The organism is Streptomyces sp. Mut1, assembly GCF_030719295.1.
Classification (GTDB): Bacteria; Actinomycetota; Actinomycetes; order Streptomycetales; family Streptomycetaceae; genus Streptomyces; species Streptomyces castrisilvae.
In genome coordinates this window covers 6,586,870-6,644,540 of the sequence record NZ_CP120997.1, presented here as the reverse complement: position 1 = coordinate 6,644,540, position 57,671 = coordinate 6,586,870, and the positions used below count along the sequence as shown (strand labels likewise).

Genomic DNA, 57,671 nt, shown 5'->3' with positions numbered 1-57,671 from the left:
CGGACTCGCCCACGGCTACCTCAACCGACCCGACCTCACCGCCACCACCTTCACCCCCAACCCCTACGGACCCCCCGGCACCCGCCTCTACCACACCGGCGACCTCGCCCACCACGACCACCACGGCCACCTCCACTACGACGGCCGCGCCGACAACCAAGTCAAAATCCGCGGCTTCCGCATCGAACCCGCCGAGATCGAGACCGCGCTCCTCGCCCACCCCCACATCACCCAGGCCACCGTCACCACCCACCACGACCAGCTCTCCGCCTACGTCGTGATCGACACCGACACGGTGACGACGGAGGACGTCCGCCGCCACCTCACCGACCGGCTGCCCGACCACATGGTCCCCGCCCACCTGACTCCGCTCGACCGGCTGCCGCTCACCCCCAATGGGAAGATCGACAAGCGCGCCCTGCCCGAGCCGGTCGCGATGGTGAGCACGGCGCGTGCACCCCGGAACCCGCTCGAAGAGGTCACGGTCGCTCTCTTCAGCCGGGTCCTGGGCACGGCGGGACCGGTGGGCGTGGACGACAGCTTCTTCGCCCACGGCGGTCACTCGCTGCTGGCGGCCCGCCTCACCAACCACATCGCCGAGGTGCTGGGCCTGCGGCTGACCATCCGGGACGTGTTCCAGCACCCCACCCCGGCACGCCTCGCCCAGCACATCAGCACCCTCAAGGGCCGGCCCGCGCTCCCGCCCCTCACCGCCGGCGCCTGGACCGGTGACGACAACGCGCCCGTCTCCTTCGCTCAGCGCCGGCTCTGGCTGCTGGCCGAGCTCAACGGCGCCAGCCCCGCCTACAACGTCCCGATCGCCGTGCGGCTGGCCGGTCCGCTGGACGCCGATGCCCTGGAGGCCGCGCTCAACGACGTGGTGGAACGCCACGCCCCCCTGCGGACCGTATTCGCGACGGTCGACGGCGAGCCGCGCCAGCACGTCCTCCCGGCCACGGACGCCCGCGTACTCATCGAGCGCCGCGAGGCGGCCCCCGGCGGCCTGGACGAGGCGATGGCTGATGCCGCCCGCCACATCTTCGACCTCCACAGCGAACTCCCCCTCAGGGCAACGCTGTTCAAGGTCGGTGACGACTCCTGGGTCTTCTTCCTCCTGGTGCACCACATCGCGACGGACGGCCGGTCCACCGCGGTGTTCTTCGACGACCTGTCACGGGCCTACGAGGCACGGATCGCCGGCACCGAGGAGGGCCGCCGGGTGCTGGAACCCCTGACAGTGCAGTACGCGGACTACGCGGTGTGGCAGGAGCGGGTGTTGGGCTCGGCCGACGACGCGGACAGTGTGCTGGGACAGGAGCTGGCCTTCTGGCACAAGACACTGGAAGGGCTACCGGAGGAACACGCGCTGAACCTCGACCGCCCCCGCCCCGCGCGGGCCTCCCATCGCGGCGGGCAGCTCGACGTCGAACTCGGGCAGGACCTCTTCGAGCAGATCGGCGCACTGGCCCGCGCCCAGGGATGCACCCCGTTCATGGTCGTGCACGCCGCGCTCGCCGCCGCCCTGACCCGGCTCGGCGCCGGTACGGACCTGGCCATCGGCTCCCCCGTCGCCGGCCGCACCGACGAAGCACTCCGCGACCTCGTCGGCTTCTTCGTCAACACCCTCGTCCTACGCACCCACACCGAGGGCAACCCCACCTTCCGCCAACTCCTCGAACGCGTCCGCACCACCGACCTCGACGCCTTCGCCCACCAGGACGCCCCCTTCGACCTCGTCCTCGACACCCTCAACCCCACCCGCACCCTCTCCCGCCACCCCCTCTTCCAGATCTGCCTCACCCTGGAGACGGGAGGCGTGCCGGACCTGCGGCTCGGCGATGCCCGGGTCACCGGAGTGCCCGATGTCACGAGTGGTGCGGCCAAGTTCGACCTGGAGTTCCTGCTCCGCTCGGACGACGGCCAGGGGCTGCGCGGCACGGTCCTGTTCGCGGAGGACCTGTTCGACCGCTCCACCGTCGAGCGGATGGTCGCCGTACTCGGCACGGTGCTGCGCCAGACCCTGGCCGATCCGGAGGTGCGTCTCGCGGAGCTGGATGTGCTGTCGGCGGACGAGCGGGAGCTGCTGCTCGGGCCGTGGGCCGGGTCCGCCGTCGACATCGGGGACGCCTCGCTGGTCGAACGGTTCGAGGCCCAGGTGGCCCGCTCCCCGGAGGCCGTCGCACTCATCGACGGCGAACGGCGCATCACCTACACCGAGCTGAACGCCACCGCCAACCGCTGGGCCAGGCACCTGCGTTCACGCGGACTCGGCCGGGGCGACCTCGCCGGCATCCTCCTGGAACGTGACGCCACCTTCGCCACCGCACTCATCGCCGTACTCAAGACCGGCGCCGGACACGTACTCCTGGACCCCGACTTCCCGGACGAACGCCTCCGCTCCGCCGCCACCGGGGCCGCAATCAGCCACCTCGTCACCCGCGCCGCTCTCGCAGGGCGTCTCGAAGGCACCTGGGACGTATGTGTCGAAGGGCCGGACGAGGTCTCGGAGCACTCCTCGGACAACCTCGGCCTGACCATCGCGGGCAACGATGTGGCGTGTGTGATGTTCACGTCCGGGTCCACCGGCCGGCCCAAGGGCATCCTGTCCTCCCACCGCAACCTCGTCTCCACCGTCACCGCACAGAACTACGGGACGTTCGGACCCGGCGAAGTCTTCCTCCAGTGCTCACCCGTCTCCTGGGACGCCTTCAGCCTCGAATTCTGGGGCGCACTCCTCCACGGCGGCACCACCATCCTCCAACCCGGACAGAAACCCGAACCCGCACTCATCGCCGAACTCACCCAGCAGCACGGCGTCACCATGCTCCAACTCTCCGCCAGCCTCTTCAACTACCTCACCGACGAACACCCCAACGCCTTCACCACCGTCACCACCGCCTACACCGGAGGCGAAGCCGCCTCCCCCACCCACATCCACCAACTCCACCAAACCTCACCACACACCACAGTGGTCAACGGCTACGGCCCCGCCGAATCCATGGGCTTCACCACCACCCACACCATCACCCCCACCACCCAACCCCACACCACCATCCCCATCGGCACCCCCCTCACCAACAAAAACACCTACATCCTCGACAACGCTCTCCGCCCCTGCCCGCCCGGCACCACCGGCCACCTCTACCTCACCGGCCACGGACTCGCCCACGGCTACCTCAACCGACCCGACCTCACCGCCACCACCTTCACCCCCAACCCCTACGGACCCCCCGGCACCCGCCTCTACCACACCGGCGACCTCGCCCACCACGACCACCACGGCCACCTCCACTACGACGGCCGCGCCGACAACCAGGTGAAGATCCGCGGCTTCCGCGTCGAGCCCAGTGAGGTCGAGGCCGCGCTCCTCGCCCACCCGCAGATCACCCAGGCCGCCGTCACCACCCACCGCGACCAGCTCTCCGCCTATGTGGTCAGCGGTTCCGCGGCCATGGAGGACATCCGCCGTCACCTCACCGCGCGGCTGCCCGAGCACCTCGTTCCCACGTACCTCACCCCGCTCGACCGGCTGCCGCTCACACCGAACGGGAAGATCGACAAACGTGCCCTTCCCGAGCCGGCGGCGGTCGTCTCCGCCGGGGGCCGGGCGCCGCGCACGCCGCTCGAAGAGACGCTGGTCGGCCTCTTCACCCGCACGCTGGGTGCCGGTGAGGCGCTGAGTATCGATGACGACTTCTTCCACCACGGCGGCCACTCCCTCCTGGGCGCCCGCCTCACCAACCACATCGCCGTGGCCGTCGACGTCCGGCTCACCGTCCGCGACGTCTTCGAGCACCCGACGCCCGCCCGGCTCGCCGAGCACATCACCGCGCTGAAGACCGCGCCGGCCACCCCGAAGAAGGCCCGGCCCACCCTCCGCCGTCGCACCGAGACAGAACGGATCAGCTCATGACCACCTCCCCGGCCCCCGCACCCGAAGACGTCGTCTGGGACCTCCCCGGTGACACCCCGCACCGCCTGTCGCTGCTGGTGCTGCCGCACGCCGGGGGCAACGCCCACGCCTACGGCGGCTGGCGCGAGCACCTGCCGGCCGATGTGCGGCTGCTGATCGGCCAGTACCCGGGGCGCGGCGCCCGCTACTGCGAGGAGCTGCCCGTCTCCGTGGACGACCTGGCGCAGCCGGTGGTGGACTCGCTGCCGGCCGACACCGGGGAGCTGGTGGTGTTCGGGCACAGCATGGGGTCCCTGGTCGCCTTCGAGGTGACCCGTGCGCTGCGCGCCGCCGGCCGCACCCCGCGCGGGCTGATCGCCTCCGCGTGCCGGGCGCCGGTGCTGCCCAACCAGTGCCCGGTGCACCCGGAGCGGCTGGACGACGACCAGCTGGTCGCGGCCATCAAGGAGCGCGGCGGCACGGACGACGGCATCCTGGACGACCCGGAGCTGCGCGAGATCGTGCTGCCGTCCATCCGGGCGGACTTCGCGATCGACGACGCCTACCGGTGCACCGCCCCGGACGCCCGGCTGGACTGCCCGGTCGCCGTGTTCGGCGGGGACGCCGACCCGATCGTCCCGGCGGAGATGCTCGCCGGCTGGTCGCAGGTGACCGGCGACGAGGTCGTGCCGCAGGTGCTGCCCGGCGACCACTTCTACTTCCAGCAGGACCTGCCGGGCTTCTTCGCCCGCCTGAACCCGGTCCTCGACGCCCTGCGCGACTCCGCGTCCGCCGCCGCGTCCGCGTAACCCCACCCCGCCGAACTCCACTCAAGGAAGAGGAACCCATCGTGACCGCTCTCGCCCAGCCGCCCGCCACCACCGCCATCGTCCCCGTCCGGGAGCCCGGCAAGCCGGCGATCGTCCACACGCCGGAGTTCGCCACCATGGCGGAGGCCACCGCCTGGCTGACCGCCCATCGGCCCGCGATCCAGGCGGAGCTGCACCGGTCCGGGGCGGTCATGCTGCGCGGCCTGCCGGTGACGGACGCGGCGACGTTCGCCTCGGCGCGTGACGCGCTCGTCGCGGAGCGGGCCGGCTACAAGGAGAAAGCGACCCCGCGCACCGACTTCGGGGAGGGTGTGTTCTCCTCCACGGACCTGCCGGCCGTCCAGCCGATCCGGCTGCACAACGAGAACAGCTACACCCTCGACTTCCCCGGCGTGCTGCTCTTCGGCTGCGTCACCGCCCCCGAGACGGGCGGCGCCACCACCGTGGGTGACATGCGCGCCGCCCTGGCCATGCTGCCGCCGGAGCTGACCGCGCGGTTCGCGGAGGCGGGCTGGCTGCTGGTGCGCAACTACTCCGACCTGGCGGGCATGCCGTGGCGCAAGGCGTTCTCCTCGGACGAGCCGGCGGGTGCCGAGGAGTACTGCGACGCGCACGCCATCGGCTACGAGTGGCTGGACGAGGACACGCTGCGTACCCGTCAGCGCCGGTCGGCGATCATCACGCACCCGGTGACCGGTGAGCGGTCCTGGTTCAACCACTTCGCGTTCTGGAACGCCCGCACCCTCGACGAGGACGTCCGCGAGGTGCTGGTCGACACCTTCGGTGCGGACGGGCTGCCGTTCAACACCTACCTCGGTGACGGCACCGCCCTCACCGACGCCGAGGTGGACGCAGTCAACGAGGTGTACCAGGCGGTGACCGTACGGGAGAGCTGGCAGGCCGGCGACCTGATGCTGGTCGACAACATCCTCTGCGCGCACGGCCGCGAGGCGTTCACGGGTGACCGGAAGATCCTCGTCGCCATGGGTGAGCCGGTGCCGCTGTCCGACTGCTCCCCGGCCTCCGCCCCCTCCACCACCCTGTACGGAAAGTGAGCCCCGCCATGACCGCCGTACTCCCCGAGCGCGTCGCCGCCGCCCCCGGCCCGAAGGCCGTGTCCGCCCACCAGGCCGGCTGCCCCTGCGCCGCGTGCGCACGGGCCGGGACCGGCGCGGCCGACCTGATGGCCCGGCTCGCGGCCGTGCCGGGTGACCGCACCGCCGTCGTCGCCGGCGACCAGGAGCTGAGCTTCGGCCGGCTCCGCGAGCGGGCCTCGGCGTTCGCCGCCGGGCTGGCCGGGCTCGGCGCCGGGCCGGAGAGCGTCGTCGCGCTGTGCCTTCCGCGCGGCGCCGGCCTGGTCACCGCGATCATCGGCACCCTCACGGCGGGCGCCGCCTACCTGCCGGTCGACCCGGCGCTGCCCGAGGAGCGGCGCCGCCTGCTCATCGAGGACTCGGGCGCCGACCTCGTGGTCACCGACGGCAACGGCCCGGCCCTCCCCGGCCCCCGCGCGGTCACCGTCGGCGAACTGACGGCCTCCCGGGACGGGGCGGCCACCGCCTACGCGCCGGTGCCGGTCGGCCCCGACACGCTCGCCTACGTCATCTACACCTCCGGCTCCACCGGCCGGCCCAAGGGCGTGGAGATCGGGCGCGGCGCGGCCTCCCTGCTGCTGCGTGAACTGGAGGACGCGGGCGCGGCGCGCGGCGAGGGCCGGCGGGTCGGCTGGAACGCCTCGCCCTCGTTCGACGCGTCGGTCCAGCAGTGGGTGCGGCTGTCGCGCGGCGACACGCTGGTGATGATCGACGAGGAGACCCGCCGCGACCCGGCCCTGCTGGCCGCCTTCATCGACGAGCGGGGCCTCACCGATCTCGACATCACCCCGTCGCACGCCGAGCCGCTGCTCGACCTGCTCACCCCGGACGGCGGCCCCCGCCCGCTGACCCTGCTCGTCGGCGGCGAGGCGATCGGCCCGGCGCTGTGGGACCGGCTGGCCGCCGCCCACCGCTCCGGTCTGCTGCGCGCGGTGAACGTGTACGGGCCCACCGAGTGCACCGTCGACGCCACCGCCGGCTGGATCGAGGAGCCGGGCGAGCCGCACATCGGTGCCGTGCTCCCGGGGCTGCGGATGCGGCTGCTGGACGAGCGGCTGTCGCCGGTCTCCCCCGGTGAGGCGGGCGAACTGTATCTGGCGGGGCCCCGGGTCGCCCGCGGCTACCGTCGCAGCCCCTCCCTGACGGCCCAGCGGTTCGTCGCGGACCCGTTCGGCGCGCCCGGCGAGCGGATGTACCGCACCGGGGACCGCTGCCGGCTGCTGGCGGACGGCCGGCTCGTCCACCTGGGCCGGCTCGACGGGCAGGTGAAGCTGCGCGGTCACCGCATCGAGGTGCAGGAGATCGAGGCCGCCCTCACCCGGGCCGGCGGCGCCGCCGAAGCGGCCGTGGTCCTGGGCGAGGACGCCGGGGGCAGCCCGTGCCTGATCGCCTATCACCGGGGCGGGGACGCCGAAGCGCTGCGTACCGCCGTGGCGGCCGCACTGCCGGCGTACATGACGCCGTCCGCGTTCGTCGCCGTCGACCGGTTCGCGACCACCCCCAGCGGCAAGCTCGACCGCTCCGCGCTGCCGGCCAGGATCGAGGCGGCCGGACCCGCCGGGGCGTCGCCCGAGGGCGACGGCGTCGAGGGGCGGGCCGAGGAACTGATCGCCCGGGTGTGGGCGCAGGTCCTGGGCGCGGCGTCGATCGGCCCCGACGACAACTTCTTCAAGCTCGGCGGGCACTCGCTGCTCGCCATCAAGCTGGTCTCCCGCGTACGGGCGGAACTCTCCGTGGCCCTGCCGGTGAAGGCGGTCTACGCCAACCCCAGGCTGCGCGACCTCGCCTCCCACATCGAGGAGTTGCTGGCCGCCAAGGATGGCTGAGCCGCGCCCGGCCCCCGCCACCGGCCCGTTGACCCGCCCGCCCCCGTCCTTCCCGAGGAGCAGCAACCGTGATCCCCCTCTCGTACGCGCAGCACCGGCTGTGGTTCCTGAACCGCCTCGAAGGCGCGTCGGCCGCCTACAACGCGCCCGTCGTGCTGCGGCTCGACGCGATGCCCGACCGGCCGGCCCTGGAGGCGGCGGTGCGTGACGTGGTGGAGCGCCACGAGGTGCTCCGTACGGTCTACCGGTCCGTGGACGGGGAGCCGTACCAGCACATCGTCGGCGATCCCGGCGTGCGGCTGGAGACCGAGGAGTGCGCCCCCGGCGACGAGGTGGACGCGCGGGTCACCGCCTTCGTGCGCCACCCCTTCGACGTCACCCGTGACCTGCCGCTGCGGGCCCGGTTGTTCACCGTGGGCGACGGGACCGCCGTGCTGGTCCTGCTCGTGCACCACATCGCCACCGACGGCTGGTCCGTCGGCTGCCTGCTCAACGACCTCGACCGGGCCTACCGGGCCCGGACCGAGGGCCGCGCCCCCGGATGGGAACCACTGCCCGTCCAGTACGCGGACTACGCGCTGTGGCAGCGGGACATGCTCGGAGACCCCGGCGATCCCGACAGCACGGCCCATGAACAGCTCGCCCACTGGCGGGCGGCGCTGGACGGCGTACCGGCCGCGACCCGGCTGCCCGCCGACCGCCCGCGCCCCGTCGAGCCCAGCCACCGGGGCGCCCTGGTCACCACCCGCCTCGGTGCCGACGCCCACAAGGCGCTCGCCGGCACCGCCCGCGCCCACCGCGCCACGTTCTTCATGACCGCGCGGGCGGCCCTCTGTGCCGCCCTGCGGGCGGCCGGGGCGCAGGCGGACGTGGTGGTGGGGACGCCGGTCGCGGGCCGGCCCGAGGAGGATCTGCACGACCTCGTCGGATTCTTCGTCAACTCCCTCGCGCTGCGCGCCGATCTGTCCGCCGACCCGGACCTCGGCACGCTCCTGGACCAGGTCCGCGAACGGGACCTGGCCGCCATGTCCCACGAGGACCTGCCGTTCGACCTGCTGGTCGAGGATCTCGACCCGGAACGGTCGCTCGGACTGCACCCCTTCTTCCAGGTGATGCTGACCACGCAGACCGCACAGGACACCACCTGCCGGCTCGGTGCCGTATCCGGCACCCTGGACGCCGCGGACCTGGCCACCGCCAAGTTCGACCTCAGCTTCAACTGTGCCGAGACGTACCGCCCCGACGGCGAACCCGACGGGATACTGCTCGGCCTCCAGTACGCGACCGACCTGTACGACGAGGAGACCGCGCACCTGCTCCTCGCCCTGTTCCAACGGGCGTTGACCGCCTACGCCGAGCAGCCGGCCGGCACACCGCTGAGCCGGACCGGTCTGCTCTCCGCCTCGGAACGCGAGGCCCTCGACCGCCGCCACGAGGCCCTGACCCGGGCCGAGCAGCGGAGCGCCGCCACCCCGGGCGATCCGCGGGACGGCAAGGACGCGCGCACCCGCTCGGCGGCCGATCCCCGCGAGGAGATCCTTCGCGGCCTGTTCGCCGAGGTCCTGGGGCGCGACGAGGCGGGGCCCGACGACAGCTTCTTCAAGCTGGGCGGGCACTCCCTGCTCGCCGGGAAGCTCACCAACCGCATCCGCAAGGCGCTGGGCGTCCAGGCCGCCATCCGCGATGTCTTCCTGGCCCCCACCCCGGCCCGGCTGCTGCGCCGGCTGGACGAGCAGGGCGAAGCGGCCGTACGGCCGCCGCTGCGTCCGGTGCCCGCCGCCCTGCGGCCGACCCGGCTCCCGCTCTCCGCGGCGCAGCAACGGCTCTGGTTCGTAGGCCAGTTGGAAGGTCCGAGCGCCACCTACAACATCCCGGTGGTGACCCGGCTGCGCCGCCCGGTCGGCCGGGCCGCCTTCGCCGCCGCCCTCGGCGATGTCGTACGCCGGCACGAGGTGCTGCGCACGCTGCACAGGTCGGCGGACGGGGAGCCGTACCAGGAGGTGCTCGGTCACGCCGAGCCGGTGCTGGAGATGGTGCGGACGGACGGGCCGGAGGAGTTGCGCGCCGCCGTGGACGCGGCGGCCGGTCATGTCTTCGACCTCGCCGCCGAGATCCCCTTCCGGGCCTGGCTCCTGGAGGACAGCGGCGGCGACCAGGTGATGGTCCTGCTGGTGCACCACATCGCCGGGGACGGCTGGTCCACCGGCTGCCTCCTCGCCGATCTCGCCGCCGCCTACGCGGCCCGCGCCGAGGGCCGGGCCCCCGGGTGGCAGCCGCTTCCCGTCCAGTACGCCGACTACACCCTCTGGCAGCACGAACTGCTCGACGGTGAGCAGGGCGTCGCCGCCGAGCAGCTCGCGTACTGGCGCACCGCGCTCGACGGGATGCCGCCGCTGCTCGCGCTGCCCACCGACCGGCCGCGCGGCCCCGAGCCGGACGGCCGGGGCGCGCTCGCCCCGTTCGAGGTGAGCGCCGAGACCCACCGGGCGCTGCTGGGGTGTGCGCGGCGCGGCGGGGTCACCCTGTTCATGGTGGTGCAGGCCGCGCTCGCCGCCCTGCTCAGCCGGCACGGCGCGGGCGACGACCTGGCGATCGGGACCACGGTCGCCGGCCGGGCCGACGAGGCGCTGCATCCGCTCGTCGGGTTCTTCGTCAACACGCTGGTGCTGCGCACCGACACCTCGGGCGACCCCGCCTTCACGGAGCTGGTGCGCCGGGTCCGCGACACGGGCCTGGCCGCGTACAGCCACCAGGACCTGCCGTTCGACCGGCTGGTCGAGCACCTGAGCCCGCACCGGTCGACCGCGCACGCCCCGCTCGTGCAGGTGATGCTCCAGGTGCACGCGGCGGAGGCGGGCGGGGCGTCGGCCGCCCCGTCGGCGCTGGACGGCGAGCCGCTGGCCTTCCGGGGCGCCGGCGCCAAGTCGGACCTCACCTTCGCGCTCACCGAGACCGTCGGCCCCGACGGGTCGCGGACCGGGCTGCGGGGCGTCCTGGAGTACGCCACCGCGCTGTACGACGCGGACACCGCCCGCCTGCTGACGCGGCGCCTCGCCGAGACCCTCGACGCGTTCGCCGCCGACCCCGAAGCACCGCTCTCCGCGCTGCGGTTGGGTCCGGCCGCGTCCGGTGACGGCGGCCGGGAGGCCGTCCTCGACGCACAGGGGCGCCGCACCCCCGTCCGCGTGCCGGGCGAGGTGCACGAGCCGGCCGCCGGCGGCGGGCTGCGGGCCACGGGGCGGCGCGCCTACCGGGACGCGGACGGCGCTCTGCGGCCCGTCGCCACGCAGACCGTCAACGGCTACCCGGTCGAGCCCGGCCATGTCGAGGGCGTCCTGACCCGGCACCCGGCGGTGACCGGCGCGCGCGCCCTCGTCCGCGAAGGACGGCTGCTCGCCCTCGTCACCTGCGCCCCGGGCACGCCGCCCGCCGAGAGCGCGCTGCGCGCCTGGGCGGCCGAGCGGCTCCCCGAGTACCTGGCGCCGGCCCGGGTGGTGCGGACGGCCTGGCTGCCGGGACCCGGCGAGGACCCGGCCGTCCTTCCGGAGGAGGACGCGCCCGCGCCGAGGCCGGGTACCGATGGCCGGCTGCTGGGTCTCTTCCGCGATGTGCTGGGCGGCCGGGACATCGGGGCGGACGACAACTTCTTCAAGTCCGGGGGCCATTCGCTGCTGGCGGTGCGGTTGCTGAACCGCATCCGCAGCGAGTTCGGGCAGGACCTCACCCTGCGCGACGTGTTCCGCAATCCGACGGCGGCCACCCTCTCGCAGCGTCTGGCCGGTGCCGTCGCCGACGGGATCGAGCCGGAGAGCGCCGGGCCGGCACCGAAGCTGCGCCGCCGCACCCGGGCGGGCGCCCGCCGGGGCTGACGGCGGGGCTGACGGGGGGCGGGGGCGCGGAGCGGCAGCTCCGCGCCCCCGCTTTCTGCCGCTCGGAGCTGCCGGGCCGACTGCCGTGGGGGGAGGTCCTGGGCCCCTAGCGTGAAGGCACGGAGGCGAGAGGAACCGTTCGCCCCGGTCTCTCGCCTCGACAGAAGGAAAGCCCAGGATGCCCCCCATCGGAACGGAAGACCTGCTGGACGGCGGTCCCTCTCCCTCGCCCGCCCCTCCGGTGCTCGATCTCATCGCCCACCAGGCGCGTACCCGGCCCGACGCGGTTGCCCTGGTCCACGACGACACCCGCCTGACGTACGGCGGGCTCGCCGGCGCCGTGCGGGAGCGGGCCCGCGCGCTGGCCGCCGAAGGGGCCGCACCGGGGCGCCTGGTGGCCCTGCACCGGCCGCGCGGGATCGACGCCGTCGTCGGTCTCCTCGCCGTCCTCGCCACGGGTGCCGCCTACCTTCCGCTCGACATCCAGGCCCCCGACGCCCGGAACGAGGCCATCCTCAAGGCGGGCTGCGGCGACCTGGCGCCCACGCCCGCCGAGGTGGCCCGCGGCGGCGAACTCGTCCTGCCCGGCCCCGGCGCACCGGCCGGCGCCGCCTACGTCATCTACACGTCCGGGTCGACCGGCACCCCCAACGGCGTGGTCGTCGCCCACGACTCGCTCGCGCACTTCATCGCGGGCGCCACCCCCGCGTACGGCATCGGCCCCGACTCCCGTGTCCTGCAGTTCTCGCCGCTGCACTTCGACGCCAGCGTGCAGGAGGTGTTCGCCACCCTCGGCGCCGGCGGCACCCTGGTCCTGCGCACGGACGACATGCTGGACGTACGCGATCTGCTCGCCGGCTGCGCACGCCACGGGATCACCCTGCTCGACCTGCCGGCCGCCTACTGGCACGAGCTGGTCCACGTCCTGACCACCGGCTCGGTCCGGCTGCCCGACTGCCTGGACACGGTGATCATCTACGGGGAGGCGGCGCTGCCCGAGCGGGTCGCCCAGTGGCGGGAGCTGACCGGGGAGCGGGTGCGGCTGCTCAACGCGTACGGGCCGACCGAGACCACGGTGGTCGCCACGGTCGCCGACCTCACCCGCCACGCCGGGGGGCCCGTCCCCATCGGCCGGCCGCTGCCCGGGGTCCGCGCCGCCGTGGTCTCCGGTGAGCTGTGGCTGCTCGGCGGCGGCCTGTCCCGGGGCTACCTGAACAACCCGGAGCTGAACGCCCGCCGCTTCACGGAGCTCGACGGCGAGCGCGCCTACCGCACCGGGGACCTGGTGGAGATCGGCGGGGACCGGCAGATCCTCTACCACGGCCGGCTCGACGACGAGGTGAAGATCGGCGGGCAGCGCATCGACCCGGCCGCCGTCGACTCCGTCCTGTCCGGTCACCCCAAGGTCCGCGAGGCCGCCGTCGTCGCCCAGCCGGACCCCGACGGCGTCAAACGGCTCGTCGCGTTCGTCGTCACCGAGGGCGGTGTCGGCGCCGAGGAACTGCGCGCCCTGGTCCGCGAGCGCATGCCCGCCGCCGCTGTGCCGGCCGCTGTCGGCATCGTCGCCGCCCTGCCCCGTACCAGCTCCGGGAAGATCAACCGCAAGGCGCTGCGGACCACCGACCCGCGCCTGCCGGTCGTCCACGAGGAGCCGCTGCCCGCCGACGACCGGGTGCCGCTCTCCCACGCGCAGCGGCGGCTGTGGCTGCTCGACCAGCTCGACGGCCCGTCCTGCGCGTACAACATGCCGATCGTGCTGGAGCTGGACGGTGTGCCGGACCGTGCGGCGCTGGCCGCCGCCGTCACCGACCTCGTGGAGCGCCACGAGGTGCTGCGTACGGTCTTCCTCGCCCCGGAGGAGGAGCCCTACCAGCACGTCCTGGCCCCGACCGTGGTGCGCGCCCGGACCGTCGGGTGCCCGGTCGCTGAACTGCGGGACCGGGTGGCGGAGTTCACGGCCGAGACCTTCGACCTGTCGCGGGAACTTCCGCTGCGGGTCGCGCTGTTCGTGCCCGAGGGCGAGGCGGGTGACGGTCCGGCGGCCGTGCTGGCGGTGCTGCTCCACCATGTGGCGGGCGACGGCTGGTCCCTGGCCCCGCTGATGAACGACCTGGCCGCCGCCTACGCCGCCCGTGCCGACGGCCGTACGCCCGAGCAGGAGCCGCTTCCCGTCCAGTACGCCGACTACACCCTCTGGCAGAACGAGGTCCTCGGCACCTTTGACGACCCGGAAGCGGCGGTCTCGCACGGCCTCGCCCACTGGCGCGACGCGCTCGCCGGGCTGCCCCCGGTCACCGACCTGCCGCTGGACCGCCCCCGTCCCGCCGTGCCGGACCACCGCGGCGGCCTGGTCACCACCCGCCTCGGGCCGGCGGCGCACACCCGCCTGGCCCGGCTCGCCGACGCACACGGCGCGAGCATGCTGATGGTCCTTCAGGCGGCCCTCGCGCTGGCCCTGCGCGCGGCAGGCTGCGGGGACCGGGTGGCCCTCGGGACCCCGGTGGCGGGCCGGGACGACGAAGCGCTCGGCGCCCTGGTCGGGTTCTTCGTCAACACCCTGGTCCTGCCGACCGACACCTCCGGCGACCCGGCGTTCACCGAGCTGCTGGAACGGGTACGCGACACCGACCTCGCCGCCTACACCCACCAGGGCCTCCCCTTCGACCTCCTGGTGGAGCACCTGAACCCGCCGCGCACGCCCGGGGTGCACCCGCTCTTCCAGACGATGCTCACGCTGCGCACCGCCGCCCCCGCCGGCGCCCCCTTCGCCTTCGGCGGCCTGACCGGCCGGTTCACGGCGGACGCCCCCGCGACGACCAAGTTCGACCTCACGGCCGCGTGCGTGGAGCACCGGGAGGCCGACGGCACCCCCGCCGGTCTGGAACTCGGTCTGGAGTACGCGCGCGACGTCCTCGACGAGGAGACCGCGCGCCTTCTCCTGGGCGCCCTGGAACGGGCCCTGCGGACGGCCGCCGACCGGCCCGCCGCACCCGTCACCGACACGGCGCTGCTCGGGGCCGACGAGCGCGGGTCCCTGGACGAGCGGCGTACGCGCACCGCGGCTCTCGCCGCCCGGCAGGCCGCCGACGCCGGGGCGGCCGCACCCACCGGGGACGGGGCGGACGCGGAGCACGTCGACACCCTGCGGGAGATGTTCGCGGAGATCCTGGGCATCGACCGGGTCGGCCCGCACGAGGGGTTCTTCACGATCGGCGGGCACTCCATGAGCGGGGTGCGCCTCGCCAACCGCATCCGGGCCCGCCTGGGGGCCGACGTCCATGTGCGCGATCTGCTGCTCGCCCCGACCCCGGCCGCCCTCGCCCGCCGCATCGCGGACGCACGGGCCGCCGAGGGCGCGGACCCCGGTGCGCCGCCCGCGCTCACCGCCCGCACCGACCGGCCCGACCGGCTCCCGCTCTCCTTCGCGCAGCGCCGGCTCTGGTTCATCGACGCGCTCGAAGGGCCCAGCGCCTCCTACAACATCCCGCTGGTGCTGCGCCCGGCCGTGCCCCTGGACGCCGATGTCCTCGCCCGCGCGCTCGCCGACCTGGCGTCGCGCCACGAGGTGCTGCGTACCCGCTACCGGTCGGTCGACGGGGAGCCGCACCAGGAGGTCCTGGCCGCCGCGCGGCCCGTGCTCGATGTCCGCACCGTGCCGGCCGAGGGGTTCCGGGCCGCCGTGGCGTCGGCCGCCGGTCATGTCTTCGACCTGGCCGAGGAGATCCCGCTGCGGGCGGCCCTGCTCACCCCGGACGACGGCGGCGGCCAGATGCTCGTCCTGCTCGTCCACCACATCGCCGCCGACGGCTGGTCGACCGGTCCGCTCCTGGCCGACCTCACCACCGCCTACGCCGCCCGCGCCGAGGGCCGCGTACCGGGGTGGCGGCCGCTTCCCGTCCAGTACGCCGACTACACGCTGTGGCAGCGGGAGCTGCTGGACGGACCGGCGGCGCGGGACCACCTGGCCTTCTGGGAGCGGGCTCTCGCCGGCGCCCCGCCCGTCCTCGAACTGCCCGCCGCCCGGCCGCGCCCCGCCGAGGCCACCCACCGCGGCGGCCACGCGCCGCTCACCGTCGACGCCGCCACCCACCGGGCGCTGGAGGAGCTGGCCCGGCGCAGCGGTGCCACGCTGCTCATGGTGGTGCAGGCCGCCCTGGCCGCCGTCCTCACCCGGCACGGCGCCGGCACCGATCTGCCGCTGGCGACCATGACGGCGGGCCGCGACGACGAGGCCCTGAGCGATCTGGTCGGCTTCTTCGTCAACACGCTCGTCCTGCGCACCGACACCTCCGGCGACCCGGCGTTCACCGAGCTGCTGGAACGGGTACGCGACACCGACCTCGCCGCCTACGCCCACCAGGGCCTGCCCTTCGACCGGATCGTCGAACACCTCAACCCGGTCCGCTCCACCGCCCACCACCCGCTGGCCCAGTTCGTCGTACAGCTCCACCACGACTACACCGCGCCCGCCGCCGAAGGGCCGGTGCTGCGCGCCGAGCCGGCCCCCCTGGAGTCCCTGTCCACCAAGTTCGACCTCACCCTCGCCCTGACGGAGCGGCTGGACGAGGCGGGGCGGCCGGCCGGTCTGGCGGGCGGACTCGAATACGCCACCGACCTGTTCGACACCGGGACGGCCGCCCTGCTCGCCGCGCACATCGAGCGGTTGCTGCGCGCCGCCGCGGCCGACCCGGGGGTACGGATCGGCGCGGTGGACCTGCTCACCGACGGTGAACGGTTCCGGCTGGTCGCGGAGTACAACGACACGGCGACCGTGACGCGCGACCGGGCCACCGTCCACGAGGCCATCGCCCGCCGGGCCGCGCTCACCCCGGAACTGCCCGCCCTGATCACCGACGGGGAGACCGTCGGCTACGGCGAACTCGACGCCCGTGCCGGCGCGCTGGCCGCCCGGCTGCGAGCGGCGGGGGTGCGCCGGGGCGACACCGTGGGGGTGCTGCTGGAGCGCGGGGTGGGGCTGGTGGTGACGGCGCTAGCCGTCCTCAAGTGCGGCGCCGCCTACCTTCCGCTGGACCCGGCGCTGCCCGCGGCCCGCGTCCGGCTGATGACCGAGGACGCGGGGGCACGGCTCGTCGCCACGGTCGCCGGGCACGCACAGGCGGCGGCACGGCCTGGGGGCCCGCCGGTCCTCCTGGTCGACGCGCCCGCCCAGCGGGCCGCGACGGCGGGGGACGCGGACGTGGCGGCAGGCGGGGACGACCTGATGTACGTGATGTTCACGTCCGGGTCGACCGGGCGCCCCAAGGGTGTCGGCGTCACCCACCGCAACGTGACGGAACTCGCCGCCGACCGCGACACGGCGGCGGGCGGTCCCCGGCGGATGCTGGTCCACTCCGCGACCGGGTTCGACGCGTCCGTCTTCGAGATGTGGGTGCCGCTCCTGAACGGCGGCAGCCTGGTGATCATGCCGGGCGACGGCACCGACCTCGCCGAGACCGGCCGTACGGTCCGGGAGCACGGCGTCACCGCCGCCTACTTCACCGTGGGCCTGTTCCATGTGATGGCCGACGAGGCGCTGGACACGCTCCGGCTGCTGCGCGAGGTGTGGACGGGCGGCGACGTCGCCGCACCCGCCGCCGCCCAACGGGTCCTGACGCACTGCCCGGACACCGTCCTGGTCCACTCCTACGGCCCCACCGAGACGACGTTCGCCTCCCACAACCAGTGGCTCACCGGCGGCCGGAGCGCCCTGGACGGAGCGGGGCTGCATCTGGGCCGGCCGATGGACAACACCCGCAGCCACGTCCTGGACGAGGCGCTGCGGCCCGTCGCCCCGGGGGTGCCCGGCGAGCTGTACATCGCCGGCTCGCACGTGGCGCGCGGCTACATCGGGCGCCCCGACCTGACCGCCGAACGGTTCGTGCCCGACCCGTTCGAGGCGGACGGCAGCCGCATGTACCGCACGGGCGACCGTGCGGTGTGGACGCCCGGGGGCGAACTGCGGTTCCTGGGAAGGGCGGACGGGCAGATCAAGCTGCGCGGTGTGCGGATCGAGCCCGGCGAGGTGGAGCACGCGCTCGCCGCCCACCCCGCTGTCGGCCAGGCCCTCGCCGTGGTCCGGGAGGACCGGCCGGGCGAGCGGAGCCTCGTCGGTTACGTGGTGCCGCGCGCCGGGAGCGCGGTCACCGAGGCGGAACTGCTCACCCTGGCCCGTGCGGCGCTCCCCGGGCATCTGGTGCCGTCGGCGGTCGTCGTCCTGGACGCCCTGCCGCTGACCGTCAACGGCAAGCCGGACCGCCGGGCGCTGCCCGCGCCGGACCGGCCGGCCGTGTCCCACCGGGCGCCGCGCAATGCCCGGGAGGAGGTGCTGTGCGGGCTGTTCGCGGAGATCCTGGGCGTGCCGGCGGTCGGTCTCGACGACAACTTCTTCGCGCTGGGCGGTCACTCGCTGCTCGGTGTGCGCCTGGTCAGCCGGGTGCGGTCGGTGCTGGGCGTCGACCGGTCCGTCCGCGACCTGTTCCGCTCGCCCACCCCGGCCGGGCTGCTCGGCTCGCACGACCACGACGGCACGGCCGGTGCCATGGGCGTCCTGCTCCCGCTGAGCGCCCGTGGTGCGCGGCGCCCGCTGTTCTGCGTGCACCCCGGCACCGGGGTCGGCTGGTCCTACGCCGGTCTCGCCCGCCATCTCGGCGACGACCAGCCGCTGTACGCCCTCCAGGCGCGCGCGCTCAGTGAGCCCGGCCACCGTCCGCGCACCGTCGAGGAGATGGCCGACGACTACCTGGAGCACATCCGGCAGGTCCAGCCCTGGGGCCCCTACCGGCTGCTCGGCTGGTCCTTCGGCGGGATCGTCGCCCACACCATGGCCGTACGGCTGCGCGCGGCCGGTCAGCGGGTCGAGCTGCTGGCGCTGATGGACGTGCACCAGACCGGACCGGGCAGCGTGTCGGTCCTGCCGCCCGAGGAGCGGCCGGCCTCCGGGACACTCCCCGAGGAGGACCTGCCGGCGGCGGTGGAGCGCGTACGCCGTGAGGACCCCGTGCTCGGCGGCTTCAGCACCGAGGAGATCCGGGCCGTGCTGCGCGCCTCGGAGACCCACGCGGCCCTCATGGCCCGGCACACCCCCGGCGTCGCCGAGACGGACGCGGTCTTCTTCACGGCCCGCAGGCCCGGCGAACCGGAAGGCGCGCTGGCCGCCACCTGGAATCCGTTCCTGGACGGAATGGTCGAGAACCACACCGTGGAATCGAGTCATCTGCGGATGGCCGAGGAAGAACCTCTCGCACACATCGGAAGAATCATCGCGGAGAAACTCTCCGCACTGCAGGACAAGAGCCTGCGGGAAAACGAAACGAGGAGTTATTCATGAGCGACACCGTGAACCCCTTCGACAATTCCGAGGGCTCCTTCCACGTCGTGGTGAACGACGAGGGCCAGCACGCCCTGTGGCCGGACTTCGCCGATATCCCGGCCGGCTGGACCAGCGTGTGGGGGGCGGGTGACCGCTCCGCGGCGCTGGAGTACATCACCGCCAACTGGACCGACATCCGCCCCCGGAGCCTGGTCGCCCAGTACGCCTGACGCCCTCCCCCACCCTGTGCCGTGCCCCGCAGCTCCTGCGGGGCGCGGCCTTTTCGTATGCCTCGGAGCGGAATCCGAAAAGGGTGGACGGACTGGGCCGGAAAAGGTTTCCGGACCCTGATCCCGGGTGAATTGCCGGCCGGAAACTGCCGCCCGTTACTGCCGCTCGACTTCCGCCCGTGAACCGTCCGGAAAAATATGATCGAAGGCATGAAGATACTCCTGAGCGGAACTGCTTCGGACTCCCACACCTGGAACCTCGTGTATCTCGGGCTGTTCCTGGAGGAGCGGGGACACGACGTCGTCGCGCTGGGCCCCTGTGTGAGTCCCGGTCTGCTCACGGCCGCCTGTCGCCGGCATGCCCCCGACGTGGTCGTGCTCAGCAGCGTCAACGGCCATGGTTACCGGGACGCGCTCGCCGCGGTGCGCCGGCTGCGCGCCGAGCCGGATCTCGCCGCCCTGCCGGTGGCCGTCGGCGGCAAGCTCGGCGTCGCGGGCCGTTCCGGGGAGGCCGGCGCGGACCGGTTGCGCGAGGCGGGCTGCGATGCCGTGCTCGGTGACGGCGCCGGCGATCTGGAGACCCTGTGCGCCTTCCTCTCGGCCCGTGCCCGGGTGGTGGCATGAGCAGCGCCCCGCGCCCGTTCGGCGCGTTCGTCGCGGACTCGGCCGCCGCCGGCCGGCTGGTCGTCCAGCCCCGCATGGGCTTCGGCGATCCGGGCGCCATGCGCACCGGCCTGGAGCGGACCAGGGCCGCCACCGCCACGACCGTCGGCACCCTCACCATCGACAGCTACACCCGCGTCGGTGATCTCGCCGGGGCGCGCGGCGCGCTCGACGAGGGCACCCGGCTCAACGGCTACCCCATCGCCACCCACCCCCTCGCCGTCACCCGCGCCCTGCTCGACGGCCTGCACGACGCCGACTTCCCCGTCCAGGTCCGCCACGGCTCCGCCCGTCCGCAGCCCATCGTCCGGGCCCTGGTCGCGGCCGGTCTCGACGCGACCGAGGGCGGGCCCGTCTCCTACTGCCTGCCCTACGGCCGCACCCCGCTGCGGGAGTCCGTCGCGGCCTGGGCCGAGGGCTGCGAGCTGCTCGCCGCGAGCGCGCGCCCCGGCTCCGTCCCGCATCTGGAGAGCTTCGGCGGCTGCCTGCTCGGCCAGCTCTGCCCGCCCGCCCTGCTCGTCGCGATGAGCGTGCTGGAGTGCCTGTTCTTCGCCCAGCACGGCCTGCGCAGCGTCTCGTTGAGCTACGCGCAGCAGACCGACCCGGGCCAGGACGAGGAGGCCGTACGGGCGCTGCGCCGGCTGGCCGGTGAACTGCTGCCGGCGGGCGTGGACCACCATGTCGTCCTCTACACATACATGGGCGTCTACCCGCGTACCGAGCACGGCGCGACCCGCCTGCTCGAAGCGTCCGCCCGGCTCGCCGTGCGGTCCGGGGCGCAGCGGCTCCTCGTCAAGACGACCGCCGAGTCCCGCCGTATCCCCACCGTCGACGAGAACGTCCGCGCGCTGGAGACCGCCGCGGCGGCCGCCGCGCTCGCCGGACCGCCGCCCGCCCCGGCGGTCCGCGCGTGCGGGGGCGAGGTCTACGCGCAGGCCCGCGCCCTGGTGGAGGCCGTCCTCGGCCTGCACTCCGATCTGGCCCGCGCCCTGCCGGCCGCCTTCGCCCGCGGGCTGCTCGACGTGCCGTTCTGCCTGCACCCCGACAACGCCGGGCGTTCCCGCAGCGTCATCGGCGCCGACGGGCGGCTGCGCTGGTCGGACACCGGGGCGATGCCGATCCGCCCCGACGCCCCGGCCGACTCCGCGCGGCTCACGGCGGACGGCCTGCTCACCGCACTCCACCACATGGCCGTCCGCTACGACCGCGAGCCGTCCGGCCCCGTGGCCGCCCGGCCGCCCGACCGCCTGACGACCCGCCCGACCGCCTGACCACCTCCCCGGCCCCACCCCACCCCACCCCCGGCCACCGTCACGAACAGGAGCCCGTCATGGACCACACCCCGCAGCCCGGCCCCGCCCTGCCGCCCCCGCTCGGCGAACACCTGCGCTCCCCGCAGCTGCGCGCCGCCATGCTCGTCCAGCAGGAGGCCCTCCAGGCGGCCCGCGACCACCTGCGGCGGGAGGGCTTCACCGAGCTGCTGCCGCCCCTCGTCGGACCGGTCACCGACCCGGGCGGCCGGGGTGCCAAGGCCCTTGACGTCGACTACTACGGCCGCCCGTACAAGCTGATGACCAGCGCCATCCTCTACAAGCAGGCGTCCCTGCACGGCTTCCCGAAGCTGTTCTACATCGCGCCCAACGTGCGGGTGGAGCCGGAGGAGACCGCCACCACCGGGCGCCATCTGGTCGAGTTCCACCAGATCGACGTCGAGATGGCCGGCGCCCGCCGCGAGGACGTGCAGGAGATCGCCGCCGGGCTGCTCACCCACGTCGCCGAGCACGTGTGGAGCGCCGTCCCGGACATCCTCACCGGACTCGGGCGTCTGGAGGCCGACTTCGCGGACATCCGCAGCGGCAAGTACGACGTGTGCACCCATCAGGAGGCCATCTCGCGCCTGCTCGCCATCGGTCATCCGCAGAGCCCGGACAGTGAGATCGACTGGACCGGTGAACGGCTGCTCTCCCTGGAGAGCGACCGCCCGTTCTTCGTCAACGACTACCCCAAGGGCTCGCGCGGCTTCTACGACCGCGAGGACCCCGAGCGCCCGGGTGTGCTGCGCAACTTCGACCTCATCGCCCCGCACGGCTACGGCGAGCTGGTCTCCGGCAGCGAGCGCGAGTCGGATTACGCGACGATCGTCACCCGGATGCGGGAGAGCGGCGAGAACCCCGCCAAGTACGCCTGGTATCTGAAGGAGGCGCGCGAGGGCATCCCGGCCAGCGCCGGATTCGGCATGGGTCTTCAGCGCCTGGTCCGCTTCCTGACCGGGCTCGACTCCCTGTGGCAGGTCAGCGCCTACCCGAAGCTCCCCGGGGTGGTGGCCCCGTGAGCGCCCTCACCGCGCCCGGCTTCCCGGAACGGCAGATCCGCGCCCGCGCCCGGCGCGGCACCGCCGAGGTCTTCCCCGCCGCCGGCTCGTACGGCGCCGAACTCTTCGGGCCCGGCGCCGGCGACCGCGCCGACGCCCTGGACCGGGCCCGCATCGCCCCGCCCGTCTTCATGCCCGAGCGGCTCGAAAAGCTCATCGAACTGGCCCGCGAGCCCGAGTCCGGCGATGTCGACCTGACCACCCGGACCGGCGGCTTCGGCGCCTCGCTGCCGCTGTACCTGTCGGCGTTCGGGTCCACCCGGGCCGGCAGCGGCGACCTCGCCGTCCACGCGTCCCGCCAGGCAGGGCGGCTCGGCATCCCCATGGTCATCGGGGAGAACATGGTGCCCGTGCACGGCTACCGGCGCGGCGGGGAGGCCACCCGCTCCGCCCTGCTGGACCGCATCGACGCCTACCTCGAAGCCGCGCCCGAGGGTGTCGGCGGGATCGTCGTCCAGCAGTCGACCGAGGACGCCGACTCCGAGGTCTGGAACCTCCTCTACAGCGACCCCGCCACCCGTCCGCTGCTCGAATCCGGGCGTCTGGCCTTCGAGTTGAAGACCGGTCAGGGCGCCAAACCGGGTCTCGGCGGCATGACCGTCGTCGCGGGCGCGGAGGCGGAGCAGCTGGCCGGCCGGTTCACGGTCACCGAGGTGTTCGGCGCGGACGACGACCGCCGGCTGCGCTGTGCCACGCCCGGCACCTTCACCGACGAGATCCTGCGCCAGCAGCTGCGCTTCATGCGGAACAACTTCCCCAAGGCCCGGACCTGGGTGAAGTTCCATCCGGGGCGTGACATCGGGGACGCCGCCCGCACCGCCTGGGCCGCCGGGGCCGACGCCGTCACCGTGGACGGTGCGGAGGGCGGCACCGGCTGGGCGCCCCGCGTCTTCCTCGACCAGGTCGGCCTGCCGCTCGCCGAGTGCCTGCGCCGGATCGGCCGCCCCGAGGGCTGCCTGCTCGCGAGCGGCGGCATGTGGGAGGGCGGCCGTGCCGTGCGCGCCCTCGCCCTCGGCGCCCGCGCCGTCGGCCTGGGGCGCGCCGCTCTGGTCGCCGTGGACGAGGACCCGGAACACGGCCTGGAGCGCCTCGTCGAGAGCGTCGCCCTCGAACTGCGCCTGCTGATCGGCGCACTGGGCAAGTACACCGTCACCGCGCTGGGCCCCGAGGACCTCTGGTGGCCCGACAGCCCCGACGCCGGGAGTTCCCCGCTCGGCTCCGCCCAGCCCGCCGTCGGAGCGGCGCCGTGACCGGGCGCCCGTACCGCCGGCGCGGCCGCGGCGTCCAGGCCCGTTTCCTGGTACGGGAGTTGCCCGGCATCACCGTGACCGCGGCCGAGGACGGTGTGCGGGACGCGGAGCGCCGGGGCTCCCTGGCCGACACGGCCCGCCGCGCCGCCGAACGCGCCCTCGCCGAGGCGGGCCGGGGCTACCTCGGCGGCCGTCTGGAACTGCGCGCCCACGGTGGCGGGGCACGCGGCCGGGACTCCCTGCACCGCGCCGCCGGCCGCGCCGCCGCCCTGGCCGTCACCGCGACGCTGCGCGGCGACGACACCCAGGTCAGCGTCCGCGCCACCCGCCACTTCCGCTGAACCGCCCACATCGAGCCCCCTCCCCCAGGAAGCCGAACCCATGACAACCAACCCCTCCGCCCCGTCGTCCGAGGCGGCGACCGCCCCGGACTGGCGGCGCATCGGCAGCTTCGCCACCGGCCAGGCCGCCGTCCAGTGCGGAAGCTTCGCCCTGCTCATCGCCATGAACTGGACCGCGGTCCAGCTCGGCGGCCGGGGCGCCGTGACCCTCGTCATCCTCGCCTCCACGCTGCCGCGCGCCCTGATGCTGCTGTTCGGCGGCGCTCTCGCCGACAGCCTCGGCCCACGCGCCGTGCTGCTGCGGGCCACCGCCACCCGGCTCGTCGTCCTCGCCGTCGGCGTCCTGGTCACCGCGAGCGCCGACAGCCTCTGGCCCCTGGTCGCCGTCGCCGTGGTGGAGGGCTCGCTGCTAGGCCTCACGGGTCCTGCCTCCGGCATCCTGCTGACCCGGCTGGCCCCTCAGGAACACCTGGGCCGCGCCAACTCCCTGTTCTCCATGGTGATGCGGCTGGCCCCGATCGCCGGATCGCCGCTCGGGGCGTGGCTGGTGGTGGCGGGCGGCCTGTCCGACGTCATGATCGTCTCGGCCGCGGGCTGCGCCGTCTGGCTGGTCTGCGCCTTTCACGTCACCCACGGCATGGGCCGCCCCGAACGCCGCTCCGGGGCGGGTACCTCGCTCTTCCGGCGCTCCGGGGACGGTCTGCTGCTGCTGGGCGCCCACCCCAAGCTCCGGTGGATGTTCATCGCCTGCTTCTGCATGGACTTCGCCTTCCTGTGGCCGGCCGAGGTCGCCCTGCCGCTGCGCGCCTCCGGCGAGGGCTGGGGCATCGGTTCGGTCGCCGCGGCCCTCACCGCGTTCAGCGCCGGTGCCCTCGCGTCGGCGGCACTGGGCGCGGCCCTCGCCCACCGCATCCCGGTCTCGGTCAAGCTCCTGGTCACCGGCACCGGACTCGCCGTCGGCATGGGCTGCATGGCACTGGTCCCGACCCCGGGCATCCTGGCCGTCACGGCGTGCGTCGTCGGCCTCTTCTCGGGATTCAACGGCCCCGCCCTGGTCACCGCCTACCAACAGGCCGTCCCCGAGGGCCGGCTGGGCGCCGCGATGTCGACCTTCTCCCTGTCCAGCATCGGAGCCGCGCCCCTGTCGCTCGCCGTCTTCAGTTCGGTCTCCGCCGCGCTGGGTGTGACCGGCACCTGGCTGCTGTGCGCGGCGATCGCCCTGTTCTCGCCCGTGGCCGCCGCCCTCGCCCTGCGCTCCCCCGTAACGCGGGAGACCCCTGGCGCAGCGGAGGTATCCGCCGTCCCCGAGCCCACCGCCACAGCCGTGTGAGGCAGACATGTCCCTGCTGGAACCCAGTCCACCACCCGCCGTCGACCGCCTCGTCCTCCCGGCCGCGCTGCCCCCGCTCCCCGCGGCGCTGCCCCCGCCGGCCGGCCCCGGACCGGGCGGTGCGCAGCTCTGGCTGGTCGCCACCGCCGCGCACGAGGAGAGCGCCGCGCGGTACGCCCCGCTCGTCCTCGGCCCGTCCGAGCTGGCCCGGGCGGAGGAATTCCGCCGCCCCACCGACCGCGCCACCTATCTGTGCGCCCATGTCGGGCTGCGCCGGGTGCTCGGCACCCATCTGGGCATCGCGCCCCGGACCGTATCGGTGGCCCGAGCGCCGTGCCCGTGCTGCGGGGAGCCGCACGGCCGGCCCGTACTGCCCGACGGGCGCCTGCACTTCTCGCTCTCGCACTGCGAGGGCCTGAGCCTGATCGCCGTCGCCGCCGCCCCGGTCGGGGTGGACGTCGAACCGGTGCCGGGCCCGGAGACCCTCGTCGAGGCGGCCGATGTCCTCCACCCGGCGGAGGCGGCGGAGCTCGCCGCCCTCGCCCCCGCTCTGCGTCCGGCGGCGTTCGCCCGGGTGTGGACCAGGAAGGAGGCGTATCTGAAGGGGCTCGGGATCGGCCTGGGGGCGGATCCGTCGACGGAGTACGTCGGCGCCGGCGGGACACCGGCCGCGCTGTCCGGGTGGCTGGTGTCCGATGTCGCCGTCCCGCACGGCCACCGGGCCGCGGTGGCGGTCCGCCACCGGTCCATCGGCGCGGGCCCCGACTGACCGGCCGGGGAGGCCGAACACCTGGTGCCCCCGGCGGTGTCGCCGCCGGGGGCGCCAGGCAGGTCCGGGGCCGGAGAGGAGTTACGCCCCGCCGGGCGGTCGCCAGCCGTGGGCGAGGATGTCGAAGACCCCGTCGACGGCGGCCCGGCGGTCCTTCTGCCCCTGGGCGAGGACCGGGATCTCCAGGACGAAGCGGGCGAGCGAGACGCAGGCCAGGTCGTCGTGCGGCACGCCGAGGTCGTCGGCGATGGCCGTGCTCAGCGTGTCGGTGTGGCGGGCCCACATGCGTTCGGCGTAGGCGCGCAGCGCGGGCGTGGAGTGGACCAGCCGGTCGAACTCCTGCCGCTGCGGGTGGGCCGCGAGGGGCAGCCAGCTGTCGATCAGGTGCCGGTGCAGGGCGTCGAGGATGCCCAGGCCGGCGGCCCGGTCCCGGACGGCGGCGATCAGCCGCGCGTCCACGCCCTCCTCCTGGTCGAAGACGAGCGCCTCCTTGCCGGGGAAGTGCTTGAAGATCGTGGCGGTCGAGACGTCGGCCGCGTCGGCGATGTCGCGCATGCTCACGTGGTCGTAGCCGCGCTCCAGGAAGAGTTCCAGGGCGGCATCGGCGATCGACTGCCGGGTCTGCGCCTTCTTGCGCTCGCGGCGTCCGACGGGGGTCTCGGTCATGTCCACGAGTCTACCCGACAGTGGAATCCACATCTAAGTTGTTGGATTCTACTTTTGTTCGTGTTCTACTTTTCAGGCAGGCGGGGTCCACCCCGCTCTTCGCACACCCACCTGCCACGAAGGGAACACCCATGTCCTCCCCCACCCCCTCCCACGCCCGGATCAGCGTCATCGGGGCCGGCCCCGGCGGGCTGACCTGCGCGCGCATCCTCCAGCGGCACGGCATCGCCGTGACCGTCCACGACCGCGACGACGGCCCGCGCTCCCGCGACCAGGGCGGCACCCTGGACCTGCACGCGGACAACGGCCAGATCGCCCTGCGCGAGGCAGGTCTGCTCGACGCCTTCTTCCGGCTGGCCCGCCCGGAGGGCCAGGAGATGCGCCAGTACACCGCGGACGCCACGCTCACCAGCCATCACGTGCCGGAACCCGACGAGCTGTTCAAGCCCGAGATCGACCGGGGCGTCCTGCGCGATCTGCTGCTCGACTCCCTGGAGCCGGGCACCGTCCGCTGGGGCCACGCCCTCGAACACGTCGGCGGACCGGACGACGGCCCGCGACAGCTGCACTTCACGGACGGGACCACCGTCGAAACGGACCTGGTCATCGGCGCCGACGGCGCGTTCTCCCGGGTGCGGCCCGCCGTGTCGCCCGCCGTTCCCGCGTACACCGGGGTGAGCTTCCTGGAAGCGTGGTTCTCCGGTGTGGACGACCGCCACCGCGAACTCGCCGAACTGGTCGGCCGGGGCAGCGCCCACGCCGCCGACGGCGAACGCGCCATGTTCGCCCAGCGCAACGGCGGCGACCGCATCCGCACGTATCTCATCCAGCGCGTCCCCGCGGACTGGATCACCACCCACGGCCTCGACGCCGCCGACACCGGCTCCCTCCGCGCCCTCCTCCTGGAGCGCTACGCCCACTGGGCGCCCGGCCTGCGCCGGATGATCACGGACAACGACGGACCCTACGTACACCGCCCGATCCTCGCCCTGCCCGTCCCGCACACCTGGGCGCACAACCCGACGGTCACCCTGCTCGGGGATGCCGCCCACCTCATGCCGCCGCTCGGCGTCGGGGTCAACCTCGCCATGCTCGACGCCTGCGACCTCGCCCTGTCCCTCGCGAACTCCGCCCGCGTCGACGACGCGGTGCGCGCGTACGAGAAGACCATGCTGCCCCGCTCGGCGGAGACGGCCCGGATGCTCGACGGCCGTGCCGAGGACCTGCTGTCCGCCGAGGAGCACGGCTCCGGCGGGCCGGAAGGACCCGGGCACTGAGGGCACTGTGCCCCGGCACGGCGGAAGGCCGGCGCCTCGCCCCCGAGGCACCGGCCGTTCCCTACCGCTTCGGGCCACCGGGACGGCTGCCGTCAGACCTTCTGTTTCTTCAGTGACGTCAGGTGGGCGAAGACGACGACGTTGGCCGAGTAGCCGTCCTTCTTGTTGAAGCGCCCGCCGCAGGTCATCAGCCGCAGTTCCGGACGGCCGGTGCTCCCGTACACCTTGTCGTCGGGGAACTTGTCCTTCGTGTACGTCTCCACCGCGTCGACCGTGAAGACGGCGGTCCGCCGGTCGGCCCGGGTGACCGTCACCGTGTCACCGCGGTGCAGCGCGTTCAGGTTGAGGAAGATGGCCGGTCCGGTCTCCGTGTCGCGGTGACCGACGATCAGGGAGGTCCCCGCCTCACCCGGCGACGGCCCGTCGCGGTACCAGCCCACTTCCCTCGGCCTGCTCATCGGCGGGGCGCCGAGGTGCCCCTTCCCGTCGAGCCCGAGACCGGTGACCGGTGCCTCGATGAAGATGGCGGGCACCGCGACCTTCACCGGCCGCGAGGGGGACAGCGGTGCGTGCGCCTCCTCGGCCGGCCGGTCCCCGCCGCCCGCGGCGTCATTGCCGTGGGCGGCGGCGGCCGGATCGTCGGACGAGCCGGAACTCGCCCAGACGATGCCGGTCACCAGCGAGGAGGTCACGCACAGCGTCATCGTCAGACGGCACGCCCGGCTCGGGCCCCGTCGGCGTCTTCGGCGCGGGTTATGCCTCGTTGCGGGCACGGCGGCGTGCGGCTCGGCGGACCATGACCAGCCCGGCGGCTCCGACCGCGCCGGCCGCCAGCGCGGCGGTGGTGCCGACGTTCGAGTCGCTCTCGGAGCTCAGGCTCTCCATGTCCGGGACGCCGCCGCCACCGGCCGGCACGCCGCCGGACGGCCGCTCGTAGCTCGTCTCGGCACCCGCCGAGCCCCGGCCGCCGTTGTCGGCACGGTCGTTGTTGCCGGCCGGCTTGGAGCAGTCCACCTGGAAGGCCTTGTTCTTCGGGCCCGCCGGGACGACCCACACCAGCTGGTACGTGCCCTCGGGGAGCAGGTACTCCTGGCTGCGCGCCGAGCCGTTCACGAGGGGCAGCGTGCTCGCCAGGGTGTCCCCCGGGGGCACGGTCGGGGGCTGAGCCGTGATGGTCCACGGAACGGCCGGCATGTCACCGAAGTTGCTCGCCGAGAGGACGAACTTGCAGACCTCGGCGCCGTTGCCGCCGCGCGCCGCCCAGCCGACCGAGCGGATGTCGATGTCCCCGCTGTCGCCGGGTGCGGCGTAGGCGGCGGATGCTCCGGCCAGGGTGGCCGCGGCGGCGGCGACCGCGGCCGCCGTGACGGCGCCCGCGCGGACGCTGCGGGACCGGACGGTAGCGGAAATACGCATGCTGAACTCCTTCGAGCCGGGATGATTGTCGTACTGATCAACCGATCGCCTAAGAGATGCCATGAGGTACGGGGTAAAGGCCGCGTAACACTCTGAAAAATCTGATAAGTACCCTGAGTAGCCGATAGCGGACCCGCCCGAAGGCCTCACACGGGAAACGGGGCGCCCGTGGGGCACCCCGTTGCTTCCCGCGTACGCGGCCCGTCAGTCCCGGGACACCCCGCCCGCCGCCGACGCCTCGCGCCGCCTGCGCTGCTCGGCCACGTCCGCCACCGGGGAGGCGAGCAGCAGGGTGCGCGTGTAGTCGTGACGCGGCTGCGAGGTGACGGTCGCGGCGTCGCCCGTCTCGACGATCCCGCCCCGGTGGATCACCGACACGCGGTGGCTCATGAAGCGGACGACGGCCAGGTCGTGCGAGACGAAGAGATACGAGACGCCCGTCTCCTCCTGGATCTCCAGGAGGAGGTCCAGCACGGTGCGCTGGGTGGTCAGGTCGAGCGCGGACACCGGCTCGTCGCAGATGACGAGGCGGGGGCGCAGGGCCAGCGCGCGGGCGATAGCGACGCGCTGGCGCTGGCCGCCGGAGAACTCCCGGGGCAGGCGCCCCGCCGCGTCGGCCGGCAGGTGGACCCGCTCCAGCAGCCCGGCGACCCTCCCCCGGGCCTCCCGGGCCGCGGTGCCCTGGCCGATGAGCGGCTCGGCGAGCGTGTCGCCGATGGTGCGGGCGGGGTTCAGGGAGGTGTAGGGGTCCTGGAAGATGACCTGGAGGTCGCGGCTGAGCGCACGGCGGCGCCGGGCGTCGGCGTGCTCGATGCGTTCGCCGTCGAAGGTGACCGAGCCCGAACGCACCGGTACGAGCCCGAGGACCGCCCGGCCGATGGTGGACTTGCCCGAGCCGGACTCGCCGACCAGGCCGAGGGTCTCGCCGGCCCCGACGTGGAGGCCGACGCCCTTGAGTACCTCGGTCTCCGGGGCCCGCCACCCCTTGCCGGGGAAGGAGACCCGCAGGTCGCGCACGGTGAGCAGGGCGTCGGGAGCGAGGGCGTCCGGCGCGGCCGCGCCGTCGGGGGTGTTCATGCGGTGACGGTCCTTGCTTCTCGTGGCTTCCAGGGGGCGCGGGCCGGGGCGTCGTCGAGTACGGCGGCGAGCAGGGCGCGGGTGTAGGGGTCCCGCGGTGCGCCGAGGATCTGCTCGGTGGTGCCGCTCTCCACGATGCGGCCGGCGTTCATCACGGCCACCCGGTCGCAGACGTCGGCGACGACCCCGAGGTTGTGGGTGACCAGGAGGACGCCGAGGCCGCGTTCGTCGCGGAGCCCGCGCAGCAGGCCCAGCACCTCGGCCTGGACCCGTACGTCGAGTGCGGTGGTCGGCTCGTCCGCGATGAGGAGGGCGGGGTCGCAGGACATCGCGCCGGCGATCAGGACGCGCTGGGCCATGCCGCCGGAGATCTCGTGCGGGTAGAGGCGCAGGGTGCGTTCCGGTTCGGGGATCTCGACCTGGCGCAGGAGTTCGCGGGCGTGCTCGGCGGCCTCCTTGCGGCCGAGTCCGAGGTGGTGGCGGATGGGCTCCATGAGCTGGCTGCCGATGGTGAAGGCGGGGTCGAGATTGCTCATGGGTTCCTGCGGTACGTACGCGAGGGTGCGGCCGCGCAGCGCGCGGTGGTCGCGTTCCCGCATGCCCACGGTCTCCCGGCCGTCGACCGTGATGCTGCCGTGCGTGACCCTGCCTCCCTCGGGCAGCAGACCGAGGACCGAGAAGGCGGTCTGTGTCTTGCCTGACCCGGACTCCCCGACGAGGCCCACGATTTCACCGGGCCGCACGTCCAGGTCGACGCCGTGCACGACCTCCTTGGCGGTGCCGTCGGGCCGGGCGTAGGCGACGGTGAGGCCGCGCACGGACAGCAGCGCGGCGCGCGGCGCGGCGGGCTCGGCGGCCGGTTCCGCCGGATCGGAGTCGGGTGCCGTGGCCGCGGCGGGTTCGGTGCGCCTGCGGCGGGCGGGCCGGGGCGTCGGTTCCTCCAGGGCGTCCCGTACGGCTCCGGCCAGCAGGACGAGCGCGCAGTTGGTGAGTCCGAGGGCGAGGCCGGGCCAGAGGATGAGCATGGGCGCGCGCTGGATGTTCTGGAACGCCTCGTTGAGCATGGCGCCCCAGGTGGCCGTCGATCCGCTGCCGACGCCGAGGAATTCGAGGCCGGCCTGGAGGGCGATGGCGACGCCCGCGACGAGGGCGACCTGGATGATGATGGGCCCGCGCACCACGGTCAGGACGTGCCGGGCGACGATGCGGGTGTCGGAGAGGCCGGAGACCTTCGCGGCGTCCACGTACAGCTCGCCCCGGACGTTGGCGACGATGCCGCGCACCAGGCGGAAGAAGCTGGGGGCCACCAGGACGCCGAGCACGATCATCAGGACCCGGACGTCGGGGCCGAGGATGGCCCGGGACGCGAGCAGGACGACCATGGCGGGCAGCGCCATGACGAGGTTGACGCTCCAGTTGGCGACCGCGTCGAACCGGCCGCCGCGGTAGCCGGCGAAGAGTCCGGAAGGGACGCCGAGCACCAGGGCGACGGCGAGGGCGAGCAGGGCGCCGCCGAGGGTGTTGCGCCCGCCGTACAGCACCCGGGAGAGGATGTCGCGGCCCGCCGAGTCCATGCCGAGGGGGTGCGCCCCGCTCGTCTCCGCGAACGCCTCGGCGAGCGACGAGGCGTCCGGGTCCTGCGGGGCGATCAGGGGTGCCAGGAGGACGGCCAGGACGAGGACGAGGAGCAGGGCGGCGGACAGTCCGCCGAGGGGGTTGCGCAGGACCCGGCGCAGGGTCGCGGCCCGGTTGTTGTCGCTCATGCGGCCCTCGCCTTGGGGTTGAGCCAGCCGATCAGGACGTCGACCAGGAGGTTGATCAGGACGACACCGACCACGGTGAGCATGACGAGCGCCATGATCACGGGGATGTCGCCGCGGGTGGCGTAGGTGACGGTCATGGAGCCGATGCCGGGGAGGCCGAAGATCTGCTCCACGAGTACGGCCCCGCCGAGCAGGCCGACGAACTGCATGCCGAGCACGGAGAGCGCGGGCGCCGAGGCGTTGCGCAGGACGTGCTTGAACACGATCCGGGACGCGGGCAGTCCGCGGGCGCGCAACGTGCGTACGTAGTCCTGCCGCAGGGCGTCGATGACGGCTCCCCGCACCTGCTGGGAGACGCCCGCGACGGACACCACCGACAGGGAGACGACCGGCAGGGTGATGGTGGAGAGCCAGCCGCTGGGCGAGTCGGTGAAGCCGGTGTAGCCGATGGCCGGGAACCAGCGCAGCCGTACCGCGAAGACCAGGACCAGCACCAGGGTCAGCAGGAACCCCGGCAGGGCGTATCCGACCACGCCGAGGACCTGGACGAAGCGGTCGGCCGCGCCGCGCCGCACCCCGGCCCACACCCCGAGCAGGAAGGCGAGGACCGTGGTGACGGCGGTGACGCCGAGCATCAGGCTCGCCGTGACCGGGAGGCGGTTGCCGACGGCCCGGCCCACGTCCTCACTCGTGAACCAGGAGCTGCCGAGGTCGCCCCGGACCGCGTGGGACAGCCAGGTGGCGTACTGCTGGAGCACCGGCTGGTCGAGGCCGAGCGAGGCGTTCTTGGCGTCGACGGCGCTCTGGGTGGCGCTCTCCCCGAGCAGTTGGCGGCCCACGTCGATGTGCGGGACCGACAGCAGCAGATAGGTGAGGAAGGAGATCACGACCAGGAGCACGGCTCCCGAGGCGATCCTGCGGGCGATGAAGTTCAGCATGACACTCGGTATCCGTCGGCTCGGGCGCTACTTGGCCGGCGCGTAGTTGTAGATCGAGGGGACGGCCATGCCCGACTGCGGGGAGATCTTCACGGTCCCGTCCGAGACGTGCAGGTAGCTCATCCGGTAGAAGGGGACGAACCAGCCCTCCTTCACGAGGTGTTCGTTCAGCTCGCGCGCGGCTGTCTTCGCCTCGGCGCCGGCGCCCGTCTGGATGCGGGGCAGCAGCGTCCGCGTCGCCTTGTCGGTGGTGCCGAACATGTTGAACGCGCCCGGGGTGACCAGGTCGTTGGCCGCTGCCCAGTCGGAGGTGGGCTGGCCCATGTTCATGACCATTCCGGAGTAGCCCCGGTCCGTGAAGACCTTCTGGACCGCCGAGGCGCCGTCGAGGGTGTCCCAGACGAGCTTCACACCGATGGCCTTGAAGTCGGCCTGGAGGGAGGCGGCGAGCGCGTCGTTGACGATCGCCGTGATCCGCGGCAGCTTCAGGGTGAAGCCGTCGGCGTAACCGGCCTCCTTGAGCAGGGCCTTGGCCTTGGCCGGGTCGTGGGAGTAGTAGGTGTCGAGCTTCTTGTCGTAGCCCAGGGTCTCGGGGCCGAACACCTGCGAGGTCGTCCGGCCGCGGCTCTGGCGGATGCTGTCGAGCATCGTGTCGCGGTCGACGGCGTAATTGAGCGCCTGGCGCACCTTCGCCTCGCGCAGTGCCGGCGTCAGCTTGCCGTCGCGGTCGAAGAGCAGCAGGCCCTGGAAGTCGATCTCCTGTTTCTGCGTGGTGACCTTCGGGTCGGACTCGATGGCGATCTGCTGGTCGGCGGTCTGGAGGAGGGCGGCGTTCACCTGCCCGGTCCTGAGGCCGTTGGTGATCGCGGTCTCGTTGTCGAAGAAGCTGATGTTGACGTTCTTGTAGGGGAGTTCCCCGCCCCAGTAGTCCGCGTTGCGCCGGTAGGCCCACTTGGTGCCGACGGTGGTGCGGGACGCGTCCAGGCGGTACGGGCCGGTGCCGTCCGGGGTCGTCCTGAGGCTGTCGCCCTGCGCGAACCGCTTGGGGTTGGCCATCAGACCGGGCGCGTCACTCAGGTAGAACTCCATCGCCGGATTGGGCTGCTTGAGCTTGAGCGTGACGTGAGTGGCATCGGTGACGTCGACGGCCTCCAGGTCGTTCAGCCACTTCGCGGAGGCCCCGCCACCCTTCTGGAAGCGCTCCATGTTGGCCTTGACCGCCGCGCCGTCGAAGGCGCTGCCGTCGGCGAACTCGACGCCCTCGCGCAGGGTGAGCGCGAGCCTGGTGCGGTCCGTGTTGTACGTCCACTTCGTGGCGAGCATCGGGCTGAAGGTGCCGTCGGGGTCGCGCTTGATGAGGGTGTCGTACACGGCCTGGAAGTACGGCAGGGCGCTGCCGGTGGCGACCGCGGGGTCCAGGCTCTGGGGGAGCGTCATCGTCGCGATGTTCAGCGTGGACGCTCCGGCGCCCTCGGCGCCGCCGCCGTCGCCGGCGCATCCCGCGAGGGCGAGCGAGGCCGCGACGCAGGCGGCCACCGTCGCGGTTCGGGAGGTTCTGCTCATGTCTTTCGCTCCGTCTGGAGAGCCGGGGGCACCGCCCCGGGGAAGATTGCCGGTGAGCCTACACACGGAATTAACCACTTGGTAGGTTTTTGCTCCGGGGAATTGACCAGCCGGTAAGTTCCGCCGTACGACGATCACCTGCGGCAGGAGAGCACCGAAGTGAACGACCCCGCGCCCGACGCACCCCGGCGCGTCACGAAGGGCGAGCGCACCCGCGCCCGGATCCTCGATTCGGCGACCGAACTGTTCGCACGCTCCGGCTTCCACGCGGTCTCGCTGCGCGATATCGCCGCCCACGCCGGGCTCACCCATGCCGGACTGCTGCACCACTTCCCCGGCAAGGAGGCCCTGCTGCTGGACGTGCTGAGCCTCCGGGACGAGACCGACGCGCGCCGGCTCTTCCCCGGCACCCTCGGCCCCGGCGACCCGGAGCCGGACCCGGCCGAGCGGCTGCGCCGGCTGGTCGACGTGGTCGCCCGCAACGCCGGGACGCCGGGCCTGGTCGCGCTGTACGCGAAGCTGTCGGCGGAGGCCTCCGATCCGGAGCACCCCGCCCACCACTACTTCGTACGCCGCTACCAGCTCCTGCGCCGGGAGACCACCGGCCTCCTGGCGGAGCTGTTCGCGGCGGCGGGGCCGGACGCGCGGGGCGACGCGGCGGCCGTGGCCCAGCAGCTGCTCGCACTGATGGACGGGCTCCAGACGCAGTGGCTGCTGGAGCCGGGTGCGGTCGACATGGCGGAACAGGTCCGCGCCTTCCTCCGCCGGTACGGGCTGGACGCCGGGCGGGAGTGAGGTGTCAGCGGCCGAGGGCGGCGAGGACGGCATCGGCCATGCTCCTGTGTCCGGTCGCGTTGGGGTGGAAGCCCGCACCCTCGTCGGAGTCCGCCGGTTCGATCCAGCGCACGCCCTCGGCCGTGCAGGCGTCGTGCCCGACGGACGGGCCGTAGGTGTCGACGTACTCCGCGCCGTACGCGACGGCCCGCCGCGCCAGCATGGCGTCGAGGCGCTTCTCCTCGTCGCGCACCCAGCGGAAGTCGCCGTCGGCCAGCGGGATCGTGGCCCGGCAGGAGCTGCCGTCGTCGGGCAGCAGCGAGGGGTAGCCGACGAGCAGCACCCGGGCCAGGGGCGAGCGGGCGTGGATGGCGTCGAGCACCGCGTCGATCTTCGGCGCGGTCGCGTTGATCCGGGAGCCGATCTCGTCCGTGCCGAACAGCGTGAAGCTGGTTTCGCACGGCGAGCCGTGCGGCGCGAGGTAACCCACCAGCACGCAGCGGGTGATGACCCCGGCCAGGTCCAGGTCGTTGCCGCCGACGCCCAGGGTGACCAAGGTCGTGTCCGGGCGCAGGGCGTCGAGCTGGGGCGCGGCGGAGTCCTGCGGGCCCGCCATGTGCGTGGTGTCGGCCCCGGCGCAGGTGACATCGGTGAACGACGCCGCCCCCACCTCCTGTGCGACGAGCGAGGCGTAGTTGCGGTCCGAGCGGCCGCAGGCCGGGTCGGCCTGCGGCGGGATGCCGAGCCCGGAGCTGTAGGAGTCGCCGAGCGCGACATAGCGCACCGCGTCGCCGGACGCCGGGGCCGCGAGGCCGGGTGAGGCGGCACCCGTCAGCAGCGCGGCCGAGGCGGCGGCGACGAGGGCCAGGCGCGGGGCGTACGCACGCCGCCGGGCCGGAGCCGGGTGGTCCGCCTCTCGGCGGGCGGGGGTGGTCGACCGACCGGATACCGACATGACCGTTCCTCGATTCATGGGAGAGCGGAGCCGACGGGGCGGACGGCAGCAGAGAGCTCATCGGAGCGGACCGCCCGAGCACGAAAACCGTACGGTGATCGGTTTCTGGCCGTCAAGGGTCGCACCCAAAAGAAATCCGGGCGTCCGAGGGGTCCGCCGGCGCCGCGCGCGCAGGCCCTTGACACCGAAAACCGATCACCATACGTTTTTGGGTCGCATGCCGTCTTGCCCCGATTCGCTCCACCGGGCGGCCACCGCCGCACGGCCCGCCCGCCCCGCCGCGGCACCCCGCCGCCGCCTCCACGAAAGCCCGACAGGTGCCCGTATGACTCAGCGATCAGCGCCCCGCCCCTCCCCCGCCGCCGGTCTCCCGCTCGCCGAGAAGGCGTCCCTGACCAGCGGGTCCGGGGACTTCGTCAGCCAGGGGTCCGAGGCGGCGGCCATCCCCGCCGTCCGGATGTCCGACGGCCCGCACGGGCTGCGGCTGCCCCGGGAGAGCGGTGACGGCGGCCAGCTCGACCTGCACAGCGCCGCCCCCGCGACCTGCTTCCCGCCCGCCGTCGCCCTCGGCAGCAGCTGGAACCCGGAGCTGGCCGAGGAGGTGGCCGGCGCCATCGCCGCCGAGGCCGTGGCGCACGGCGTCCACGTCGTGCTCGGGCCCGGCATCAACATCAAGCGGTCGCCGCTGTGCGGCCGCAACTTCGAGTACTTCTCCGAGGACCCGCTGGTCTCGTCCGAATTGGGCGGCGCCATGGTGCGCGGACTCCAGAACGCCGGCGTGGGGGCGTCCCTCAAGCACTACGCGGCCAACAACCAGGAGACCGACCGGATGCGGGTCAGCGCCGACATCGACGAGCGCCCGCTGCGGGAGATCTATCTGTGCGCCTTCGAACGCGTCGTCCGCCGCGACGGCCCCTGGTCCGTCATGGCCTCCTACAACGGCGTCAACGGCGTGCCGGTGTCGCAGAACACCCGCCTGCTGACCGAGATCCTCCGCGAGGAGTGGGAGTTCGACGGGATCGTGGTGTCCGACTGGGGTGCGGTACGCGACCGGGTGGCCGCCCTGCGCGCCGGCCTCGACCTCCAGATGCCCGGCCCCGGCGGACGCACGGACCGCGAGGTGGCCGCCGCCGTGGAGTCGGGTGCGCTGGACGAGGCGCTGCTCGACCGCGCCGTCGACCGCCTCGCCCTCTTCGCCCACCGCACGACCGCCCCGGCCGGCTCCCCCGCCGCCCTCGACGTGGACGCCGCGCACCGCATCGCCGGCCGGGCCGCCGACCAGTGCGTGGTGCTCCTGAAGAACGACGACGCGCTGCTGCCGCTGGACCCGGCGGCCGGCAGCGTGGCCGTCATCGGCGAGTTCGCCCGCACGCCGAGGTTCCAGGGGGCCGGCAGCTCCCAGGTGACGCCCACCCGGCTCGACGTGCCGCTGGACAGTCTGCGCGCCCTGGCCACCGGCGCGGACGTGCGGTTCGCGGCGGGCTACGCACTGCCCGGCGCCGATGACGGGCAGCCGGATGCCCGGCTCGCCGAGGAGGCCGTGGAGCTGGCCGGGCGGAGCGACACGGTGGTGCTGTTCCTCGGCCTGCCGCCGCAGGACGAGTCCGAGGGCTTCGACCGCGACCACCTCGACCTGCCCGCCGCGCAGACGGGTCTCCTGCGACAGGTCCTGGAAGCCAACTCCCGCGTGGTGGTGGTCCTCTCCAACGGCGGGGTCGTACGCACCGCGCCCTGGCAGGAGCGGGTGCCGGCCCTCGTGGAGGGGTGGCTGCTCGGCCAGGCGGGCGGCGGCGCGCTCGCCCGTGTGCTGTTCGGGGCGGTCAACCCGTCCGGGAAGCTCGCCGAGACCGTTCCGCTGCGGCTGGAGGACTCCCCGAGCCACCTCTCGTTCCCCGGCGAGGAGGGCAGGGCCCGGTACGGCGAGGGGATCTTCGTCGGGTACCGGGGCTACGACGCCCAGCGCCGCGAGGTCGCCTTCCCCTTCGGCCACGGCCTGTCGTACACGACGTTCGGCTACGACGGTATGAGCGTGCGGGAGGACGGGGACGGCTTCCGCGTCGCGCTGACCGTAACCAACACCGGGTCCAGGGCCGGGCGTGAGATCGTCCAGGTCTACAGCGGCGGGCCGGACGGTTCGCGCGTCCTGCGCCCCGTGCGCGAACTGCGGGGATTCGCCTCGGTGTTCCTGGAGCCCGGCGAGAGCCGCGAGGTGACCGTGCGCCTGACCCGGCACGACCTGGCGTACTACAGCGAGCGTGAGGGCGGCTGGAAGACCGAGGGCGGTCGCTACCGCGTCGAGGCGGGCGCCTCCTCGCGTGACATCCGTGCGTCCGTCGGCCTCGACGTCGAGGGCGACCCCTCGAACCTGCGGCTGACCGGCCGCAACACGCTCGCCGAGTGGTTCGGACACCCGGTGGGCGGCCCGCTGCTGATGGAGGCGTTCGCCCGTGCCCGCGCGGACTCCGCCCAGGAGGGGGCGGGCGCCCTGGCCGATCCGGTGATGCGGCGGTTCCTCGCGGGGGTGCCCCTCGACGTCATCGCCGAGTTCCCGCAGAGCCCCCTGCCGCCCGAGAGCCTGCCCGCCCTGGCCGACGAGGCCGAGGCCCGCACGGCGGACCGGCACCGTGACTGACGCGGGTGACGAAGTGGCGGTGAGCGGACGGGTGGCGCCCGGCTGGGAGGAGGTGCGCGACGCCTTCGTCCGGGGGTGCGCCGACGACCCCGGCGCGGCGCAGCTGGCCGTCCACCACCGGGGCCGGCTGGTGGTGGACCTGGCGGCAGGACCGCCGCCCTTCGGGACGGACTCGGTGAGTGTGCTGATGTCGGTCACGAAGGGGCTGGTCGCGGTCTGCGCGCATCTGCTGAGCGAGCGCGGCGCGCTGGACCCGGAGGCGCCCGTGGCCCGCTACTGGCCGGAGTTCGCCGCCGAGGGCAAGGCGGGGACGACGGTGGCGGATCTCCTCACGCACCGGGCGGGGCTGCCCGCGTTCACGGCCGACGCGGCGGGCGTCGGGCTGCCCGGCCTGTACGACTGGGACGGCCGGGTGGCGGACCTGGCCGCGATGCGCCCGCTGTGGGAACCGGGCACCGCTTCCCTCTACCACGCGCTGACGTACGGGCACCTGGTCGGCGAGGTCGTCCGCCGGATCTGCGGGCGGAGCGTCGGGGCGTTCTTCGCCGCCGAGGTGGCGGCCCCGCTCGGCCTCGATCTGTGGATCGGGCTGCCGCCCGAGCAGGAGCACCGGTTCGTCCCGCAGTTCTCCGTACGCCCGGACCCGTCGCCCGAGCAGGTCTCCGGATTCCTCGCCGGGCTCGGGCTCGATCCGCGGGGCCCGCTGTCCCGGGCACTGCGGGCCTCGGCGGCGGAGCTGGCCGCCGCGACCCGGGGGCTGGCGACCCGTGAGGGGCGCGCCGCCGAACTGCCGGGGGCCGGCGGCATAGGCAACGCCCGGTCGCTGTCCCGGCTCTACGCGGCGCTCATCGGTCCGGTGGACGGGGTGCGGCTGCTGTCCGCGGCCACCGTCGGCCGGGCCCGCGCCCCGCGCGACGACGCCGTGCCGCCCCCGCCCCCGCTGGACGGCGACGACGCCTCGGGCCGCTCCCGCTTCGGGCTCGGCTTCGAGCTGCCCCGGCGGGGCCTGCCCCTGCTGGGCGAGGGCTCGTTCGGCCACGCGGGGGCGGGCGGCCGTCTCGGCATGGCCGATCCCGGCAGCGGCCTCGCCGTGGGGTACGTGTGTACGGCGATGGCCTGGGAACCGGCGGCCGGGGGCGATCCGCGCTGGACGGACTGGACGAGGGCCGTGACCGGGACGGCGGCGGCACTCGGCCGGGAATGACCGTGCCGAGGGCGAAGGGAGGGGCGGCGCACCCGCGCCGCCCCTCCCCCGGCCGTTCAGGCCCCGTCGGGCGCCGTACGCGGATCGAGGACGGAGAGCAGGTCCTCGATGGGCTGTTCCATGTCCGTCGACCGGTCGATCAGCCATTGCAGCTGGATGCCGTCGGCCACGGCGATGAGCAGCACGGCCAGCCGCTCCGGCGGGACGGCGGAGCTGATCCGCCCTTCCGCCACCCCGTCGCGCACGAAGTCCGCCACGCGTTCGCGGAGCACCGGGTAGCGCTCGGCGAAGTGGGCGTGGGCGGGGTGGGCCGGGTCGCTCGCGGCGGCGGCCATGGAGACGAACAGCTCGACCAGGCCCGGCGTCTTGGCGCCCTCCCGGATGATCTCGCGGTAGCCGTGCGGGTCGGCGCGCTCCGCCTGCCGGACCCGCGCGGTCTCGTCACGCATGCGCAGGACCTGGGTGAGCAGGTCCTCCTTGGAGTCGAAGTAGTGCATCAGACCGGGCAGGCTCAGACTGCACTTGGCCGCCACCTTCCGCAGCGAGGTACCCCGGTACCCCTCGGCGGCAAAGATCTCCAGTGCCGCGTGCAGGATTTCGCTGCGCTTGGCCTCGCCCTTCTCGTACGGGCCCCGTTTCGCCATGCCGGTCACCCTAACGCGAGGTCGGGGCGGGCACCGAGCCGAGCGGCGCGGCGGCCGGCAGCCGGCGCTCCCGGGAGAGGCCGCCCAGCCAGCGCGCCGACTCCTTGGGGGTCCGGGCGAAGGTGTGCCGGTCGACCGCGATGAGCCCGAACGTCGGCCGGTAGCTGCCCCACTCGTAGTTGTCCAGGGCGCTCCAGTGCAGGTAGCCGCGTACGTCGATGCCGGCGTCCATCGCCTCGGCGAGGCTCGCGAGGGCGCGGGCGGTGTAGGCGATGCGGCGGCTGTCGTCGTCGGTCGCGATGCCGTTCTCGGTGACCAGGACGGGCACACCGGGGCCGACCACCTCCGCCGTGTGCCGCACCGCTTCCCCGAGCGCCTCGGGGTAGAACTCCCAGCCGGTCAGGGTCAGTTCGGCGTCCCGGGGCGGGGGCAGGGTGCCGTCGGCGCCGATGCGGTGGCGGGTGTAGGCCTGTACGCCGACCCAGTCGTCCTCGCGGGCGGCCTCCAGGAAGACGTCCTCGCGCGGCCACGCGTAGGCGGTCGCGATGTCCTCGGCGCCCGGTTCGGGCTGGTAGACCTGGTTGGCGACGGTCCAGCCGACCCGGAGGCCGGGGACGGTCTCCCTCAGCGCGGCGGACGCGGCGCGGTGGGCTCGGATCAGGGCCCGGACCACCTCGGGGTCCGGTTCGAAGGAGGCCGGGTCGACAGCGGCGGCCCCCGCCTCGCGGGCGGCGCGCGCGCCCTGCGCGACGCTGTCCCAGCCGTGCTCGGCCGCGTGGGCCCGCAGGGCGTACATCAGGGCCATGATGTTGGGCTCGTTGATGGTGGCGGCGTAGCGGACGCCCTCGCGCAGGATCTCGGCGCAGGTGCGCGCGTAGGCCGCGAACAGCCCGGCCGCCTCGGGTGCCGTCCAGCCGCCGAGGTCGCTGAACCACTGCGGCGAGGTGAAGTGGTGGAGGGTCACCACCGGGGTCAGTCCGCGCTCCACCGCCCCGCGCACCATGGCCCGGTAGTGCGCGACCGCCGCCCGTGAGATCCGGCCGCGCTGCGGTTCGATCCGGGCCCACTCGACGCTGAACCGGTAGGAGTCGAAGCCGAGTTCGCGCAGCAGGTCCATGTCCTCGGGCCATCGGTGGAAGCTGTCTGCCGCGTCCCCGCTGGGCTCCTCGATGAAGCTGCGGGGGTGGTTCTCCAGGGTCCACCAGTCGCTGGAGACGTTGTTGCCCTCGATCTGGTGGGCCGAAGTCGACGCTCCCATGAGGAAGCCTTCCGGCAGAGCGAAACCGGGTCCGGCCTCGTGCACCATCGGGTTCTCCTTTCGCCCGGAGGCGGGCCGTGCCCACTCCGCAAAAAGCGTTCATTGATCGGTTTTCGTGTTAGCGTACAGGTGGCAGCGGTACGGGAGAAGAGGCGGCCGGTCCGAACTCGCCCCGGAGCCCGCGCCGCACACGCAGGGAGCCGGACCGCCCGAACCTGACATCGCCGCTCCGGCTCCCTGGCGCCCCGGCCCCATCGCGCACAGGGAGAAAGCCTCGTGAACGCCGTCATTCCGCACGCCGAAACCCGACCGGCCTCCCCCGCCGGCACCCTGCGCACAACCGGCCCCTGGCGGGTGCGGGCGGCCGGCCCGGCGCTGGAGCGGATCGCCGGCACCGTACGGGAACTGCTCGCCCCGCACCTGCCCGGCGGCCCGGACGGAGCGCCGCGCGAACTCGTCATCGGCCTGGACGACGAGGCCTGCGCACCGCCCCTCGGCATCGCCCCGGCCGGCGGTGAGCGGCCCGTGGACGAGGGCTACCGGCTGCGCGTGGACGCCGACGGCATCACCTGCCTCGCCCGCACCCCGGAAGGCGCGTTCCGGGGCGCCACCACAGCCGTACAGCTCATCGCCACCAGCCGCGCGTCCGGCGAACTCCCCTTCCAAGAGCTGACGGACGCCCCGCGCTACGCCTGGCGCGGCCTCATGGTCGACCCGGCCCGCACCTTCCTCACCCCGGACGAGCTGCGCCGGATCATCGACCTCGCCGCGCTCTACAAGCTGAACGTGCTGCACCTGCACCTCACCGACAACGAGGGCTGGCGCATCCAGCTGCCCGGCACCCCGGGGCTGACGGCACCGGGTGCGGACTTCTACACCGCGGCCGACTACCGCGCGCTCCAGGAGTACGCGGCCCGGCGGTTCGTCACGGTCGTCCCCGAGATCGACCTGCCGGGCCACTGCGCGACGCTCCGGGACGCCGTGCCCGGACTGCCCCCGGCCCCCGCACCGGCCGGACTCGCCGACCGCTTCCCGTTCGTGCCCCCGCTGGACCTGACCGACGGGGCGACCCGGGCCGCCGTCACCCGGATACTCGCCGACGTCTGCGCGCTGACGGACGGCCCCTACGTCCACATCGGCGCCGACGAGGCGTTCGGCGCGACCCCGGAGAGCTTCGAGGACTCCGTACGCGCACTGCGCGCGGTCGTCCGCTCCCTGGACAAGCGCCCGGTCGCCTGGCAGGAGTCCGCACGCGCCGGCGTCGAGCCGGACGACATCACCCAGTACTGGGTGGACGTGGCGATGATGGACCTTCCCGACACCGCCGACGAACTGACGGCCCGCCCCGAACTCGTGGCCGCCGGGCGGACCCTGGAGATCATCGGGGCGCTCAAGACGTTCTTCGCCCCCACCGACGAGGACCTGCGCAGGACCGTCGAGGGCGGCGGGCGCGTCCTGCTGTCACCCCAGTCCCACCTGTATCTGGACCGGCCGTACGCGGCGGAGTTCGCACCGCCCCAGCAGGCGGGCGAGGCCGCCCGCCTCGGCTTCGACGGATACCGCCCGCTGGGCGTCCGGCACACGGCGGAATGGGACCCGGGGGCGTACGCGATCCCGGACGCCCGCGTCGCGGGCGTGGAGGCGACGGTCTTCGCCGAACGGTTCGCGGGCTTCGACGACGTCTCCGTACTCCTGCTGCCCCGGCTGGTCTCGGTGGCGGAGGCCGCGTGGTGCGGGCGGGCACCGCGGTGGGCGGAGTACCGCGAGCGCCTGGCCCGCCACGGACGGCTCTGGACGGACCGGGACCTGCCCTACTTCGCCTCCACGGAGGTGCCCTGGCGCTGAGCGCGGCTCACACCTCCACCCCCAGCAGCTCCCCGAACACCTCGCTCCCCCGCGCCGTCACCTTCACCGCCCGCCCCGAGCCGACCCGCCGCACCCACCCCCGCTCCAGCGCCGTCCCGCACAGCGCCGCGCCGAGCACCCCGGCCAGGTGGGGGCGGCGCTCGGTCCGGTCCAGGCAGGTCCGTACGAGAGGGCGCCGGGCGCCCGCCGGCTGCCGGTAGTCCAGGGCATCGGCCAGCCAGGCCCGGCCCGCCGGGGTGACGGCGATCCCGGAGCCGGTGTCCACCAGCCCGCGCGCGGTCATCGCGTCCGCCAGGGCCACGCCCAGCCGGCCCGCGAGATGGTCGTAACAGGTCCGCGCCCGCGCCTCGGCGTCCTGGCGCACCGACGCGCGCAGGCTGCCCGGCCGGGGCAGGCCGGGGTCGTACGCGGCCAGGGCCTCGGTCAGCGCGGCGGCCTCCGGGCCCGCCAGCCGGACGTAGCGGTGCCGGCCCTGGCGCTCCTCGGCCAGCAGGCCGCCGGCGACCAGACGGGAGAGCTGCTCGCTGGCGGTGGACGCGCTGACGCCCGCGTGCCGGGCCAGCTCACCGGCCGTCCAGGCCCGGCCGTCCAGCAGCGCCTGGCAGAACGCGGCCCGGGTGCGGTCGGCGAAGAGAGCCGCCGTATCGGCGAGAGGGGACATGCCCTCATGGTGCCGCAGGGACGGTTCGGCGGGCGCCGAAGTGTTCCGGCCCTACCGTCGGAGCCATGAACCACTCGACGGTACGAGAGCCCGCGCCCACCCCCTTCGCCCGGCTCCACCACCGGGGCGGTGCGCTGCTGCTGCCCAACGCCTGGGACCACGCCTCCGCCGCGTCCCTGGTCGCGGCGGGCTTCGAGGCGGTGGGCACCACGAGTCTCGGGGTGGCCGCGGGCCTCGGGCTGCCGGACGGGGCGGCGGCCACGAAGGAGGCGACCGTGGACCTGGCCCGCCGGCTCGGCCGGAGTGCGTTCCTGTTCAGCGTGGACGCCGAGGGGGGCTTCAGCGACGACCCCGCCGAGGTCGCCGTGCTGGCCCGGCGGCTGTACGGGGCGGGGGCCGCCGGCATCAATCTGGAGGACGGCCGCCCGGACGGCACCCTGGTCCCCGCCGCCGCGCACGCCGCGAAGATCGCCGCCGTCAAGGAGGCCGCGCCCGCGCTCTTCGTCAACGCCCGCACGGACACGTACTGGCTCGGGAGCGAGCGGGAGCGCACCGCGGACCGGCTCGCGGTCTACGAGCGGGCGGGGGCGGACGGGGTGTTCGTGCCGGGGCTCTCGGACCGGGCCGAGATCGCCGCCCTGACCGCCGTCCTCACCACCCCGCTGAACGTGCTGTTCTCCCCGGCCGGACCCGCGCTCGCCGAGCTCTCCGCCCTGGGCGTGCGCCGGGTCAGCCTCGGCTCGCTGCTCTACCGGGGCGCGCTGGCCGGGGCCGTGGCGAGCGCCGCGGCGATCCGCGACGGGCGGCCGCCGGCGGGCGGGGCGCCGACCTACGCCGAGGTGCAGGCGCTGGCGTCAGGGGGTCGCGGCGGAGACGACGTAGACGACGGGTGACATCGGGTCGGTCATGTCGACGGTGATGTCCTGGGTGGGCCGCGGGTCCTCGTTGCGGTGGGTGGTGCCCGCCCAGGAGACGCCGTCGCCGAAGTACCAGCCGGCGATCTTCGTGTCGCGGGCGCCGATGCTGACCTTCCCGGCCTCCAGGGCGGCGCGGCCGGTGCCCACATCGGTCAGGAACCGGTCCAGGCCGGCCGACGTCGTGCGGAACTGCGCGTACATCCGGCTGGCCTTCCAGTTGTTGGTCTCGTAGTACTGGACCTCCGTGGCGTAGCCGGGGATCGGCACCTCGAAGATCCGGCGCAGCATCCGGGACGGCCAGCCGGCCCGCAGCCCCTGCGCGGCGGCCTCGGCGGCCTTGTCCTGGCCGGAGCGGCGGCTCTGGCCCGCCGAGATCAGCAGGTACCCGGCGGGGACGCCGATGAGCAGCACGATGATGGTCGCCGTGATCAGGCGCCGCCGGATCAGATGGCGGCGGGTCTCGGGCGGCCGGCCCTCACCGTCGGCCTGCGGCGTGGACTGGCGCGGCACGACGGGGTGCTCGGCTGCGGTCATGGGTCTGGGGGTCCCTACGAAGTACGGGTGTTGCGGGTGTTGCGGATGGTGCTCGCGGCCTGGTCGTAGATCTGGGCGTACCGCTCGTACCGTTCGACGCGGCGGCGGTTGGTGCGGCGGAAGCGGCGGGCCACCAGCCGGGCGAGGTCGGCCGCGCCGACCATACCCGCCTCCGGGCCGAGCTGCGCCTTGGCGATGCGGGCCTCGGGGCGGTAGCCGCGGCCGGTGAGGTGGCGTTTGAAGGCGTCCCTGGCCGGGCCGATGAGCAGGTCGTCGGCGGCGCTGACACCGCCGCCGATGACGAAGCAGGAGGGGTCGAGCGCGGCGGCCAGATTGGCGATGCCCACACCGAGCCACTGGCCGATGTCCTGGAGGAGTTCGACGCACATCGCGTCGCCCTCGCGGGCCAGTTCGGTGATGAGCGGGCCGGTGATGTCGGGGATGTTGCCCTTGACGCGCTCGATGATGCCGTGGGCCACCGGGGAGTCGGCGGCGGCCAGCTCGCGGGCCTCGCGGACGAGGGCGTTGCCGGAGCTGTACTGCTCCCAGCAGCCGCGGTTGCCGCAGGGGCAGCGGTGGCCGCCGGGCACGACCTGCATGTGGCCGAACTCACCGGCGACGCCGTACTTGCCGCGCTTGACCTGGCCGTCCTCCAGGATCGCGCCGCCGATGCCCGTACCGAGCGTGATCATGACGAGGTGGTCCTCGCCGCGGCCGGCCCCGAAGCGCCACTCGGCCCAGGCGGCGGTGTTGGCGTCGTTGTCCACCATGACCGGGACGACGAGCCGGGAGGCCAGGGCGTCGCGCAGGGGCTCGTCGCGCCAGGCCAGGTGCGGGGCGAACAGCACCTTGGAGCGGTCCGCGTCGACCCAGCCGGCCGCGCCGATACCGACGGCGTGCACATCGTGCCGGTCGGAGAGGTCCAGGACCAGCTCGACGATGGTGTCCTCGACGACCCTGGGGCTCTTGGACTTGTCCGGGGTCTCGGTGCGGACGGTCTCCAGGATCGTGCCGTCGGCGTCCACGACGCCGGCCATCACCTTGGTCCCCCCGATGTCGATGCCGACGGTGGGGACCCGGGGCGCCGTGAGGTGGGAGCGCCTTTCCCGGGTGCCCACGGTCCGCAGGACGGTCGCGCGGGCGGAGCCGCGGTGTGTGAAGTCGCGGTACGTGCTCATCGTCCCTGGGGGGTCTGGGGTGACCGGGTCAGGAGTGATCCCGGTGGCGGACGGCGCCCGTCTGCCCCGATTCTGCCACCCCCGGAGCGGCCGGGTCGCCGGGCGCCTTCGCTACACGGTGTCGCCGGGGCCCGGACCGGAGGCGCGCTCCAGCTCGTGGCTCAGCTCCTCCAGCTCGCTGCCGCCCGCCATCTGGCGGGTCAGTTCGTCCAGCGTGACGCTGTCCTTGGTGTGGCTGCCGGCCATGGCGCCCCGCTTGAGCAGGACGAACCGGTCGCCGACGAGGTAGGCGTGGTGGGGGTTGTGCGTGATGAGGACCACGCCGAGGCCGGCGTCCCGGGCGGCGGCGACGTATTTCAGGACGACCCCGGACTGCTTGACGCCCAGCGCGGCGGTCGGCTCGTCCAGGACCAGGACCTTGGCGCCGAAGTGGACGGCCCGCGCGATGGCGACGCACTGGCGCTCGCCGCCGGACAGGGTGCCGATGGGCTGGTCGACGTCGCGCAGGTCGATGCCCATGCGCAGCAGCGCCGAGTGCGTCGTCTCCCGCATCAGCCGGACGTCGAGGCGCTTGAAGGGGCCGGCGCCGGTCGTCGGCTCCGAGCCCAGGAAGAAGTTCCGCCAGACCGGCATCAGGGGGACGACGGCGAGGTCCTGGTAGACCGTGGCGATGCCCCGGTCCAGGGCGTCGCGCGGGTTGGCGAGGGTGGTCTCCTCGCCGTCCACCAGGAAGGTCCCGGCGTCGTGCCGGTGCAGCCCGGCGATGATCTTGATGAGGGTGGACTTGCCGGCGCCGTTGTCGCCGAGCACGCAGGAGATCTCGCCCGCGTGCACTTCGAGCGACACCCCTTCGAGTGCCTTGATGTTGCCGTAGTACTTGGCCACGTGGTCCAGCTCGACCAGTGCCCGCCGGCCGGTGTCCCGCGGCCCGTCGGTTGCCTTGGGGGCCGTCATTTCGTCGCCTCCGCGCGCTTGCGTACCCATGCGTTGAGCAGGGTGGCCAGGAGCAGCATCGCTCCGAGGAAGAACTTGAACCAGTCGGGGTTCCACTCCGCGTACACGATGCCCTTGCTGGTCATGCCGAAGATGAAGGCACCGACCGCCGAGCCGATCGCGGAGCCGTATCCGCCGGTGATCAGGCAGCCGCCGATGACGGCCGCGATGATGTAGATCAGCTCGTTGCCGACGCCCTCGCCGGACTGGACGACGTCGTAGCTGAACAACAGGTGCTGGCCGGAGACCCAGGCGGCGAAGGCGACGCCGAGGTAGAGGCCGATCTTGGTGCGGATGACCGGGACGCCGACCGCGCGGGCCGCGTCGGCCCCGCCGCCGACCGCGAAGATCCAGTTGCCGAAGCGGGTGCGGAGCAGGATCCAGGTGGCGACGGCGACGAGCCCGGCCCACCACAGGAGGGTCACCTTGAGTTCGACGCCGCCGACCGTCCAGTACGAGGCGAAGAGCTTGCGGGCGGAGGGGAAGCCCTCCATGTTGCCGATGGTCTTGGTCGAGACGCTTCCGCTGATCAGCTTGGTGAAGCCGAGATTGAGCCCGGTCAGCATCAGGAACGTGCCGAGCGTGATGATGAAGCTCGGCAGTCTGGTGCGGGTCAGCATGAAGCCGTTGAACGCGCCGATGGCGAGCGTGACCAGCAGGGACACGAAGACGCCGACCCAGACGTTGGCCGTCATCTGGTAGCTGAACATCGAGGAGACCAGCGCGGAGCTGGTGACCATCACGCCCGCGGAGAGGTCGAACTCGCCGCCGATCATCAGCAGCGCGACCGGCGCCGCCATGATCCCGATGGTGGAGGCCGCGTACATCACCGTGCCGAAGCTGGTGGCGCGCAGGAAGCTGTCGGCGACGACCGCGAAGAAGAGGAAGACGGCGAGCGCGCCGACGACCGAGCCCAGCTCCGGGCGGCCGAGCAGTTTGCGCAGCGGTGAGGTGCGCAGCAGCCGCTCGTCGGTCCCGGCGGGGGACGACGAGCCGGAAGCGGCGGTCATCGCGTTCCCCGGTCGGCGTACTCGGCCAGCTGGGCGGCGTCCTCGGACGTGACGATCTGCGGGCCGGTCAGGACCGGGCGGCCGCCGCCGAGGACGTTGCGGTTGAAGCGGTAGAGCCAGAGCAGGTCGACGGCCTCGTACCCCTGGAGGTAGGGCTGCTGGTCGACGGCGAAGCCGAGGGTCTTGGACTGGAGCGAGGCCGCGACCTTGGGGTTCAGGTCGAAGGTGTCGATCTCGGCCTTGCTGCCCGCGGTCTTCTTGGCCTTGACGGCGGCGTCCGCGAACGGCGCGCCGAGGGTGACGACCGCGTCGATGTTCTTGTCAGACTGGAGCTTCGCCTCGATGGACGCCTGGACGTCGGGCATGTTGGTGCCCTCGACGTACAGGTTCTGCAGCTGTCCGTCGAAGGTCTTCTTCGCCCCGGCGCAGCGCTGCTCATGGCCGACGTTGCCCTGCTCGTGCAGGATGCACAGGGCCTTCTTGCGGCCGCGCGCGTTCAGCTCCTCGCCGACGGCCTCGCCGGCGATCGACTCGTCCTGGCCGATGTGGGTGAGCGCGCCGTACTTCTTGGACTCGGCGGAGCCCGAGTTCACGGTGATCACCGGAATGCCGGCCCGGGTGGCCTTGGCCACGACGTCCTTCATGGCATCGGGCTTGGCGAGCGTGACGATCAGGCCGTCGACCTTCTTGTCGATGGCGGCCTGCACGAGCTGGGCCTGCTGCTGGCCCTCGTCGTCGTGCGAGTACAGGAAGTTGATGTTGTCCTTGTCGGCCGCCATCTTGGCGCCCTTCTGGACGATGTCCCAGAAGGTGTCGCCGTCGCCCGAGTGGGTGACCATGGCGAAGGTCCAGCGGGGTGTGTTCACCGCGGACCCGCCTTCGGCCGCGGCCTTGGCCGCGCGCTCCTCCGCCCGCTTGCCGCCGGTGCTGCTGCATCCCATGAGGGAGGCCCCCAGCACCGCCGCAAGCACGGCGCCCATCGCACGTACCCCTGTCCGAACCCTTGCCACGACGCCGTGCCCTTCTTGTGCTGCTCGCTGTGCTGCTGGTGGAGCCGGGGGCCCTGTGGTCCCGGCCCGGCTGGGCAAGTATCCCCGAGCCCGCGCCGCCGCCGCCCTCAGGGGCGGGGAGCGAGTGTCGGAGCGGGGCGCGTACGGTGCCGGGGCCGCGGGCCGCCGTCACCGTACGCCGAGCCCCTGTCACCGTACGAGAGCCGGGTGCGGATGTCATCGCCCCGGACGCGGCCACGTGGCGGGCGTCCTCCCGCCTACCAGCGGACGGGGAGCCGGCGCACTCCCCGGATCAGGGTCCCGGGCATCCAGTCGGGGGCGGCCCCGTCCGGGTCGGCTTCGAGGCCGGGGCAGCGCTCCAGCAGCATGCGGATGGCGATACGGCCTTCCATCCGGGCCAGCGGCGCGCCCATGCAGAAGTGGATGCCGTGTCCGAAGGCCAGGTGGCCCTGGGTGTCACGGCGGATGTCGAAGCGGTCGGGCTCGGGGTAGCGGCCGGGGTCGCGGTCGGAACCGGCGAGCGAGACGAGGACCGGGTCACCCGGCTCGATGACCCGGCCGCCTATCTCGGCCCGTTCCAGGGCGAAGCGGAACGTGGCCGTCTCCACCGGTCCGTCGTAGCGCAGCATCTCCTCGATCGCCCCGTCGAGCAGACCGAAGTCGGCGCGCAGGGCAGCCAGTTGGTCCGGGTGGGCGAGCAGGGCGCGGACGCCGTTGGAGATCAGGTTGACCGTCGTCTCGTGCCCGGCGACGAGCAACAGGAAGGCCATGCCCACCAGTTCGTCGGGCGAGAGCGTGTCGTCGCCGTCGTGGCCGGCGGCTATCAGCGCGCTCAGCAGGTCCTCGCCCGGTGAGCGGCGCTTGCCCTCGATCAGCTCGACGAGGTAGGCGCCCATGGCCCGGAACGCCTCGCCCTCCTCCTTCGCGCTGCCGGGCGCCAGCACGCCGTTGGACATCTTGCGGAAGGCGGACCGGTCCAGGTCGGGCACGCCGATCAGCTCGCATATGACGGTCATCGGCAGCGGGAAGGCGAACGCGTCCACGAGATCCGCCCGCCCCGAGGGCAGCATCGCGTCGAGCAGTCCGCTGGTGATCTCCTCCACGCGGGGGCGCAGCGCCTCGACCCGGCGCGAGGTGAACTCGCGGGCCACCAGCTTGCGCAGCCGGGTGTGGTCGGGCGGGTCCATTCCCAGCATGTTGGCGTTGACCGGGTCGCCGCCCGCCTCGCCGGGCAGCGACCGCCAGTCCTTGCCGAAGCGCGCGTCGGCCAGGACCGCACGACCCTCCTCGTAACCGACGACGAGCCAGGCCCGGTCGAACTCGTCGGTGCGGATGGTGTGCACGGGACCGGTCGCGCGCATCCGCTCGTAGTAGGGGTACGGATTCGCGGTGAAGTCGCCCAACCCGCGTAGATCTACATCGACTTCGGACATGGGCCCACCCTCCCGGTCGGTTCGCACCGGTCACCGGGACCGGGCTCGCTCAGCGTAGGGCTCAGGGCCGGGCGCGGACGAATGGCTCAGCCGGGTCTCGATCAGCCCTCGTCGTCGAGGAGCCCGGCGTCGTGGACGAGCAGGGCGATCTGGACGCGGTTGTTGAAGCCGAACTTGGCGAGGATGCGGGAGACCTGGGTCTTCACCGTGGCGACGCTGAGGTAGAGCGTGGCGGCGATCTCCGCGTTCGAGCGGCCCTGCCCGACGGCGACGGCGACCTCGCGCTCCCGGTCCGCGAGCGACGCGATCCGTTCGCGCGCCCGTTGGCCGCGGCCGGTCCGCTCGTCCTGGCCGGGGCCCGTGGCGCGGGCCATCAGCTGCCGGGTGACCGCGGGCGACAGGACCGGGTCGCCGGCGGCCACCCGGCGCACCGACTCGACGATCTGCGCGGGCGGGGTGTCCTTGAGGACGAACCCCGCGGCGCCGGCCCGGATGGCGCGGAGCACCTGTTCGTCCGCGTGGAAGGTCGTCAGGACGATGATCTCGGGGGCGTCCGGACGGCCCCGCAGCACCTCGGTGGCGGTCAGCCCGTCCATGACCGGCATCCGGATGTCCATCAGGACCACGTCGGGCCGCAGCCGGTCGGCCAGTGCGGCGGCCTGGCTGCCGTCGGCCCCCTCGCCCACGATGTCGATGCCGGCGGCGCCGCCCAGCATCAGGGTGAGCCCGGCCCGTACGAGCGGGTCGTCGTCGATGATGAGCAGCCGGACGGGCGGGGCCGGGGCGGGGGCCGGTGTGGTCATGACGCCCACGGTAGCCAGGCCCGCACCCCGAACCCGCCGTCGGGTCCGGGCCCGTGGTCGAGGCGGCCGCCGGCGAGGGTGGCCCGCTCGGTCAGCCCGATGAGCCCCTGACCGGAGCCCGGCACCCGGGTGAAGGGTTCGGCCGGGGCGGGGTTGCGCACCTCGACGGTGACGCCCTGTCCGGGTCCGCCCGTGACGCCGACGGTGACCTCGGCGCCGGGTGCGTGTTTTCGGGCGTTGGTCAGCGCCTCCTGGGCGATGCGGTAGACCGTGCGGCCGGTGGCGGCGGGAACGGCGGCCGGGTCGGCGATGCGGTTGTCGAGGCTGACCGCCATGCCCGCGAGCCGGGATTCGGCGATCAGCGCGTCCAGGGTGGCGAGGGTGGGCTGCGGCCGGTTGCCGTCGGTCTCCCCGTCACGGGGGCTGCGCAGGACCCCGATGATCTCGCGCAGGTCCTGGAGTGCCTCGTGCGCGCTGTCGCGGATGACTCCGGCGGCCCGCGCGACCTCGGGCGGCGGGGCGTCGGGGCGGAATTCGAGGGCGCCGGCGTGGACGCTGAGCAGGGTCAGCCGGTGGGCGAGCACGTCGTGCATCTCGCGGGCGATGTCCTCGCGGGCGAGCCGCTGCGCCTGCTCGGCCCTCAGCGCGGCCTCGCTCTCGGCCCGCCGGGCGCGCTCGCGCAGGGAGACGACGAGCCGGCGCCGGGAGCGTACGGCCATGCCCCAGCTGAGAACGAGCAGGATCAGCAGCACCCCGATGACGGTGGACTCGACGAACGACGAGTTCGGGTCGGGGCGCAGGTAGGGCTGGAGGGGGGTGACGGCCAGGGCCCCGGCGCCGACGAGGGCGACCGGGCGGAACGGCCGGTGCACGGCCACGCTGAACAGCGCCACCAGCAGGGCGCCGGCCGCGACCGGTTCCACGGTGGACAGCAGGACCAGGGCGGCGGCGAGCCCGACCGGCCAGCGCCGCCGGAACCACAGGGCGCAGCAGGCCGCCGCGCCGACGAGCGAGTCGATCAGCACGAAGACGTCGGGTGTGGTGGGGTCGGCGTCGATGGTGGCGAGGGTGGCCATGCCGATGCCCGCCGCGCAGAGAAAGGCCGCGAGGTCGACGGCCCAGTCCCGCACGGTGCGGCGGGAGCGCCCGCGGTCGCCGGGCAGCTCGGGGTCGGCCATCGCCGAGGGCAGCAGCCAGGGGTACTCCGTACGCGTCATGTCGACAAAGCTACGCACGCGGGAGGGGGCTTCCGGGTGTTCGGGGCGCCGGGGAGACCAAAGTCGCGGAAGGGGAGACTTTCGGACCCCGGGCGCAGCCCACCGGCCGACGCGTCGGCGGGGCCCGGGCCGCCAGGCTCTCCGTCATGAAGAAAATCTGCGAGACGGTCGGTTTCCTGGTCTTCGTCCAGGGGGTCACCGGGCTGCTCCACGAATGGCTCGACTGGTTCCGCTTCTTCAACCTGGTGCAGCGGCTGCCGTTCGTCGCCGATTACTCGCTGTTCGTGAGCATCGTGCTGCTGGTGGCGGGGGCGGCCGTCATGATCGCCTCGGACTCGATCAAGGAATGAGGCCGGGGCCGACGCGGTCGAGGCGTGCCCCGGTCAGGGCGCGGCCCGGTCCGCGCCGCGCCGCCCCCAGGCGGTGCCCGCCAGCACCAGCACGGCGCCCGCGACCCCGGCGACGCCCAGCCGTTCGCCGCCGATCGTGATGCCGACGGCGGCGGCCCACAGCGGTTCCGTACCGAGCAGCAGGCTGACCCGGGACGGTGAGGTGCGGCGTACGGACCACATCTGTACGAAGAACGCGAACAGCGTGCAGAACACCGACAGGAACAGCAGCCCGGCCCACTCCCGGACGCCGAAGCCGGCGGCGACGGTCCACGGCGCCTCGCCCGTTCCCGGCACGGCGGCCAGCAGGGCGAAGACGGCGACCGCGCCGCCGAGCTGGACGGTCGTCAGGGACAGCGAGTCCGCCGACCTGACGGACCTGACCCGGGCCATCAGCAGGACGTGCAGGGTCCGGGCGAAGGCGGCGGCCAGCATGAGCAGGTCACCGGCCGAGGGGCTGGTGAATCCGCCGCCCTGGGTCAGCAGCACCACGCCCGCGACGGAGAGCCCGGCGGCCGCGAGGAAGGCCCCGGTCGGCCGGGTCCGGGTCACGGCGGCCTCGGCGAGCGGGGTGAGGATCATCGTGAGGCTGATGATGAGCCCGGCGTTGGTGGCCGAGGTGTGCACGATGCCGTACGTCTCCAGCAGGAAGATCCCGCTGAGTACGAGGCCGAGCAGTCCGGCGCCGCGCCACTGGGCGGCGCTCAGGGCGCGCAGCCGGTGCCATCCCGCGACCACCAGCACGGGCAGCACGACGGCGAACCGCAGCACCAGGACGGCGACGACGGTCCGCGGTGTGGTGATGCCCTTGGCGGCCAGGTAGCTGGAGCCCCAGACCACGGCCACCAGCAGCACGGGCAGATCGGTGAGCCAGGCCCGGCGCGGCGGGGCGAGGGCGGGCACGGGGACGGCGGCGGACGACACCTGGATCTCCTGTTTCTCCGGAGGGACGGCGGGGAGACGGCACCGGCTCGCACCTGGGAACGATCACGCTACAAGGCGCCCGCGCCCCTGACGAGCCCCGGGAACCGCCGTACCGGAGTCAGCGTCCGTTTCCCGCCGGTATCCGGCCAGCCCAGCGGCTTCCCTGGTTCCTGTCAGCACGACCGGCAACGAACAGGAACCCTGATGAACAGCACCGTCAGCACCGGCCGCACCGCGCTCGTCACCGGCGGCAGCCGGGGTATCGGCGCCGCGACCGCTCTGCGGCTCGCCCGGGACGGCGCCGATGTGGCGCTGACCTACGTCCAGGACGAACAGGGCGCCCGGGAGGTCGTCCGCACGATCGAGGCGACCGGCCGGCGCGCCGTCGCCCTGCGCGCCGACGCGGCCGACCCGGAGGCCGCCGCCTCGGTGGTGCACCGGGCGGCCGAGACCTTCGGCCGGCTCGACATCCTGGTGAACAACGCGGGGATCGGCGTCCTCGGCCCCATCGGCACCCTCACGCCCGCCGATGTCGACCGGGTCCTCGCCGTCAACGTGCGGGCGGTCTTCCTCGCCTGCCGGGCAGCGGCCGAGGTGATGGAGCGCGGCGGCCGCATCATCTCCCTCGGTACGGCCCTGAGCCGGCACGCGGGCGGGCCCGGCGGCACGCTCTACGCGATGAGCAAGTCCGCGCTCTGCGGGCTGACCAAGCCGCTGGCCCGTGAGCTCGGCCCGCGCGGCATCACCGTCAACCTGGTCCAGCCCGGCGCGGTGGACACCGACCTCAACCCGGCCGACGGCCCGTTCGCCGAGGGGCAGCGCGCGGCGAACGCGCTGGACCGGTTCGGCACCACCGCCGAGGTGGCCGCACTGATCGCGTACCTGGCCGGTGCGGAGGCCGCCTTCGTCACCGGTGCCGAACTGACCGTGGACGGCGGCCACTCGGCCTGACCGTGACAGGGTGGGGGCGCCCATGACGCCCGAAGGAGCACCATGTCCGCGCCGCACGGGCTGGACGGCCGCCCGCCGCAGGGGCGGTAGCGGGCCGCCGCCCGCCCGTTCTGCCGCGTCCCCCCGCCCCGCCTACGCTGGGCGGGGGGCATCCCGCGCGACGGTGAACAGGCGAGAAGGGAAGATCATGTCCGGTATCACGGAGCACACCCTGAACGACGGCCGTACGATCCCGGCGGTCGGGCTCGGCACCTATCCGCTGGACGACGCGGCGGCGGAGAAGGCCGTGGCCGGCGCCCTGGACCTCGGCTACCGGCTCGTGGACACGGCGCTGAACTACGGCAACGAGACGGGCACGGGACGCGGCGTCGCCCGCAGCGGGGTGCCGCGCGAGGACGTCTTCGTCACGACCAAGGTGCCGGGCCGTCACCACGGCTACGAGAAGACGCTGGCCTCGTTCGAGGAGTCCCGCCGCAATCTCGGCCTGGACTACGTGGACCTCTATCTCATCCACTGGCCGCTGCCCCGGGTCGGCCTGTACGTGGACACCTGGCGGGCCCTGCTCAAGCTGCGCGAGGACGGTCTCGTGCGGTCGGTCGGGGTCTCCAACTTCACCGCCGAGCACCTGGAGCGGCTGGAGGGCGAGACGGGTGTGCTGCCCGCCGTGAACCAGATCGAGCTGCACCCCCGGCTGCCCCAGGAGGAGCTGCGGGCCTTCCACCGGGCCAAGGGCATCGTCACCGAGAGCTGGAGCCCGCTGGGGCGCGGCCGTGACCTGCTGACCGACCCGGACGTGGTGGCCGTCGCCGAGGCGCACGGGGTCTCCCCCGGCCAGGCGGTGCTGCGCTGGCACACCCAGCTCGGGGCCGTACCGATCCCGAAGTCGGCCGATCCGGGGCGTCAGCGCCAGAACCTGGACCTGTTCGGGTTCGAGCTGACGCCCGAGGAGCTGGCCCGGATCGGCGGCGGGCGGCGGCAGCGGTTCGGCGGGGACCCCGAGGTACACGAGGAGTTCTGAACCGCCCCCGGGCCCGTCGGGTCAGCCGCCGAGTTCGGCGTGGCGGGCGGCCAGCCGGGCGGCGCCGCGCTCGGTCAGCGAGCCGAAGAGGCGCAGCCGCGAGATGCCGCCGTCCGGGAAGATGTCGGCCCTGACCTGGTCGGCCCGGACCGGCTCGGGCAGCACGAAGCGGTGGTTGGTGTCGGGCTGGAGCCGGGTCCGGGGCAGCAGCTCGGTCCACGTACCGCTCCGCGCGTCGCGGGCCGTGAGCGCCGCCCAGCCCGCCGCGTTGCCCAACAGGTAGGCGGTGTCGATCTCCACGGCCCGGATCTGCGCCTCTTCGGCCAGGTGGTAGTGGATCCAGTCGTTGCCCCGGTCGCGCCTGCGGCGGGTCTCCCAGCCGTCGTCCATCTTGCGGGACCTGCCGGGCTGGATGGTGTTGGTCGCCGGGGAGTAGAAGCGGTCGGAGGCGTCCTCGACCCGGCCGCCGTTCTCCAGGGCGACGACGTCGAAGGTGGCGAGCGCGGACAGCCAGACGGGGTCGGGGGCCACCTCGCCGTACACCCGGAGCCGGGCCACGCCGCCGTCCGGGTGCTGGCACAGCCGCAAGTGGGTGAAGCGCCGCTCCACATCGACGGCGAAGCCGTTGGCCGCGTGGCCGCCGACGGCCGTACGGGGGACGAGCGTCGTCCACGTCACGTCGGGGGCGAGCAGTTCCTCCGGGGAGGGCGAGCCGGGCAGCGAGACGGCCTCGACGGAGACGGCCTGCGGGTAGTTGCCGCGGAAGTGGGCGGTGTCCACGACCAGACCGCGCACGATGCCGGGGGCGCCGAGGCGGATCAGCGCC

The 57,671-nt window shown here is 73.8% G+C and carries 44 protein-coding genes (2 of these 44 only partly in view); 23 read left to right on the top strand and 21 right to left on the bottom strand.

The annotated features are described in order from the left end of the window. From P8A18_RS28885 to P8A18_RS28820, 14 genes are all read left to right on the top strand, one after another. Positions 1–3,913, top strand: the 3' portion of a protein-coding gene (locus P8A18_RS28885) for a non-ribosomal peptide synthetase (RefSeq protein ID WP_306059210.1). It extends 8,765 nt beyond the left edge of the window; 3,913 of the gene's 12,678 nt are visible here — the last part of the coding sequence; the start codon falls outside the window, past its left edge; its stop codon occupies positions 3,911–3,913. Continuing rightward, positions 3,910–4,701 carry a thioesterase II family protein gene (locus P8A18_RS28880; RefSeq protein WP_306059208.1) on the top strand — a complete coding sequence of 264 codons (792 nt, stop codon included), beginning with the start codon at positions 3,910–3,912 and terminating at the stop codon, positions 4,699–4,701. The genes P8A18_RS28885 and P8A18_RS28880 overlap by 4 nt, the downstream gene beginning before the upstream one ends. 41 nt (positions 4,702–4,742) lie before the next feature. Then, positions 4,743–5,777, top strand: a complete 1,035-nt coding sequence (locus tag P8A18_RS28875; protein WP_306059205.1) for a TauD/TfdA family dioxygenase — start codon at positions 4,743–4,745, stop codon at positions 5,775–5,777. Positions 5,778–5,785: 8 nt separating this feature from the next. Then, entirely contained in the window at positions 5,786–7,642 is a 1,857-nt protein-coding gene (locus P8A18_RS28870) for a non-ribosomal peptide synthetase (RefSeq protein ID WP_306059203.1), read from the top strand. 68 nt (positions 7,643–7,710) lie between these two features. Continuing rightward, positions 7,711–11,511, top strand: coding sequence for a condensation domain-containing protein (locus P8A18_RS28865; protein WP_306059201.1), 3,801 nt, complete (start codon positions 7,711–7,713; stop codon positions 11,509–11,511). A gap of 178 nt (positions 11,512–11,689) precedes the next feature. Then, a complete protein-coding gene (locus P8A18_RS28860; RefSeq protein WP_306059199.1) occupies positions 11,690–18,838 on the top strand; it encodes a non-ribosomal peptide synthetase in 7,149 nt (2,382 codons plus the stop codon). Beyond that, positions 18,835–19,050 carry an MbtH family protein gene (locus tag P8A18_RS28855; RefSeq protein WP_018554569.1) on the top strand — a complete coding sequence of 72 codons (216 nt, stop codon included), beginning with the start codon at positions 18,835–18,837 and terminating at the stop codon, positions 19,048–19,050. The genes P8A18_RS28860 and P8A18_RS28855 overlap by 4 nt, the downstream gene beginning before the upstream one ends. A gap of 210 nt (positions 19,051–19,260) precedes the next feature. After that, positions 19,261–19,674 carry a cobalamin B12-binding domain-containing protein gene (locus tag P8A18_RS28850; RefSeq protein WP_306059197.1) on the top strand — a complete coding sequence of 138 codons (414 nt, stop codon included), beginning with the start codon at positions 19,261–19,263 and terminating at the stop codon, positions 19,672–19,674. Beyond that, positions 19,671–20,984 (top strand): methylaspartate mutase, encoded by a 1,314-nt coding sequence (locus P8A18_RS28845; protein ID WP_306059195.1) that lies wholly within the window; start codon positions 19,671–19,673, stop codon positions 20,982–20,984. Before P8A18_RS28850 ends, P8A18_RS28845 begins: the two co-directional genes overlap by 4 nt. A gap of 59 nt (positions 20,985–21,043) precedes the next feature. Then, on the top strand, positions 21,044–22,045 hold the full coding sequence (locus P8A18_RS28840) for an asparagine synthetase A (protein WP_306059193.1): 1,002 nt from the start codon (positions 21,044–21,046) through the stop codon (positions 22,043–22,045). Next, positions 22,042–23,334, top strand: coding sequence for a glutamate synthase-related protein (locus tag P8A18_RS28835; protein ID WP_306059191.1), 1,293 nt, complete (start codon positions 22,042–22,044; stop codon positions 23,332–23,334). Before P8A18_RS28840 ends, P8A18_RS28835 begins: the two co-directional genes overlap by 4 nt. Further along, positions 23,331–23,675, top strand: a complete 345-nt coding sequence (locus P8A18_RS28830; protein WP_306059188.1) for a hypothetical protein — start codon at positions 23,331–23,333, stop codon at positions 23,673–23,675. Before P8A18_RS28835 ends, P8A18_RS28830 begins: the two co-directional genes overlap by 4 nt. Before the next feature lie 40 nt (positions 23,676–23,715). Next, positions 23,716–25,005: an MFS transporter gene (locus tag P8A18_RS28825; protein ID WP_306059186.1), complete on the top strand. Its 1,290-nt coding sequence runs from the start codon at positions 23,716–23,718 to the stop codon at positions 25,003–25,005. 7 nt (positions 25,006–25,012) lie between these two features. Beyond that, positions 25,013–25,774, top strand: coding sequence for a 4'-phosphopantetheinyl transferase family protein (locus P8A18_RS28820; RefSeq protein ID WP_306059183.1), 762 nt, complete (start codon positions 25,013–25,015; stop codon positions 25,772–25,774). A gap of 81 nt (positions 25,775–25,855) precedes the next feature. Here the strand turns inward: P8A18_RS28820 and P8A18_RS28815 are convergent, their stop codons facing one another. After that, positions 25,856–26,440 (bottom strand): TetR/AcrR family transcriptional regulator, encoded by a 585-nt coding sequence (locus P8A18_RS28815; RefSeq protein ID WP_306059181.1) that lies wholly within the window; start codon positions 26,438–26,440, stop codon positions 25,856–25,858. Positions 26,441–26,571: 131 nt separating this feature from the next. On the opposite strand from P8A18_RS28815, the gene P8A18_RS28810 reads away from it, so the two are divergent. After that, the gene (locus P8A18_RS28810) at positions 26,572–27,717 is read left to right on the top strand and encodes an FAD-dependent oxidoreductase (RefSeq protein WP_306059179.1); all 1,146 of its coding nucleotides are present in this window, start codon (positions 26,572–26,574) and stop codon (positions 27,715–27,717) included. Between the two features lie 92 nt (positions 27,718–27,809). On the opposite strand, the gene P8A18_RS28805 is transcribed toward P8A18_RS28810, so the two are convergent. The 6 genes from P8A18_RS28805 to P8A18_RS28780 all read right to left on the bottom strand — a co-directional run bounded on the left by P8A18_RS28805 (position 27,810) and on the right by P8A18_RS28780 (position 34,474). Further along, a complete protein-coding gene (locus P8A18_RS28805) occupies positions 27,810–28,421 on the bottom strand; it encodes a class F sortase (RefSeq protein ID WP_306059177.1) in 612 nt (203 codons plus the stop codon). Between the two features lie 49 nt (positions 28,422–28,470). Next, positions 28,471–29,133: a hypothetical protein gene (locus P8A18_RS28800; RefSeq protein ID WP_018554580.1), complete on the bottom strand. Its 663-nt coding sequence runs from the start codon at positions 29,131–29,133 to the stop codon at positions 28,471–28,473. Between the two features lie 204 nt (positions 29,134–29,337). After that, complete coding sequence (locus tag P8A18_RS28795) at positions 29,338–30,210, bottom strand: ATP-binding cassette domain-containing protein (protein ID WP_306059175.1); 873 nt, start codon at positions 30,208–30,210, stop codon at positions 29,338–29,340. Further along, positions 30,207–31,973 (bottom strand): dipeptide/oligopeptide/nickel ABC transporter permease/ATP-binding protein, encoded by a 1,767-nt coding sequence (locus P8A18_RS28790; protein ID WP_306059173.1) that lies wholly within the window; start codon positions 31,971–31,973, stop codon positions 30,207–30,209. The genes P8A18_RS28795 and P8A18_RS28790 overlap by 4 nt, the downstream gene beginning before the upstream one ends. Further along, positions 31,970–32,911 (bottom strand): ABC transporter permease, encoded by a 942-nt coding sequence (locus tag P8A18_RS28785; RefSeq protein WP_306059171.1) that lies wholly within the window; start codon positions 32,909–32,911, stop codon positions 31,970–31,972. Before P8A18_RS28785 ends, P8A18_RS28790 begins: the two co-directional genes overlap by 4 nt. Before the next feature lie 27 nt (positions 32,912–32,938). Further along, complete coding sequence (locus tag P8A18_RS28780; RefSeq protein WP_306059169.1) at positions 32,939–34,474, bottom strand: ABC transporter substrate-binding protein; 1,536 nt, start codon at positions 34,472–34,474, stop codon at positions 32,939–32,941. 159 nt (positions 34,475–34,633) lie between these two features. On the opposite strand from P8A18_RS28780, the gene P8A18_RS28775 reads away from it, so the two are divergent. After that, positions 34,634–35,269, top strand: a complete 636-nt coding sequence (locus P8A18_RS28775) for a TetR/AcrR family transcriptional regulator (protein ID WP_306059167.1) — start codon at positions 34,634–34,636, stop codon at positions 35,267–35,269. A 4-nt stretch (positions 35,270–35,273) separates the two neighbouring features. Here P8A18_RS28775 and P8A18_RS28770 read toward each other — a convergent pair whose 3' ends face one another. Continuing rightward, positions 35,274–36,203 carry an SGNH/GDSL hydrolase family protein gene (locus P8A18_RS28770; RefSeq protein ID WP_306059165.1) on the bottom strand — a complete coding sequence of 310 codons (930 nt, stop codon included), beginning with the start codon at positions 36,201–36,203 and terminating at the stop codon, positions 35,274–35,276. Positions 36,204–36,528: 325 nt separating this feature from the next. On the opposite strand from P8A18_RS28770, the gene P8A18_RS28765 reads away from it, so the two are divergent. Both P8A18_RS28765 and P8A18_RS28760 read left to right on the top strand, forming a co-directional pair. Beyond that, positions 36,529–38,835 carry a glycoside hydrolase family 3 C-terminal domain-containing protein gene (locus tag P8A18_RS28765; RefSeq protein WP_306059163.1) on the top strand — a complete coding sequence of 769 codons (2,307 nt, stop codon included), beginning with the start codon at positions 36,529–36,531 and terminating at the stop codon, positions 38,833–38,835. Then, positions 38,828–40,039, top strand: a complete 1,212-nt coding sequence (locus P8A18_RS28760) for a serine hydrolase domain-containing protein (RefSeq protein WP_306059162.1) — start codon at positions 38,828–38,830, stop codon at positions 40,037–40,039. The genes P8A18_RS28765 and P8A18_RS28760 overlap by 8 nt, the downstream gene beginning before the upstream one ends. Before the next feature lie 56 nt (positions 40,040–40,095). Here the strand turns inward: P8A18_RS28760 and P8A18_RS28755 are convergent, their stop codons facing one another. Then, entirely contained in the window at positions 40,096–40,683 is a 588-nt protein-coding gene (locus P8A18_RS28755; RefSeq protein WP_018554589.1) for a TetR/AcrR family transcriptional regulator, read from the bottom strand. A gap of 10 nt (positions 40,684–40,693) precedes the next feature. Then, a complete protein-coding gene (locus P8A18_RS28750) occupies positions 40,694–41,989 on the bottom strand; it encodes a glycoside hydrolase family 1 protein (RefSeq protein ID WP_306059160.1) in 1,296 nt (431 codons plus the stop codon). Positions 41,990–42,217: 228 nt separating this feature from the next. Here P8A18_RS28750 and P8A18_RS28745 point away from each other — a divergent pair, with 228 nt between their 5' ends. Further along, positions 42,218–43,786: a family 20 glycosylhydrolase gene (locus tag P8A18_RS28745; RefSeq protein WP_306059158.1), complete on the top strand. Its 1,569-nt coding sequence runs from the start codon at positions 42,218–42,220 to the stop codon at positions 43,784–43,786. Between the two features lie 7 nt (positions 43,787–43,793). On the opposite strand, the gene P8A18_RS28740 is transcribed toward P8A18_RS28745, so the two are convergent. Then, a complete protein-coding gene (locus tag P8A18_RS28740; RefSeq protein ID WP_306059156.1) occupies positions 43,794–44,468 on the bottom strand; it encodes an ArsR/SmtB family transcription factor in 675 nt (224 codons plus the stop codon). Positions 44,469–44,533: 65 nt separating this feature from the next. On the opposite strand from P8A18_RS28740, the gene P8A18_RS28735 reads away from it, so the two are divergent. Continuing rightward, the gene (locus P8A18_RS28735; protein ID WP_306059154.1) at positions 44,534–45,361 is read left to right on the top strand and encodes an isocitrate lyase/PEP mutase family protein; all 828 of its coding nucleotides are present in this window, start codon (positions 44,534–44,536) and stop codon (positions 45,359–45,361) included. Here the strand turns inward: P8A18_RS28735 and P8A18_RS28730 are convergent. From P8A18_RS28730 to P8A18_RS28695, 8 genes are all read right to left on the bottom strand, one after another. Then, positions 45,323–45,919: a hypothetical protein gene (locus P8A18_RS28730; RefSeq protein WP_306059152.1), complete on the bottom strand. Its 597-nt coding sequence runs from the start codon at positions 45,917–45,919 to the stop codon at positions 45,323–45,325. The genes P8A18_RS28735 and P8A18_RS28730 overlap by 39 nt on opposite strands. 14 nt (positions 45,920–45,933) lie before the next feature. Next, entirely contained in the window at positions 45,934–47,097 is a 1,164-nt protein-coding gene (locus P8A18_RS28725; protein WP_018554595.1) for an ROK family glucokinase, read from the bottom strand. 111 nt (positions 47,098–47,208) lie between these two features. Beyond that, positions 47,209–48,051, bottom strand: coding sequence for an ATP-binding cassette domain-containing protein (locus tag P8A18_RS28720; protein WP_306059149.1), 843 nt, complete (start codon positions 48,049–48,051; stop codon positions 47,209–47,211). Continuing rightward, a complete protein-coding gene (locus P8A18_RS28715; RefSeq protein WP_306059147.1) occupies positions 48,048–49,100 on the bottom strand; it encodes an ABC transporter permease in 1,053 nt (350 codons plus the stop codon). The genes P8A18_RS28720 and P8A18_RS28715 overlap by 4 nt, the downstream gene beginning before the upstream one ends. Continuing rightward, positions 49,097–50,110 carry a sugar ABC transporter substrate-binding protein gene (locus P8A18_RS28710; protein WP_445978200.1) on the bottom strand — a complete coding sequence of 338 codons (1,014 nt, stop codon included), beginning with the start codon at positions 50,108–50,110 and terminating at the stop codon, positions 49,097–49,099. Before P8A18_RS28710 ends, P8A18_RS28715 begins: the two co-directional genes overlap by 4 nt. Before the next feature lie 257 nt (positions 50,111–50,367). Then, positions 50,368–51,543, bottom strand: a complete 1,176-nt coding sequence (locus P8A18_RS28705) for a cytochrome P450 family protein (RefSeq protein WP_306059143.1) — start codon at positions 51,541–51,543, stop codon at positions 50,368–50,370. A gap of 101 nt (positions 51,544–51,644) precedes the next feature. Then, the gene (locus P8A18_RS28700; protein WP_306059141.1) at positions 51,645–52,346 is read right to left on the bottom strand and encodes a response regulator; all 702 of its coding nucleotides are present in this window, start codon (positions 52,344–52,346) and stop codon (positions 51,645–51,647) included. Then, positions 52,343–53,563 carry a sensor histidine kinase gene (locus P8A18_RS28695; protein WP_306059139.1) on the bottom strand — a complete coding sequence of 407 codons (1,221 nt, stop codon included), beginning with the start codon at positions 53,561–53,563 and terminating at the stop codon, positions 52,343–52,345. Before P8A18_RS28695 ends, P8A18_RS28700 begins: the two co-directional genes overlap by 4 nt. A 146-nt stretch (positions 53,564–53,709) precedes the next feature. Here P8A18_RS28695 and P8A18_RS28690 point away from each other — a divergent pair, with 146 nt between their 5' ends. After that, a complete protein-coding gene (locus tag P8A18_RS28690; protein WP_306059137.1) occupies positions 53,710–53,913 on the top strand; it encodes a hypothetical protein in 204 nt (67 codons plus the stop codon). Positions 53,914–53,946: 33 nt separating this feature from the next. On the opposite strand, the gene P8A18_RS28685 is transcribed toward P8A18_RS28690, so the two are convergent. Continuing rightward, positions 53,947–54,876 carry a DMT family transporter gene (locus tag P8A18_RS28685; protein WP_306059135.1) on the bottom strand — a complete coding sequence of 310 codons (930 nt, stop codon included), beginning with the start codon at positions 54,874–54,876 and terminating at the stop codon, positions 53,947–53,949. 204 nt (positions 54,877–55,080) lie between these two features. Between P8A18_RS28685 and P8A18_RS28680 the strand changes: the two genes are divergently transcribed. Continuing rightward, positions 55,081–55,827, top strand: coding sequence for an SDR family oxidoreductase (locus P8A18_RS28680; protein ID WP_306059133.1), 747 nt, complete (start codon positions 55,081–55,083; stop codon positions 55,825–55,827). 187 nt (positions 55,828–56,014) lie between these two features. Then, positions 56,015–56,845, top strand: coding sequence for an aldo/keto reductase (locus P8A18_RS28675; protein ID WP_306059131.1), 831 nt, complete (start codon positions 56,015–56,017; stop codon positions 56,843–56,845). A gap of 21 nt (positions 56,846–56,866) precedes the next feature. Here P8A18_RS28675 and alc read toward each other — a convergent pair whose 3' ends face one another. Further along, positions 56,867–57,671 carry the 3' portion of an allantoicase gene (gene alc / locus P8A18_RS28670; RefSeq protein WP_306059129.1) on the bottom strand. 311 nt of this gene lie beyond the right edge of the window, so the window shows 805 of its 1,116 coding nt (coding positions 312–1,116); its start codon lies off the right edge, out of view; it ends in the stop codon at positions 56,867–56,869.

Excerpts from the sequence above, each read along its gene's own strand:
- P8A18_RS28730 (WP_306059152.1), bottom strand. The coding sequence starts at position 45,919 with ATGACCGCAGCCGAGCACCCCGTCGTGCCGCGCCAGTCCACGCCGCAG.
- P8A18_RS28750 (WP_306059160.1), bottom strand. The coding sequence starts at position 41,989 with ATGGTGCACGAGGCCGGACCCGGTTTCGCTCTGCCGGAAGGCTTCCTC.
- P8A18_RS28825 (WP_306059186.1), top strand. The coding sequence starts at position 23,716 with ATGACAACCAACCCCTCCGCCCCGTCGTCCGAGGCGGCGACCGCCCCG.
- P8A18_RS28755 (WP_018554589.1), bottom strand. The coding sequence starts at position 40,683 with ATGGCGAAACGGGGCCCGTACGAGAAGGGCGAGGCCAAGCGCAGCGAA.
- P8A18_RS28735 (WP_306059154.1), top strand. The coding sequence starts at position 44,534 with ATGAACCACTCGACGGTACGAGAGCCCGCGCCCACCCCCTTCGCCCGG.
- P8A18_RS28850 (WP_306059197.1), top strand. The coding sequence starts at position 19,261 with ATGAAGATACTCCTGAGCGGAACTGCTTCGGACTCCCACACCTGGAAC.
- P8A18_RS28720 (WP_306059149.1), bottom strand. The coding sequence starts at position 48,051 with ATGACGGCCCCCAAGGCAACCGACGGGCCGCGGGACACCGGCCGGCGG.
- P8A18_RS28715 (WP_306059147.1), bottom strand. The coding sequence starts at position 49,100 with ATGACCGCCGCTTCCGGCTCGTCGTCCCCCGCCGGGACCGACGAGCGG.
- P8A18_RS28795 (WP_306059175.1), bottom strand. The coding sequence starts at position 30,210 with ATGAACACCCCCGACGGCGCGGCCGCGCCGGACGCCCTCGCTCCCGAC.
- P8A18_RS28855 (WP_018554569.1), top strand. The coding sequence starts at position 18,835 with ATGAGCGACACCGTGAACCCCTTCGACAATTCCGAGGGCTCCTTCCAC.
- P8A18_RS28695 (WP_306059139.1), bottom strand. The coding sequence starts at position 53,563 with ATGACGCGTACGGAGTACCCCTGGCTGCTGCCCTCGGCGATGGCCGAC.
- P8A18_RS28870 (WP_306059203.1), top strand. The coding sequence starts at position 5,786 with ATGACCGCCGTACTCCCCGAGCGCGTCGCCGCCGCCCCCGGCCCGAAG.
- P8A18_RS28765 (WP_306059163.1), top strand. The coding sequence starts at position 36,529 with ATGACTCAGCGATCAGCGCCCCGCCCCTCCCCCGCCGCCGGTCTCCCG.
- P8A18_RS28690 (WP_306059137.1), top strand. The coding sequence starts at position 53,710 with ATGAAGAAAATCTGCGAGACGGTCGGTTTCCTGGTCTTCGTCCAGGGG.
- P8A18_RS28725 (WP_018554595.1), bottom strand. The coding sequence starts at position 47,097 with ATGAGCACGTACCGCGACTTCACACACCGCGGCTCCGCCCGCGCGACC.
- P8A18_RS28680 (WP_306059133.1), top strand. The coding sequence starts at position 55,081 with ATGAACAGCACCGTCAGCACCGGCCGCACCGCGCTCGTCACCGGCGGC.
- P8A18_RS28770 (WP_306059165.1), bottom strand. The coding sequence starts at position 36,203 with ATGTCGGTATCCGGTCGGTCGACCACCCCCGCCCGCCGAGAGGCGGAC.
- P8A18_RS28845 (WP_306059195.1), top strand. The coding sequence starts at position 19,671 with ATGAGCAGCGCCCCGCGCCCGTTCGGCGCGTTCGTCGCGGACTCGGCC.
- P8A18_RS28840 (WP_306059193.1), top strand. The coding sequence starts at position 21,044 with ATGGACCACACCCCGCAGCCCGGCCCCGCCCTGCCGCCCCCGCTCGGC.
- P8A18_RS28785 (WP_306059171.1), bottom strand. The coding sequence starts at position 32,911 with ATGCTGAACTTCATCGCCCGCAGGATCGCCTCGGGAGCCGTGCTCCTG.
- P8A18_RS28810 (WP_306059179.1), top strand. The coding sequence starts at position 26,572 with ATGTCCTCCCCCACCCCCTCCCACGCCCGGATCAGCGTCATCGGGGCC.
- P8A18_RS28860 (WP_306059199.1), top strand. The coding sequence starts at position 11,690 with ATGCCCCCCATCGGAACGGAAGACCTGCTGGACGGCGGTCCCTCTCCC.
- P8A18_RS28805 (WP_306059177.1), bottom strand. The coding sequence starts at position 28,421 with ATGACGCTGTGCGTGACCTCCTCGCTGGTGACCGGCATCGTCTGGGCG.
- P8A18_RS28780 (WP_306059169.1), bottom strand. The coding sequence starts at position 34,474 with ATGAGCAGAACCTCCCGAACCGCGACGGTGGCCGCCTGCGTCGCGGCC.
- P8A18_RS28815 (WP_306059181.1), bottom strand. The coding sequence starts at position 26,440 with ATGACCGAGACCCCCGTCGGACGCCGCGAGCGCAAGAAGGCGCAGACC.
- P8A18_RS28675 (WP_306059131.1), top strand. The coding sequence starts at position 56,015 with ATGTCCGGTATCACGGAGCACACCCTGAACGACGGCCGTACGATCCCG.
- P8A18_RS28880 (WP_306059208.1), top strand. The coding sequence starts at position 3,910 with ATGACCACCTCCCCGGCCCCCGCACCCGAAGACGTCGTCTGGGACCTC.
- P8A18_RS28700 (WP_306059141.1), bottom strand. The coding sequence starts at position 52,346 with ATGACCACACCGGCCCCCGCCCCGGCCCCGCCCGTCCGGCTGCTCATC.
- P8A18_RS28790 (WP_306059173.1), bottom strand. The coding sequence starts at position 31,973 with ATGAGCGACAACAACCGGGCCGCGACCCTGCGCCGGGTCCTGCGCAAC.
- P8A18_RS28740 (WP_306059156.1), bottom strand. The coding sequence starts at position 44,468 with ATGTCCCCTCTCGCCGATACGGCGGCTCTCTTCGCCGACCGCACCCGG.
- P8A18_RS28800 (WP_018554580.1), bottom strand. The coding sequence starts at position 29,133 with ATGCGTATTTCCGCTACCGTCCGGTCCCGCAGCGTCCGCGCGGGCGCC.
- P8A18_RS28705 (WP_306059143.1), bottom strand. The coding sequence starts at position 51,543 with ATGTCCGAAGTCGATGTAGATCTACGCGGGTTGGGCGACTTCACCGCG.
- P8A18_RS28820 (WP_306059183.1), top strand. The coding sequence starts at position 25,013 with ATGTCCCTGCTGGAACCCAGTCCACCACCCGCCGTCGACCGCCTCGTC.